Genomic DNA, 55979 nt, shown 5'->3' with positions numbered 1-55979 from the left:
ACGCGGCTTCGGCACGATGTTTGTCTTTTTATTAATGGCGGGAGAAATATACACGACCTTTACATTCCTAGGCGGAAGCGGGTGGGCTTACGGAAAAGGAGGCCCCGCCTTTTATATTATCGCGTACGGCTGCCTTGCCTACATTTTGTCATATTGGCTTCTGCCAGCCGTGTGGACTTACGCCAAACAACACAAACTGATGTCGCAATCAGATTTTTTCATTTCAAAATACAACAGCCCGCTCCTCGGCATTCTCGTATCGCTCGTCGGCATCGCATCCCTCATCCCCTATCTCGTCCTGCAGCTGAAAGGGCTCGGATTAATTGTTTCAGCAACGTCATACGGACAGATTCCGCCCTCAGCCGCTGTCTGGATCGGCGCTGTCTCCATCACGATTTATGTGATGATATCAGGAATCCACGGTTCAGCGTGGATATCAGTCGTTAAAGATATCATGATTTTAGGCATCGTCCTGTATTTAGGCATTTATCTGCCCATTCATTACTATGGCGGATTTACGGAGATGTTCAAACAAATTGACGCCGCAAAACCCGGTTTTCTCACGCTGCCGGAAACCGGACAGAGCGTTTCCTGGTTCAGCTCAACGGTTTTGCTGACCGCCCTCGGCTTTTATATGTGGCCCCATACATTTGCCGCTTCCTATTCGGCGGAGCATCCGCGGGTGTTTCGGAAAAACGCAATCATCATGCCTCTTTATCAGCTCGTCCTGCTGTTTGTCATCTTTACCGGATTTGCGGCGATTCTGCAGGTGCCCGGTTTAAAAGGGACGGACACGGATCTCGCCTTATTAAAGCTGTCTGTGAAAACCTTTGATCCCTGGTTTGTCGGACTGATCGGATCGGCGGGCATTCTGACGGCGCTTGTACCCGGTTCAATGATATTAATGGCCTCAAGCACGCTGTTCGCCAAAAATGTGTACAAAGCCATTCTGCCCGGCACGACTGACGAAAAAGTCTCACGGCTCGCGAAATACGCCGTACCCGTCATCGCGCTGATATCCGTATATTTTACGCTGAAAGGCGGAAATACCATCGTCACCTTGCTTTTAATGGGCTACAGCCTTGTCACCCAGCTTTTCCCCGCCCTCTTATTCAGCCTGCCGAAGCGGCGTTTCATCACAAGCCACGGCGCTTTTGCCGGCATAACGGCCGGGGTCGGAACGGTGGCTTTCATTACGCTGACCGAATCAACCATCGGAACCCTCTTTCCGTTTCTTCCGCAGATCGTTAAGGATATGAATACAGGCATCATCGCACTGGTTCTGAACATTGCCGTCATGTTTGCAGTCAGCGCCGCAGTCAGAAAAAAACAAATCAGCGCAGCCGAAAAGGCGGCTTAAATGGTAAGATAGCGGTAAGATACACGAAAGGGGAAAAACGCATGATCATGACAACGACCGAAACCGTCGCCGGAAAACAGATTACGGAAGTGAAAGGCTTGGTGACAAGCAGTATCGTCCAGTCCAGACACATCGGCAAAGACTTGCTTGCAGGCTTAAAATCTGTCGTCGGCGGCGAATTGAAAAGCTATACTGAAATGCTGGAAGACTCCAAAAAAGCGGTGAAAGAGCGGCTGATCAGAGAGGCGGAGCAGCTCGGAGCGAACGCCATCGTCGGCCTGCGGTTCGAACTGACCGCAGGACAGAACACATCCGAATTAATCGGATACGGAACCGCCGTCACCGCCGAATCCATTTAAAAAACAAGCCTCTTTAAAGAGGCTTGTTTTTTTATTTCTCACATGCGATATAGTCTTTATCTCGGTCAAGTCTTTTATTTGCATTGTAAAGCGCTTTTGATACATACGGCTTGTACTTTGTTCTGCCGCCCTTGTTTTTCACTTTCGACGATTTGGCCACGCCGCCCTTATACACCTTATTCAGCGCCTTGCAGTTTTGATACGTTTTCACCTTTGTTTTCGCTTCTGCCGTCTGCCCCGCTCCGTATGAACATCCGAACACAAGACCGAAAGACAAAAGCACAGCTGCCGTCTTTTTCATCTCTATCCTATCCCCTCTCCTGAGTTATGCGGTATTGCTGAACATATCATAGTTCAAATAATCTCCATTTACAAGATAAATAGGAAAATAGTTTTAATTTACGTCCGACTGTATATCTTTTATGGAATTTTTCCCAAAACCTTTTATAATATGAATTGATAGCGCGATCTGACTATGATGATAGGAGGAGAAATGATGATGAAAAAAGGGCTTTTTGCGGGTGTGCTCACTACAGCCGTTCTATTCGGCACATGTACGGCGGAAATTCCGGGGTTGATCAGTCCCAATACGGCGGAAGCGGCGTCTCAGCTCAGCAAAGGAATCGGCGGAAGGGCCTACCTGAACAGCACAGGCTCAGTTCTCGTCACGAAAATTCAGCTTCCAAGCTCAATTCAAGTGTCAAATGGGACAGCCTATATTTACTCAGGATTTACCGGAGGCACAGAGGCTGATATCGGGCTTCAGTACAGTGACACCTATCATGTATGGAAACCGATCATGAAAGTCGGTTCAAAGGGACAAGGCCAGGTCAAGTATCTGGAAGGAGAAAGCCAATTCACCTATACGAAAGGCTTCCGGCCCGGCAGCACCGTACAGCTGACCATCTACAAAAATCTGAACGGCAATACCCGCGCCACATATTGGGGCACGAATAATGACGGATACACCGGCCGCATCATCTCAGAACTCGCCCAAACAAATGTAGGCTCTGTCTCAAAATGGAAAGCGCTCGCCACCGTCGCGGTCACATCAGAGGATCAGCGCCCTTACATCAAATCAAACTTCTCAACAGCCTTTACGAACATCACGATCGACAATAAAGCAGTCACACCTGTGATTGATACACAGGATTTTGCCAAATTGACAGTGTCAGGCAGCAGCGTCAGCATGTCTGTCGTCAAATAAAGAATGTTGAACGCACGATTTCTGTCATCGTGCGTTTCGTGAGGGTCTGCCGGATACGCAAATCCCTTATTTTTCGGATTACGTTTAATAAACAAACTCTGTTACATTCAAAATGTCGATTTCTATATAACAATTAGAGGAACCTCATTTGTTGAGGTTCCCCGTTATTCTCCAACTCACGCACCGGTTAACTTCACATACTGTCAGCCGGCTCAGGGCTGTCCAATTTTAGTTAGAATATAGCTTTAACAGGTCTTGTGCTGGAAAACGATCTGCATCGTTCGCCTCAACAAAATATGCCAACTGCCATTTTTGTGTTTCGATAGCTTGTTTGCTAGTGGGATTTTCCCATTCAGGGTAAACTCTAATTGCCATTTTTCCTTTTGTAGCGGCTGTTTTAAGGATATTTTGCTTTACAAGAACTTCTTTTGGAAAAACAAATTGTCCAAAATGATTATTACTGGCAAAAGTATTGATAACCAATAAATCAGCAGCTTTTTCATATGAAAAGGCTTGGTTTTTACCATCTCCATCTTTTTCCCAAAAAGCAACAAACTGTCCTATCTTGTTAGGCGTTATTTTTGCGACTCTGAATCGAACTGATTTTGAATGCAGTTGAAACATACCGGCCCCATACTCTGAGTTTTGAGCTTCTTCTTGAATATCATGTATCGTTAAGTGATTTGGTTCATAAAAAATTTTATTTACATATGTTAACGCCTTATAAAATTCATTCACTGCTTCGTACTCCTTATTTTTTATAGTACGTCATCCATTGCTTCTTGATTAAAATGGGCTGATCATGTGTTTCCAATAAAAAAACAGCCCTCCTCAGGGTTGTTTTTTTAACATTTCTTTCATTATTTCCGCCAAAATGCTGAGCAGTCCGCCTTATCCTGAATATTGAATTGAATCATGCGTTCAAGCAGCTCATAATGCACCGGTTCAGTCCATTGAATTCTGAACAAACGGGAAGTAGCGCTGTAGCCGGCACAGGCAATGTCGTCGGTAAAATGCGCAATTCCAGCTTCTTCGGGGGAAACACTTACATGATGCTTCGCTGCCGCAAAGCCGATAACAAAGGTGCCGTGATCGGTAAACATCGGCGTGTTCCACTTGATTTGCGCTTCTAAGTTCGGAAATTGGTCAGCCGTCCACGACAGGATTTCCTCCATTCGCAGACGATGATCCGGGCTGTCGATACTTGATAAATAGTCTTTGAAAACGTCCATGTCTTCCTCCTTCAACATCACGTCCGCTAGCGCCAAAACCCCGGATTTTCAGCTTTTTCCTTGATGTTAAATTCGATGATTTTCTTAAGCAGATCATAGTGCACCGGTTCAGTCCATTGAATTCTGAACAGGCGCGAAGAAGCGCTGTAGCCGGCTTGGGCGATGTCATCGGCAAAATGCTCCATCGTCTCTTTTTCAGGTAAAATACTCAAATGATTCTTTGCCGCGGCAAACATAATGATATAGGTGCCGTGATCGGTAAATGTCGGTTTGTTCCACTTGATCTGCGCTTCTAAGTTCGGAAATTGGTCAGCCGTCCACGACAAAATTTCCTCTGCTTTGAGCCGGTGATCCGGGTTATCGATTCCTGATATATATTTTGCAAATACATCCATGCCCATCTCTCCTAAAATGAAATATCATTACTCTTTACATCATCATAGCCAACAGACGGACACGATACAACTCTATCCGGGCATGTAAATCGAAAAAAGCCCTCCCCAAAAGGAGAGGGCCCGTCCCTTCACATCACAGCTTTCTCTAATATCTCTCCCCCAGCTCCCGCAAAATAAAGTCGTAGATCATTCTTGTCCGCTCTTCTTTCGGATACAGCATGAATTCCTGCCGCTTCGGGACATGACTGCCCATCCTGTCCTGAAAAGTGGTTCTGAGATAGGCGGTTCTGTAAACCTGATTTTCAAAAGAATGATAGGATACTTCCAGTTCCATCGTTTTGCCGTTTGAGAACGTGACCGCTGTGTCATCAAATGCCGTCGGTTGAAAATCTTTAACGTGCACATGAGATATCCAGCCGCATTGAGGCCTTGCAGAAGAAAGTGTAGGGAATAAAAAGATGTGATTTGAAGGGTCCACCATAATCGGCGGCTTGTGAGAAATTTTAATCGCTTCATATGTTCCCGCTTTTCTCCCGGCATAGCTGGAGCCAAAGTAGCGGCAGCTTCTGTCGATGATGTGAATCGGCTTCATGCTGACATACAGAATGCAGTCTTTTTCAATGACCTTCGACCCCATTTTACCGTCTATTTCCTCAGGCAAAACAGCGATGGTTGAACGATTTACTTCGTAGCTTTCTAAGGGTGCATGTGTTTTCTGGCACATAATGTGCAGCCTCCAATCCTTTTCTTGAAAATTTATACTAATAATCTATCATCTGTCATTGGAAAACGACAGGTTTTTTTTGAATATAGCTAAAAATCACCTTTTAAAGATGTAATTTAGTCTTAAATTACTATTTAAATATTGTTTTTCTTTTTCGTTTCACCTCATTTATACGATGATCATTTTCGTTTTTTCGTCAATTTGCAGGATATGTCGATATATTTCCAAGTATTAGTTGTCTAAAGATTATAAAAATTAATTGATTTTTCCGGCCGTTATCCATATACTATAAAAAAGGCATTGGGGGGATTCTTTATGAAAGAGAAAAAGTCGTACACTGAGCTCATGAAGTCCCGCAACACGCAAATAGCAAACGAATTCGATGTGACAATGGCCGATATTTACATTCAAATGGTGCTTGATGAATCCTTGTATAAACGCCGGCTCGCCATGCTGACCATGCAGATTAATAAGGCGCTTGATGATAAAAATAAAGAAGCGTTCCTCACGCTTTCAAAAGAATATGCAGCACTCAAACAGAGTGAATAAGCCAATCCATATGGATTGGCTTTTTTTACATTATCCGTTTACGATGGTGCCGCCGTTCACATGGATCGTCTGTCCCGTGACATAGGAAGAATCATCGCTTGCTAAGTACAAATAGCTCGGCGCCACTTCAACAGGCTCTCCCGGGCGCTGCATCGGCACGTCTGAGCCGAAGACTTCCACTTCCTTCGCCGAGAAGCTCGCCGGGATCAGCGGCGTCCAGATCGGCCCCGGCGCCACTGCGTTTACCCTGATGCCCTGAGTGACAAGAGATTGGGAAAGAGATCTTGTAAACGTGACGATCGCCCCTTTTGTCGCTGAATAGTCAATCAATGTTTTGTGGCCTTTATAGGCGGTAATAGAGGCCGTATTAATGATTGAACTTCCTTTTTTTAGGTGGGGGAGCGCGGCTTTCGTTAAGTAAAACATTGAAAAAATATTCGTCTGAAACGTTCTGATGAGCTGGTGGCTCGTGATTTTCTCAATCCCCGGCTGCACGTGCTGCTCACCTGCGTTGTTGACCAGGATGTCAATGGAAGGAAAGGCTTGGCCCGCCTGGCGGATGACATCGTTGCAAAAGGCTTCGTCGCCGACATCCCCTGCAATCAGCATACACTTCGCCCCCTCTTTTTCTACATATTGCTTCGTCTCTTCGGCATCCTGATGCTCATCAAAGTAAACGATGACCACATTAGCGCCTTCCTTCGCGAATAAAACGGATACGGCGCGGCCGATCCCGCTGTCTCCGCCCGTGATGATCGCCGTTTTCCCTTCAAGTTTTTTCGCCGCTTTCGGTTTGTCAAAAACGGGGCGCGGGTCCATTACATATTCAAAGCCCGGCTGCCGGTTTTGATGCTGCGGCGGCAAGGTTTTCTTCTTCTGGTTAGCCATTTTGATCACTCCTTTACATTAATTACTATATTATGAGTAATTTGAGCATCTTATACGAATTTCATGTATGAACAGAGTCTTATTGGAAAAATTAAGAATATACAACAGAGGAGGTAAATCTGAATTGACTACTTTTTCAAACGACGAACCGGCTTCCTATTGGAAAGCAACAGCTGACATTCCTTCCTTTCCCGCCCTCACTGAAGATACGGAATGCGATATTGCGGTTATCGGCGGAGGAATTACGGGCCTGACAACGGCATACGAACTGACGAAAAGAGGTTTCCGTGTCGCTGTCATTGAAGCAGACCGGATTTTAAACGGGACGACCGCGGGAACGACCGCAAAAATCACCGCCCAGCATGATTTCATCTATGCCGATCTTATTCAGCAGATCGGCCTGACCAGCGCAAGGCTGTATTTCGAAGCCCATCTCCGCGCCATGGAAGACATGAAGCAGATCATCAGAGACCTTTCGATTGACTGCAGACTGATTGAACAAGACGCATATCTTTACACGAATACAGAATCAGGCGTCAAAAAAATGCGCAGTGAGCAGGAAGCTTATACCAAGCTCGGTATTGAACACGAGCTTGTGAAAGAACTTCCCGTCCCCGTTGATTGCAGGCTCGGCCTCGCCATGAAGAATCAGGCGCAATTCCATCCCCTTTTATATGGCGCGGCGCTCGTGAAAGAGATCGTCAAAAACGGGGCGCGGATTTTTGAACAGACGGCTGCGATCGACATAAAAAAAGAACCGCAGCCGGAAGTGGTCACGAAAAACAGACACGGCATCAAGTGCAGCTATATTGTCTGCTCTTCCCACTTTCCTTTTTATGATGGAGGCGGGCTTTACGCCGCCAGAATGTATGCCAGCAGATCCTACGTACTCGCGGTAAAACCGAAACAAGCGTATCCGGACGGGATGTATCTCAGCATAGACAAGCCGTCCAGATCACTGCGATACACCGATTTGAACGGTGAAAAACTGGTGCTTGTCGGCGGCGAAAGCCACAAAACAGGCCAGGGAAAAGAAATGTCCGAGCATTACGAAGCGCTGAAACAATTTGCGGAAGACACAATCGGAGTTGAAAGCATCCCATATCATTGGTCTGCACAAGACCTTGTCACCATTGACAAAATTCCGTTCATCGGTCCCATCTCAGGAGATGAAGAACATATTTTGGCGGCGACCGGTTTTAAAAAATGGGGCATGACAAGCTCAGCGCTCGCCGCGAAGCTTTTTGCTGATCATATTCAAAACAAAAAGAACCCGTTTTCCGGCCTGTTTATTCCGTCACGCTTCCACGCAGATCCGGGACTGAAAAAACTGATTTCCTATAATGCCGACGTGGCCAAACACCTTATCTCGGGCAAACTTGAGAGGCCGGACGCTTCACCTGAGACTCTTCGGCCCGGGGAGGGAAAAATCGTAACGGTAAACGGCAAACGGGCCGGCGCCTATAAAGATGAAAAAGGCTGTCTGCATCTTGTCGATACGACATGCACCCATTTGGGCTGTGAGGTCGAATGGAATGACGGCGAACGGACGTGGGACTGTCCTTGTCACGGATCCCGGTTCACACCCGACGGCGGGGTTGCCGAAGGTCCCGCCATCAAGCCGCTGAAGCGCCTCAGCCAAGATTAACTAAACCATTCTGTACGAATGGTTTTATTTTTTTTGCATTAAAATATTTTTATCAGATTCCTTCATTCAAGTTCCTTCCATACCGATAAAAAGAAAAAGAGAATATCTGGGGGAACTTATATTGTTATTTAAAAAAGACCGCAAAAAAGAAACAGCTTATTTTTCGGAAGCCGATGGAAAAAAACGCATCGCGCTTTCAAATCAATATGCAGATGTCCAAAAACAGCTGAAAATGGTCAGGCTCGGAAACGAAGAACTTCATGTGCTTGAAGAGCTGCAGCCGTTAATTAAAGAACATATCTCAACAATCGTCGATTCCTTTTACCGAAACCTGGACCACGAAAAATCATTAATGACGATCATTAACGACCACAGCACGGTCGAGCGCCTGAAAAAAACATTACGGCGTCATATCCATGAGATGTTTGCCGGCACGATTGATGATGAATTCATTGAAAAAAGACAGCGCATCGCTTCCATCCATTTGCGGATCGGCCTTGAACCGAAATGGTATATGGGAGCGTTTCAGGATCTGCTTCTGTCGATGATGAACATATATGAAGCAACCATTCCGGATTTGCATGAGCTTTTAAAAGCGATCAAAGCGACGACGAAAATATTGAATCTTGAACAGCAGCTCGTCCTTGAAGCATTCCAGAGCGAATATAACTGCCAGCGTGACGAACAAGAGGAAAAGAAAGCCCGCCTTCATCAAAAAATCCAGGAAACATCCGGATCACTCGCTGATTTGTTTTCAGAAACGAGCAGAGCCGTGCAAGAGCTGGTCGATAAATCCGAGGGCATTTCCGAGGCGTCAAAAGCCGGCACCGTCACTTCCGTACATGTCGAAGAAAAATCAATCGGCGGGAAAAAAGAGCTTGAAAGCCAGCAGCAGCAGATGAATAAAATCGACGCCAGTCTTCTGCAGATTGAAGAAGAAATGGACAAGCTGAATGACATCGCCCAGCAGATCGAAAAAATCTTCGGCATCGTGACGGGGATCGCCGAGCAAACGAATCTCCTGTCACTCAACGCTTCAATAGAATCCGCGAGAGCCGGGGAGCACGGCAAAGGGTTCGCCGTTGTGGCGACGGAGGTAAGAAAGCTTTCAGAGGATACGAAAAAAACCGTTTCCACCGTATCAGAGCTCGTGAACAATACCAATACACAAATCAACATCGTGTCCAAACATATTAAAGATGTAAACGGACTTGTAAGTGAAACGAAAGAAAAAATGGCGCAGATCAACCGTCTGTTTGATGACATCGTCCAAAGCATGAAAACGAGCAAAGACCAGACAGGCAAAATCGACGTTGATTTGCAGGCCTTTCTCGGCGGTCTTCAAGAAGTCAGCCGCGCCGTTTCCCACGTTGCATCATCCGTTGATTCACTTGTTATCCTTACAGAAGAATAAAGATAAACCGACCGGCCTTTTTCATAAAGGGCCGGTCTTTTTAATGTTAACTTAAAATATAATAGAGTTGACATATATAAAGACTCGCTTTATTGTATAAACATATTTTGATAAGCTGGAGGAATACATAATGAAATTGATAGAAATGATGCATATTGCCGTGTTTACCGCCATTATGGGACTTTTGGGGCTGCTCCCGCCGCTTTTCTTATCCTTTACGCCGGTTCCGATTACGCTTCAGACGATCGGAGTGCTCTTATCGGGAAGCATCCTAAAACCGAAAGCGGCGTTTTTAAGCCAATTGCTGTTTTTGCTGATTGTGGCATGCGGAGCGCCTCTCCTTTCAGGCGGCAGAGGCGGGTTCGGGGTTTTTTTCGGGCCGAGCGCCGGATACCTCATCGCATATCCGCTGGCGGCATTACTGCTGAGCCTCAGCATCCAAGGCCTTCGCTCAGCTGCTGTCCCCCATTTGTTTATCAGACAGTTCTTGTTCGGCGTGCTGTTTTTGTATGTCATCGGCATTCCCGTTCAGGCTTTTATGATGCACATTGATATCTTAACTGCCGTAAAGCTCAGCCTCATCTATGTGCCCGGAGATCTGCTTAAAGCGGCCGCAGCCTCATTCGCAGCCGTAAGAATCAGAAAAACTCTTCAAGCAAGCCGGCTTTTGCCGACGAAAGGAAGCTGATTTTAGTCATCATGATTACATCATCATATTCAGATACAGCCGGACAAGCGCCGGAACAGATCGCAATTCAGACAGAAACAGAACAGATCACCTATCAAACTTGGAACAGGCTAGTTAACCAAACCGCAAACTGGCTTGGCAGCCTTTCAGGTAAGCCGGAAAACATTGCAATATTACTGCCGAACGGCATCCCTTTTTTACAACTTTTCGCAGGGGCGGCGCATGCCGGCTGCACGGCGGTTCCGTTAGATCCCCGCTCGGCAGCGGCGGAACTCGCGGACCAGCTGAACATCAGCAAAACCGGCCTCGTCATCTGTGACCGCCGGCTGAGCGGCAGACTGGACGGCGTCAAAACGCCTGTCATCCTGTGGGATGAATGCAGGCCTTTGATCGAGGCGGAAAAAACGGAAGGCGCTTTTATCAAAAACGCCGGCCTGCCCTTTTATACCGGATTCACCTCGGCATCGACCGGTAAGCCGAAAGCCTTCACCCGCTCTCACCGTTCGTGGCTGGAGAGCTTTTCTTGTACGAAACGTGAATTCGGCATTTCCCCTGATGACAAAGTGCTGGTACCGGGCACGCTTCGCTCGTCACACTTTTTATACGGCGCCGTCAGCACTTTGTTTATCGGCGGAACCGTCATCCTTCAAAGAAAATTCAACCCGGCCGGAATGAAAGACCGGCTCAGACAAGCTGACGTTCTATATACCGTTCCGACAATGACGGACGCCCTGCTCTCACTAGAGGCGTTTCCGGATACACCGCTCAAGGTGATTTCTTCCGGTGCAGACTGGCCCGCTTCGTCTAAACAAGCGTTGTCAGAGCGCTATCCCCATCTGCGGTTGTACGATTTTTACGGAACGTCCGAGCTGAGTTTCGTGGCGTTCTTATCGCCTGAAGACAGCGCCCGAAAGCCTGACGCGGCGGGCCGCCCGTTTGAAAATGTTACAATCGAAATCCGCCGGCCCGGCGGAGAACGCTGCATGCCGGGCGAAACGGGGAAGATTTTTGTGAACAGCCCGATGAAATTTTCCGGATACATCAATGGCGCAAAACCTGATGATTCCGGCTGGATGACGGTTGATGACATGGGATATATTGATCGTGAAGGCTATCTTTATATCGAAGGACGTGAAAACGGGATGATCGTATCAGGCGGCCTGAATGTATTCCCTGAAGAGATAGAACGTGTGCTCAACCGCTGTCCGGGCGTCAGAAAAGCGGCCGTCATCGGCATTCCTGATGATTATTGGGGCAGCATCGCCGTTGCGGTGATCGACGGAGATGCAAATGTAAAGGAACTGAAGAAACAGTGCCGCGAGCAGCTGGCGGCATATAAAATCCCGAAAAAATGGCTGTTTTCAGAAATACCGGAAACAGCCGGCGGAAAGATCGCCCGTGCCGCCGTACAAAAGCAGGCAAAGGACATGATGGAATGGAAGCTGTAATTACGGATGCGAAACGGACGATTTTCGCCCGGGAAAACGGCCTGTTAAAAGACTGTCTCCCAGAAGATTTGGCAGCTCCGCTGATCCGCCATTTGAGCCGGAACATGCCCGAAGACATTGATGAAGTCCTGATCGGAAACGCGACGGGCCGCGGCGGGAATCTCGCCCGGCTGTCAGCCTTGGCCGCCGGGCTTCCTTTGAGCGTGTCCGGTACGACCATCGACAGGCAGTGCGGCTCCGGATTGGACGCCGTGAGGGTCGCGTGCCACTTTGTTAAAGCCGGCGCGGGGAGCACATACATCGCGGGAGGAGCGGAGAGCAGCAGCCGTTCCCCTTTCTCATCCCGGGCGCGCTTTTCTCCTGAACACATCGGCGATCCTGATATGGGCATAGCAGCAGAGTATACGGCACAGGCTTACGGCGTAACGAGAAAGATGCAGGACGAATATGCCCTTCTCAGCTATGAACGGAGCGTCAAAGCGCACGAAGACGGCTTGTACCGCCCGGAAATTCTTCCCTGTCACGGATTCGCCGCTGACGAAAACATGCTGAAAAAGCGGAACATGGAGCCTCTCATCTCCCGTGCCAAGCCCGTCTTTCAGTCCGGAGGCTCTGTCACCGCCGCCAACAGCTGCGGAATTTCTGACGGGGCGGCGGCAGTTTGTGTGATGGAAGAACAAAAAGCGCGGTCTCTCGGTTTAAAGCCGGGATTGCGTTTTATCGGAAGCGCGGTAAGCGGCGTCCATCCGCATTATCCGTCAGCAGCTCCGGTGTATGCCGTCAAAAAACTTTTGAAGGAACGGGACCTGTCACCGGATGATATTGATATATACGAAATCAACGAGGCGTTTGCCGTCAAAATATGCGTTTTTTCACAGCAGCTTCGAGTGCCGTATTCTAAAATAAATGTCCGGGGCGGCGCTCTGGCCGTCGGGCATCCGTACGGGGCTTCCGGGGCGGCGCTTGTCACCCGGCTTTTTTATGAAGCAAAAAGACGCCCGGATGCCCGCTACGCAGCAGCAGCGATCGGCAGCGGAGGCGGAGTCGGACTGGCGCTTCTCTTTGAAGTGTTAACGTAACGGCAGTATAATAGATGATATCGATAAAAAATGATCGGAGTGGAGACTTTATGACTGCCGTTTGTTTAGTAAGACATGGAGAGACTGATTGGAATGCCCAAAAGAAGCTTCAAGGCAAATCGGATATTCCGTTAAATGCGACGGGAGAGCGTCAGGCGAAAGAAACAGGAGAGTACTTAAAGGGGTCCGAATGGGATGTCATCGTCTCAAGCCCGATGAAACGGGCCAGAAAAACAGCTGACATTATTAACGGATTTTTGAATCTTCCCATTGTCGTCATGGAAGATTTCAGAGAACGGAGCTACGGTGATGCGGAAGGAATGTCTTTACCGGAACGGTCGAAGCGCTACCCGGATAAAAACTACCCGAACATGGAGACAGCAGAAGAGCTGACAGACAGAATGCTTGCCGGTTTAGTGAAAGTTCAGGAGCGGTTTCCTGAGCAAAAAGTTCTGATCGTCGCTCACGGCGCAGCCATTCATGCCCTCTTGTCCGCCATTTCAGACGGTGATACCGGCATCCAAAACGCTAAGCTTGTCAATGCGTGCCTGAGCAATATCGAACGAATTGAAAATAAATGGCGCGTCAAAGATTACAATGTAAGCAGCCACCTATCAGAATCATAACAAAAAGGCCCGAATTCAGTTTTGGGCCTTTTTGGCGAGCATTTTTTTCTGAAGATCATGTAATATGGCGTCCGCACCGTCAATGCTCCGGCGCTCCGTCCATACCGCCCTGTCCGCGCGGTAAACGTGTCCGTTTTTTACAGCTGTCAGCTGTTTCCAGAAGTGATTTTTTTCGAGTTCTTTCTCACCGTCCAACAGCACGATGTAATCAGGATCGATATGCAAAAGCTGCCCGGGCGTCATTTTGATAGAGTCTGATTTCCCACCGGAATCCGTCTGGACCGCATAGGTAAACCCTGCGAGCGTCAAAAGCCGGGACGTAAAAAACTGATCATCCTTTACGGAAATGCTGTCATTTGCAGCGTCAATTAATAAAATCGTGCCGCCTTCTGCATCCAGCTTTCTTTTGATGTCATTCAGCTTTTCTTCCTGAGCCGACAATTGTTTCTCTATGATGCCATCTTTACCGACCGCCTTTTCAATAGTAAGGGCAGCATCAACCGCATCCTGATAATCCGCAGCTTCATTTTTTAAAGCGATTGTCGGAGCGATCTTTGTCAGTTTTCGGTATATCCCCCTGTGAAGGCTTGAGTCTGCAATGATGAGATCGGGCTTTAACGAAGTGATCTTTTTCAAATCAGGGTGTGACGGTGGTCCGACAGACGGACTGCCGTCTTTTCGCTCTGTCCGGTTATCCGCCGCGGCCGCCGGCTTTATGCCGAGATCATGGAGGGTATCAATAAAGCCTTCATTCAATACGGCGATGCGATGCGGGTGCGCAGCCACATGCGCCGTCCCCAGATCGTGCCTGACGGCGGTTTCATGTTCCTGTTCTGAGCATGCCGTTATGAAGAGAACGGATAAGATCATCAGCATACTGAAAATTTGTTTCATCTGTTCCCCCTCTTTCGTTTTTCCGCAATTATATCATTGACAATATAAGTATCAATGATATTCATTATCATTATTTTTATAAAATGGTTTCACAGCTTTTCTCCGTCAAGAAAGCCGAAGACTGATTCATGCCGGCCGCTTTATTTCATTCCGCTTTCGTTTCCATCAGACTTCTGCATTCAACAAAAGGTGACATTTATCCTGTTTTTGCCGCAGCTTCCAAAAATGGAATCAAACCGTTCGACCCAGCAAACAAGAGAGCGATTGCGGCTGTGTACAAATACTCATGTCCTTCCATCGGTTTTTTCCATTAAAATTTAAATATTTCGGGTTCCTATTAAACGAAAGAGAGATGATATACCTAAATAGAAATAAAACAAATTGAAAAAAATTGGGTCTACTAAAATATTATTCCATGCTATACAATTAATCCACAGAATAATCTGTCTATTGGTTGTTCTGCAAATGAAAAAAAGGAGAGGATAAAGAGTGAGAGGCAAAAAGGTATGGATCAGTTTGCTGTTTGCTTTAGCGTTAATCTTTACGATGGCGTTCGGCAGCACGTCTCCTGCCCAGGCGGCAGGGAAATCAAACGGGGAAAAGAAATACATTGTCGGATTTAAACAGACAATGAGCACGATGAGCGCCGCTAAGAAAAAAGATGTCATTTCTGAAAAAGGCGGGAAAGTGCAAAAGCAATTCAAATATGTAGACGCAGCTTCAGCTACATTAAATGAAAAAGCTGTAAAAGAGCTGAAAAAAGACCCAAGCGTCGCTTACGTTGAAGAAGATCACGTTGCAAAAGCGTACGCGCAGTCCGTGCCTTACGGCGTATCACAAATTAAAGCCCCTGCTCTGCACTCTCAAGGCTTCACCGGATCAAATGTGAAAGTAGCGGTTATCGACAGCGGTATCGATTCTTCTCATCCTGATTTAAAAGTAGCAGGCGGAGCCAGCATGGTTCCTTCTGAAACAAATCCTTTCCAAGACTACAACTCTCACGGAACTCACGTTGCCGGTACAGTTGCGGCTCTTAATAACTCAGTCGGTGTATTAGGCGTTGCGCCAAGCGCATCTCTTTACGCTGTAAAAGTTCTCGGCGCTGACGGTTCCGGCCAGTACAGCTGGATCATTAACGGAATTGAGTGGGCGATCGCAAACAATATGGACGTTATTAACATGAGCCTCGGCGGACCTTCTGGTTCTGCAGCGTTAAAAGCAGCAGTTGACAAAGCCGTTGCTTCCGGCGTCGTAGTCGTAGCGGCAGCCGGTAACGAAGGCACTTCCGGCGGCTCAAGCACAGTGGGCTACCCTGGTAAATACCCTTCTGTCATTGCGGTAGGCGCTGTTAACAGCAGCAACCAAAGAGCATCTTTCTCAAGCGTAGGTTCTGAGCTTGATGTCATGGCACCAGGCGTCTCTATCCAAAGCACGCTTCCTGGAAACAAATACGGCGCGTACAATGGTACGTCAATGGCATCTCCGCACGTTGCCGGAGCGGCTGCTTTGATTCTTTCTAAGCACCCGAACTGGACAAACACTCAAGTCCGCAGCAGTTTAGAAAACACCACTACAAAACTTGGTGATGCTTTCTACTACGGAAAAGGGCTGATCAACGTACAGGCGGCAGCTCAGTAAAACATAAAAAAACCGGCGTCGGGCATGGCCCCGCCGGTTTTTTTATTATTTTTCTTCCTCCGCATGTTCAATCCGCTCCATGATCGACGGGTGGCTCCCTCTGAAAATTTTGACGAGAAACGGCGGGTTGACCCGGCTCAGTCCCGTATCGGCCAAGTCCTGAAACGTCTCAATCGCCGCTTCCCGGTTTCCGGTCAGCTCAATGCCGTAACGGTCGGCGGCGTTTTCCTGATACCGGGAGACGGCATTCGTAATCGGATCAGAAGCAAAACTGAGAACGGATATGAGCAGCAATAACAGCGGGAGGGCGGCCAGATCTTCAGGCCCCTTTATATGAAGCATTCGGCCGAAGAATTTGGACAGCCGCTTATAAAGCTTGTCAATGATATAGAACCCGGCTAATGACAGCAGGAGATACCCGGCCAGTCCGATGTACACGTGCTTCATCACATAGTGCCCCATCTCATGCCCCATAATGAACAAAATTTCCCGATCCTTCAGTTTGTTAAGCGTCGTATCCCACAAAACGATCCGCTTATTCGAACCGATTCCCGTCACATACGCATTCAGCGCATTCGTTTTCTCCGACATATTTACTTCATAAACATGGCTGGCCGGAATATCAGCCTTGTCGGCAAGCGACAAGATTTTGCTTTCCAGCTCCTTGTCTTTCAGCGGATAGAAATCATTGTATAAAGGATCAATCACGACCGGCTGCAGAAAAAACAAAAACAGGGTAAACGGCACAGTAAGACACCAAGCGTAAAACCACCATTTTTTTGTATGCTTCGTGATCAGCCAGTAAAACACAAGCACACACACGGCAAACAGCGGAAAACTGATCCAGAAATCAATGACATGGTCTCTTATCCAGCTTGCTGTCGTCTGCGTCGAAATATGATACGCAAGCGAAACCCGATATCCGATCCATTCAAGCGGAAGCGAAGCCGCCGTAACGATGAGTGAAATCACAAATACGAAGCTTCCGATTTGCAGCACCCGAAAGCGCACCGCTGCTTCCAGCCAATGCTTTATTTTTTTGGCAAGCCCCGTAATGAGCAGCAGAAAAAATAAAAACCAATCTAACGGCGCACCGATGAAAAATAAAAAATCCTTTACATTTGAAAAGTTTTCAGCGGCTTCCAGGCGGCCCGGGTCCATAAACGAGGACGGATCGGCTTTCGTTCCCTTTACGGCCTCCGGGACGGCGGAGTCGCCTGTCATAAAGAAATACCAATAGAAAAAAAGGCCGTACAGCACATAGGCAAGTCCCGCTGCCGCTATCCATTTGCGCATGGAAGTCTCCCTCCTTAGCCTTATGACTTACTCCTATTGTAAGCATAAATGCAAATAAATAGAACCAAGCCTCCGAAACGGATGTTAATCTTTTCACAACAGAAAAGAATGGAACAACAGGAAGCGGGAAAGACTAAAAGACGGAGTGATGAATATGAAAAAAATAATCGCGTTTATTGTAGTAATCGCCCTTTTGGTTATTGCTTTCTTCTATGTATACAGCCGGACCGGCGATGTGTTTCCATCAAGCAACGCAGATCTGATTATTCTGTCTGAGCACGGAAAAAAAGAGATCAAAATTAAAGACAGGCAGAATGTAAAAGATATGCTCGATATCTTGAACCAAGGAAAACAAGTCAAACTGACCAAAAGCGTATCTCCCGATTACGACGGAACGGTCAAATACCATGAAGACCGTTTCGATTCATTCAGCATGTGGCTCGAAGGCGGCAATTATATGCTGTACAAGTATAAAAACACGTATTACAAACTGACCCGGCATGATACGAAGCTTGTGCAAAGCATCATTAAGGAAGAATCGCAGAGCTGACCGGATCAGCATGTAAAAGCGAAGCCCCCGGCTTCGCTTTTCGTCCGTCATTTCGGAAGCATGTCCCGGACCGCCCGCCTCAGCAGCTTCCCGGTCGCGTTCTTCGGAATCTCATCAAGAAAAACCACTTCCGCCGGCCGTTTATATTTTGCCAAATGTGTTTCACAGTAATCAAAAACCGCCTGCTCTGTCAGCTCACCGTCCCCCGGCACTATATAAGCATGCACCGCTTCCCCCGTTTTGGCGTCAGGAACGCCGATGACCACGGCTTCTTTAATGCCCTCATGGCTGTAGAGCACTTCTTCTACTTCGCGCGGATAGACGTTGTATCCGCCGACGAGAATCATATCTTTTTTTCTGTCGACGATATAAAAATAACCGTCTTCATCGCGCTTCGCCAAATCACCCGTGTACAGCCAGCCGTCTTTCAGCGCGTGCTCCGTCTCCTCGGGCATCTTGTAATAGCCTTTCATCACATTCGGCCCTTTCACGATCAATTCTCCCACTTGATGGTCGGGCAATTCGCGTCCGAGCGTATCGACGACTTTATTTTCGACATGTAAAATATTCGTCCCGATCGAGCCGGGCTTTCTCCCCCGGTCAAACGGATTAAAACAAGTAACCGGAGACGCTTCAGAAAGTCCGTACCCCTCCAGAATGGTGACGTCAAAGGTTTGTTCAAACGTCTGCAACAGAGCGACCGGCATAGAGGCCCCGCCTGAAATGCACAGTCTGACGGACGCAAAATCCTCCGCCTTGCCGTGCTCGTATTGATACAGATAGTTATACATCGTCGGAACGCCGGCAAAAATGGTTGCCTGACGGCTTTTAATCAGTTTAAACACAGAAGCCGGGCTGAATTGCGGCTCGATTAAGACACACGCTCCGCTCATCAGAGGCGCATTCATACAAACGGTTAAACAAAAAACGTGAAACATCGGCAATGCCGCCACAATTTTGTCTTTCTCATTCATTCCTAAGTATCCGGCGACATCATTTGCATTGGAGAAAAGATTCTGATGGGTGAGCATGGCGCCTTTCGGTTTTCCGGTCGTCCCTGAGGTGTATAAAATGACGGCAGTATCATCTTTGGACAATATCGGATAAGTTCTGCTGCGCTCCGCCGGGCAGAGCATTTTTGCAAACGTTGTCATTTTTAAGCGCAATTGAGGGTCTTCTGTCGATGGAGCGTTCTCTGCTGTCTGGCTGATAATGATATGCTCCAGCAGCGGCAGCGAGCCGTGCAGGCTTTCAAATACGGGAATTAAAAGGTCGATGCCGGCGATCGCTTTGACATCGCCGTTTTTCAGCATGTATGCGATTTCTGAAGGTGTATATGCCGGATTAACAGGTATGACGACAATTCCCGCTTTTAACGCGCCGAAAAACGCAATAACAAAATCAGGCGTATTTCCGAGCAGCAGCGCGAGATGATCCCCTTTTTTCAGTCCCCTGTCCTCCAAGCCGTTTGCAAATGCTTTGATTTTACCTGCCAGCTCCTCATACGTCATGTACTGATCTTGAAACAGACAAGCTGGTTTTTCCGGTTTCTGCGATGCCGTTTCTTCCAATTTGGAAACCAGATTCATTTTCCCACCCCTTTAAAAATTGTAATGAATGAATAGTCATTCATTTATCCGGAATAAACGTTCACTTTTATTATAGAAAAATATAGAAAAACACTCAAGGGCAAAAAGCCCCGAGTGCCGTAAAACCGGAAACTATAATTGTTTCAGCGCTTCACTGACCGGCGTGCTGCCCGCTGTCAGATCGAATGCTTTTTCATACGTATTCGGTTCATCAAGGGATGCGATAACGGTCTTGGCGACATCGTCTCTTGAAATGGAGCCTCTTTCTAAATCGGCTGCGGCTTTGATATTTCCCGTGCCGGGATCATTTAATAACCCGCCCGGCCGGATAATCGTATACGTCAGACCGCTCGCTTCAAGAATTTTATCCGCATAATGCTTTGCGGCGTAATACGGCTTCAGCGCTTCATTCCAATTGCCGCGGTTATGAGCCTGAAGGGCGCTTACCATAATGAACCGCTTGATGCCGGCTATCTTTGCCGCTTCTATCGCTTTCGCGGCTCCGTCAAGATCAATCAAAAGCGTCTTATCGTATCCGGTGCTTCCTCCTGATCCGGCGGTAAACACAATCGCGTCACAGCCTTCAGCGGCTTTCGCGATGTCTTCCGGGCTTCCTTCCAAATCTGCAAGAACGGCTTCTGTTCCCGCGGCTTGAAGCGCTTCTTTCTGCTCTTGTTTCCGGACCATCGCCCGCAGCGTATGCGTGCCGTCTTTTTGAAACAGCCCGGTCAGCCGCTGTCCGATCTGTCCGTTTGCTCCGATGAGAAATACTTTCATCATGATCCCTCCCCATTCATTATGGTTCTATCATTTCACAAAAACGGGCGCTGATTCAAATCATGCGTTCGGCAAATGTTCTAATAAATCAGCTCGAGGAAATCTTCCAGCTCTATTTTGCCGAAATACTGTTTCAGATCGATTCCGGCCAGCGCCTCCTTGATAGCGGTTCGGTCATACTGTTTTCCGGTCAACGCCTGTTCGACTTCACTCACATCTTTCGCACCGAAGAAATCACCGAAAATTTTGCAGTCCTGAATGATTCCTTTTTTCACTTCAAGACGCAGATCAATCGATCCGACCGGATAACGTTTCGAATGCTGAAGATTAAATGCGGGCGACCTTCCGAAATTCCAGTCCCAGTTTTGATAGCGCTCTTCGGAAATCTTCCGGATCGCTTTCCAGTCTTCATCGGTAAGTTTATATTCCGGCACTTCGGAAAGATCATTTGTATTAAAAATATGGTGAAGCAGGTGCTTTTTGAATTCATCCGCCGTCATTTTGTCATCAAGAAACTCGCTGATGTTGGCGACACGGCTTCTGATCGACTTAATGCCTTTTGATTCGATTTTGTCTTTTTTCACTTTCAAGGCTGACACAACATGATCAATGGCGGAATCCAGCATTAATGTTCCGTGGCTGAAAATACGCCCTTTCGTCGAAAATTGAGCGTTGCCGGAAATTTTTCTGCCGTCCGCGACGATGTCATTTCGGCCGCTTAATTCAGCTTCCACACCGAGCTGGCGCAGCGCCTGAATAACGGGTTCGGTGAATTTTTTAAAATTGTGAAAGCTGTCGCCGTCATCCTTAGTGATAAAACTGAAATTCAGATTCCCGAGGTCATGGTAAACCGCGCCGCCTCCTGACAGCCTGCGGACGACGATGATTCCGTTATCTTCTACGTATTTCGTATTGATTTCTTCTATTGTGTTTTGGTTCTTCCCAATGATAATCGACGGCTGATTGACATAAAACAGCAGGTATGTCTGTTCAGGGTCGAGATGCTTCACGCAATATTCCTCGATCGCGAGGTTGATCCTCGGGTCGGTTATGTTTTGGTTGTCGATAAATAACATGGTGCTCCTCCTTTATTTCTCCCACTTCAATCCGGAAGCGGCGATTGTCACTTCGCCCCCGAACTCGGATTCCGCTTCTTCTTTCAGCTTCCGGTGCTCGCCGAAATGAGGCAGATGCGTGAGAATCAGCTCCCCCGCTCCGGCCTCCTTCGCGATCCGTCCGGCTTCCAAACTGTTCATATGGCCGGCTGACGTGCCGTCCTGGTCTGCGTAAAAATTGCACTCGCAGATCAGCAGATCGGCATTTTCCGCAAACGGGATAAACGCGTCCTGGTAGCTTGAATCAGCCGTATACACAACAGAAGCTGAACCGTCAGTAATCCGCATCGCATAACAAGTGACCGGATGCACCGTTTTCAGGAAGGTAATGGTGAACGGCCCCGCAGAAAGCGGGCGGTCCGGCTGATAGGCCACTCCTTTTGTATGGGTTTTATATGTAAGACGCTCAAACTGTTCTATATCAGCATCATGCCCGTAAATCGGCAGTGCATGCGTCCCTTTTCCGAGAAAGGAGCCGACCTGTTTGGCAAATTGAAGCGGCCCGATATCAGCGATATGATCATGGTGATAATGGGACAAAATGACGGCATCAAGCTCTTCTGCCGGAACATAGGCAAACAGCTTTGATAATACGGCGCTTCCGCAATCGACGAGCAGAGAATAGCCGCCGGACTGAAACAGATAGCCTGAAGTTGCTTCGTTTGCGGCCGGAAACCCGCCGCAGCATCCAATAACTGTAACTTTCATATAATCCTCCGAATGTTTATGATAAAAAGATCCTTTCCTCCAATATACCTATTTTTCGTACAAATTGCATGTTTTAAACATTGTGCCAAAACAGCCGTTGATTTTCTTAAACTGTTATAATACAATGTAGAGACAAAACAATGAAAGAGGGATGGGTATGTTGGAAAAGATGTCGGATTTTTTCAGAAATTTACCCGGTAAGAAATGCGAAGAATGCGGAAATGAGATTGTTGAGCAGTATGAGTGTCACATTAATCTTTGCAATGACTGCTTGAAAATTAAGGATATGTGACAATAGGGCGCCGCACAATTCTAAGTTGTGCGGCGCCCGTTTTTTTCGGCCGTCATCATACTTTCTGAATAGGGAGTTATTCACCATTATTAGCAATTATCTGTACGTTTTAAAAGATTCAGTATATTCAATCTATATTTTTCTATAGACGGATTGTTTTCTTTTCTATTATAATTTGTTCTAATAGCTATCTTTTTAGATACTTATTGCACTTTTTTCTTCGGGAGGTAATCTATGAAAAAATTACGCTTTGGACTAGCGACGCAAATTTTCGTCGGACTCATACTAGGGGTTGTAGTCGGTGTCATCTGGTACGGCAATCCCGCCATTCCAACATATTTACAGCCTATCGGCGATTTGTTTTTACGCTTAATCAAAATGATAGTGATTCCAATTGTCGTCTCCAGCTTAATCATCGGCGTTGCCGGCGCGGGAAGCGGAAAACAAGTCGGAAAATTAGGCTTCAGAACGATTTTGTATTTTGAGATCATTACCACTTTTGCCATTATTCTCGGGCTGGCTTTGGCGAATCTGTTTCAGCCGGGAGCAGGCGTTAATATACATGAAGCTCAAAAGACAGATATCAGTCAATATGTTGAAACAGAAAAAGAACAAAGCGGTAAATCCGTTGCGGACACATTCCTGCATATCGTACCGACAAACTTCTTCCAATCATTAGCCGAAGGAGATCTGCTTGCCATCATCTGCTTTACGGTGCTGTTTGCACTCGGCATCTCGGCAATCGGTGAAAAAGGAAAGCCCGTCTTGGCCTTCTTTGAAGGTGTTTCTCATGCGATGTTCCATGTTGTGAACCTCGTCATGAAAGTTGCGCCGTTTGGTGTTTTTGCGTTGATCGGTGTTACCGTTTCCAAATTTGGGCTCAGTTCCCTGCTTTCACTCGGTAAACTGGTCGGTTTAGTATATGTAGCTTTGGCTTTCTTTCTCATTGTTGTATTCGGAATCGTCGGAAAGCTTGCCGGTTTAAACATTTTCAAATTCCTCGCCTATATGAAGGATGAAATTTTATTGGCGTTCAGTACGTCAAGCTCCGAAACCGTACTCCCCCGCATCATGGAGAAGATGGAGAAAATCGGCTGTCCGAAAGGTATTGTTTCCTTTGTTGTGCCGATCGGATATACCTTTAACTTAGACGGATCTGTGCTGTACCAATCAATCGCCGCTTTATTCCTCGCTCAGGTATACCACATTGACTTGACCATTTGGCAGCAGATTACCCTTGTGCTTGTCTTGATGGTCACTTCCAAAGGAATGGCTGCCGTGCCCGGGACTTCTTTCGTCGTCCTGCTTGCGACACTCGGCACAATCGGCGTTCCTGCAGAAGGCCTTGCATTCATCGCCGGTGTTGACCGGATTATGGACATGGCCCGTACGGTCGTCAATCTGACCGGAAACGCGCTGGCATCCGTTGTGATGTCAAAATGGGAAGGCCAGTATGATCCCGTTAAAGGCGCGAAGGTCATGAGCCTCGCCAAAACAGAACAAAACACAACCATCTCAGGTTAAAATGAAAACCCTGCACGGAATGATTTCCGCGCAGGGTTTTTTATGCCATCGGCGATAAAACGTACCGGTGCAAAAGCTTCGCCGTATTAAGAAGCGATAATTCATGCGTGCGTTCAAAAGCGTGTGAAGCGTCAATTCCCGGGCCGATCAGCCCATGGACGATGTCATGGCCCGAACGGATGGCTGCTGAGGCATCAGAACCGTAATACGGATAAATATCAAGCTGATAATCAATGCCATAGCGCTCCGCAAGCCCGGCCAGATGTTTTCTGAGCTGATAATGGTACGGGCCGCTCGCATCCTTCACGCAAATGGAGACGGTATATTCATCCGTAGACTGGCCGTCGCCGATCGCCCCCATATCAACAGCCAAGTATTCGACGGTCTCAGGAGGAATGTTGGAATTGCCTCCGTAGCCGATTTCTTCATTATTAGAAATCAGAAAATGCGTCGTATACGGAAGTTCGATTTTCTCTTCCGTGATGCGGCGGATTAAATTCAAGAGCAGAGCCACGCTCGCTTTGTCATCAAGATGCCGGGACTTAATAAAGCCGCTCGGCGTAATCTGCACGCGCGGGTCAAATGAGATGAAATCGCCGACCCTGATGCCGAGATCGGACGTCTCTTCCTTCGTCCGGACAGGCTCATCAAGACGGACTTCCATATTCTCCTGATTCCGCTCTGCCTTGCCGGCGTCCTTGTAGACGTGCACTGAAGTCTGATGCATTAAGATGGTGCCTGTATAGGTTTTGCCGGAAGAAGTTTGGATCTCGCAATATTCCCCTTCAATCGAGTGATAGCGGAAGCCGCCGATCAAGTCAATCTTCAGCCGTCCGTCCGCCTTTATCTCCTTTACCATCGCGCCGAGCGTATCGACATGCGCCGTCAGCAATCTGTGTTTCTTGTCATCACGGCCGGGAATTGTGACAAAAAGACCGCCTTTGCGGTTTCTGTAAGAGGAGACGCCCCATTCTTTTAAAAGACTTTCTGTATAGGCGATAACCTCGTATGTATTGCCCGTCGGACTCGGAATCGACACCAATTCTTTAATCAGTTCCATCGTATGTTTCATATTTGCCACAGGTCATTCCTCCTATCCATTTTATTCTTCTTAAAATATACTCTTTTGATCCATAACCCGTCCAATCTTTTCCTTCTCTTTTTTCATAGAATGAAGGGAGCATGAGCATAGGAGGGAAATGTATGATCAGCCGTAAACCGCACAAGCGGAAAAGGTTTCATAATGATTGGTTTGAGGATTGGTTTGAGGATGATTGGTCTGGTGCAGCCTTCTGGGGCTGTAAAAAAGAAAAAGATCACTGTAAAAAGAAAAAAGAAGACCCTTGTAAAAAGAAGAAAGAAAAAAAGAAGAAAGATAAAAAGAAGCATCATCATTCATGCCGCCGCTGCTGCCGTCATTGGTAATCGTTCACACAAGCCCGTTTTACAAATAGATATCTCATGCTCCCCAAACAGCGGATGCTGCTTGGGTTTTTTTATTAAAATTAGTACCAAGTAATAATATCAGGTGTTATAATCTGATATAAAGGAGTGATTTTTCATGTCAAAATCTAAAATTACAGCAATCGGTACATATGCTCCGGCACGCCGATTAACAAACGCGGATTTGGAGCGCATCGTCGATACATCTGATGAATGGATCGTCCAGCGCACCGGTATGAAGGAAAGACGCATTGCCGGCGAACATGAATTCACATCGGATTTGTGTGTGGAAGCGGTGAAAAACCTTGCAGAACGATACAGCGGAACTCTTGATGATGTCGATATGATCCTTGTCGCCACAACGACGGCGGACTATGCGTTTCCAAGCACCGCGGCACGCGTGCAGGCTTACTTCGGCTGGCCGCACACTGGGGCGCTTGATATTAACGCCACATGCGCCGGACTCACTTACGGCCTTCAGCTCGCAGACGCATTAATTACCGCCGGTTCCCATCAAAAAGTGATTGTCATTGCCGGTGAAACATTATCAAAGGTAACGGATTATACTGACCGGACGACCTGCGTTCTTTTCGGAGACGCTGCTGGCGCCCTATTGGTGGAACGCGATGAATCAGCGCCGGGCTTTTTGGCAGCCGTGCAAGGAACAGCGGGAGGAAGCGCGGACGTGCTGTATCGCACGGGACTGAGCACAGAATTAAACGGCGAGCCGCTTAAAGGCGGAGGAAACATGGTGCAAAACGGGCGCGAAGTATATAAATGGGCGGCCAGAACCGTGCCTGAGGAATGCAATGCCCTTTTAGAAAAAGCCGGCTTTTCAAAAGACGATCTGGATTGGTTCGTTCCTCACAGCGCCAACATGCGGATGATCGAATCCATCTGCGAAAAACTGCCCTTCCCGCTTGAACGGACGTTGACAAGCATTGAATATTACGGCAACACTTCATCGGTTTCTATTATTCTCGCATTGGATGAAGCTGTGAAAGCAAAAAAACTGTCGGAAGGCCAGACGCTGGTATTATTCGGGTTCGGCGGAGGATTGACGTATACCGGACTGTTGGTGAGATGGGGATTTTAAAAGTACGACGATCGAAATCTAAAAAAAAGAGGCCCTGAGCATCTGCTCAGAGCCTCTTTTTCTTATGCTGTTATTTCTTCTTCCGTTTTGTGTTCTTTTTTGCTTTGCACCGTAAAATACACGATGGTCAGCGCGATCATGACAACGGCGATGCCCAACAGAATGGATGCCTGCTGCCACATATAGCCGTAATCGCCATTTGAAATGACGGCGCGGAACCCGTTGATGCTGTAAGTCATCGGCAGTGCCCCGTGAATCACTTGATAGAATCCCGGCAGGAGTTCAAGCGGGAAGGTTCCTCCGCTTGCCCCGAGCTGGAGCACCAGAATGATGACAGCGATAAAGCGTCCCGGATTCCCCATCGTTGTCGCCAATAATTGAATCATGGACAGGAACGCGATGCTGGTAATCATCGTAAAGAGATAGAATCTCCACGTGCTTTCCACATCAAGCCCGATTCCTTTTAACAGAACCGTGGCGACAATAACGGATTGAATCAGTCCGACAAGAAGAATAACACTGAATTTGCTGAGGAACCATTCAAAACCGTTTCTCGGACGCCCTGAAGCTTCACTCAGAGGGAATACGACCGTCAGCATCAATCCGCCGACATACAAGCCCATAGAGAGAATATAAGGCGTCAGTCCGGTACCGTAGTTAGGCACGGAATGAATCGCGTTATCGTCCGTTTTTACCGGATCGGCAAACATGCTGTACGTTTTGTCATCTGTCTTAATGTCCCCGGTTTGATCAGCCGCATCTTTCAGCTGGCTGGACAATTGTCCGGTGCCGTCTAAAAGCTTGCTTAAACCGGTGCCGAGAGACGCTTGACCCTGCTCAATTTTGGACGAGCCGTCATGGATTTTGTTTTGCGCGTCCAGCAGTTTCGTTAAGCCGCCTGACACTTGGCCGCTCCCTGACACTAACGCTTCTGATCCTGATTTGAGCTGTCCGAACTTGCTGTTGTATTCGCCGATGCCGGCCGTCAGTTTGTTTTGGCTTTCAAAAACGGTCTGCGCTCCGCTGTATAATTTATCAGTTCCCGCTGTCAGCTGGTTAATCGCGTCTTGTACCGCCGCTGCGCCGTTATACAGTTTCGATGTGGACTGAGGCAGTGCTTTCAGCTGATCAGCCTTCGCTTTTACATCTTTGAGCGCGCTTTTTATGACTGACATATCCGGAAGCTGAATATCTCCGCCGGACGGAAGCTGGCTGACGATATTGTCTAAATCCGGAAGGTCAGCCTTCGGAAGCTTCTCATTCAGAAGCTGAACAAGTTTCGCTTTTTGCTCATCCGTTAAGAAATCACTGTCCTTAATCACCTTTTTGACCGCGTCATCCCGGGCATCCAGGCTGTTTTTCAGATCAGAAAGCTTCTTCTTAAACTGCTGCAGGTCCTTTTCAGTCTGTTCGAGCTGCCCAACCGCGTTTTCAATGTCTGACAGGTTGACTGAATTGATCGCATCTTCAAATGCCGCCGCTTTTTGCGACACTTCCTGCGCCTTGCTGTTTAACGCGCTTAATCCATTCGTTAAATCCGGAAGCTTTTGCTGGAGCTGCTTTTGTGCGTCAAGGCTTGTTTTCAGCCCGCTGGCCACTTGGCCTCCTCCTGAAGCAATCTGTCCTGATTTATCTTGAATTTCGGCGCTTGCGCTCTGAAGTTTTGCGATAGAGCTGTCAAGCGTTTGAATTCCGCTTGTCACTTTCGCCGCGCCGTCTGCAAGCTGCTGTGTTTTATCGCCGATGGTGGCGGTGCTTTCAGTAAGCTTCGCTAAATTTTCCTTCAGCTTGGCGCTGCCGTCTTTCGCGTTTTTCGTGCCGTCGTCTATTTTCTTGGCTCCGCTGCTGGCTTTGCCGAGCCCTTTGGCAATATCTTTAAAGTTATCAAAAATGACTTTTGCGTATTGCTCTGTCACTTCTTTCGACACGGAGGCTTTCAGTTTGTCGATCGCCTTTTCCCCGATTGTCGCGCCGACATAGTTTGATCCGGCATTCGTATGATATTTCAGATCCAGCTTCTTCGGATTTTTATCCATTACCGTGCTGGCGTTTTTAGAAAAATCTTCAGGAATCTCGACCAATAAATAATATTTAGCATTTAATAAGTCCTTTAACGATTGATCAAGATCGCTTGAAAAATGCCAATCAAAATTATCATTTTTCTTTAACTCTTTCACAAGGTCGTCACCGATCTGAAGATGTTTCCCTTCGTAGTCCGCCCCTTTATCCTGGTTGACAACGACAACCGGCAGCTGATCCACCGTGCCGTACGGGTCCCAGTACGCCTTCAAAAACACTCCGCTGTAGATCAGCGGAACGAATAATATGGCAATGATGGGGATTAACAGTTTCTTGTTCGTTACAATGTCTTTCCACTGGCTTTTTATTGTATTCAACCCTGTTGCCTCCTTCCGCAAACTGACTCATTTGACAAAACGGTCACGGCACCTAAAAAGTGAAGGATCATCTATTATTTAGATAATCCTTGACCAACATACATTTCCAGCAATTCAGCGATCGTCTCTTTTTCAAGAGGCGGATGGTTTTTTTCCCAGTCAAATATCAGTGCGATGTAGAGCTTGAGCATCACAAAAGCGGTCAGTTCCGGATCACACGGTTTAATGCTTCCGTTTTCAATGGCTGTTTCTATCTTTTCTTTAATGTATGACAGAATGGCCCGCTCCATTTTCACAATGACATCCTGAACGGCTATTGTACCAATCTCGGCGTTCTCCTGAAAAATTTTAATAGTCAGCTGGTGTGTTTTTCTGAATTCCAAAATCGCGACAAGCGCCCGGTGGACATTTTCGTGAAATGAAAGCTCCGGTTTCATCGCTTCGTCTGCGTGTTCCTTCATTTCTCTTAAAATAGTGGTGAAAATATCATCAAACAGTTCTTCTTTGTTTTTGAAAAACGTGTAGATGGTTCCCTTCCCCACATTTGCAAGCTTTGCCACCAGATCCATTGTCGTTGCTTTGTAGCCGAATTGTGTAAAAGACTTCGTTGCCGCTTCCAGAATGAGCTTTTTCCGATCGACGGACATGTTTCCCACCTCGTTAAATTGACCGTTTGAACGTTTTAGTCATTTTGTACATAAGATAACTTATCACAGTCACAAAGAAGATTCAAATGTTTTCTCTCTTTATTGGTGTTCCCTTTACAGAACGGGAACATGCAAAAAAACCTCCGTTTTACGATAACGGAGGCTGGTACGTTTCAAATAAATAAGCCAGTGAATCGTATACGGCGGCTTTTCCCTGGTCGATACAGTCGGGGATGCCCACCCCTTCGAAAGACGCGCCCGTCGCGTATACGCCCGGATAGGAAGCTTTCAGCGCATCTCTGAACTCTTTGATGCGCTCCTTATGGCCGACATGGTATTGCGGCATGCTTTCGTTCCAGCGGGTCACACAGGTCATTTCCGGTTCGCCATTTATTTTCATTACTTTTTTCAAATCTTCCATTACGATTTTAATGATCTCGTTATCTGAAAGATCTACGATGGATTCATCTCCGGCCTTTCCGACGTACGCCCTGAGAAGCGTTTTGCCCTCCGGCGCCGCGTGCGGCCATTTTTTATTCGTCCATGTGCAGGCCGTGATGGAGAAGTCACTGTTTCTTGAGATAACGAATCCCGTACCTTCATGCTCCATCTTGACGGCTCCCTCAGGAAAACCTAAGGCGACGTTGGCAACGGACGTAGAATGCATGTCTTTAAGACATGAAACCGCCGGCAGATCAGAAAGCATTTTCGCCGCGGCTTTATGCGGGGCTGTCACTATGCATCCTTCCGAATAGAGCACTTTGCCGTTATCAAGCGTCACGGAATATCCTTTCTCCTCGCGGCCGATATGGGTGACTTTCGTGCCTTTCATCACTTTTGTCAGTGTAAGCTGCTTTTCCAGCTCCTCCACCAACGTTTGAAGCCCTGTCGTCAGCGTTAAAAACTGGCCCTGCTTTTTGGCCGTCAGCTGCTGTCCCGAAGGCTGCGGACGTGATTTTTTCATACCGAGAATCAGGCTTCTGTGCTTTTGCTCAGTCTGATAGAATTGCGGAAACGTGGACATGAGGCTCAGCTTATCAATATCTCCGGCATAAATCCCTGATAATAGCGGTTCTATTAAATTCTCAACGACTTCGTCACCGACGCGTCTGCGGAAAAATTCACCCAGAGACTGATCTTCCTTCGGTTTGCTCGCAGGCAGGACAAAGTCAAGCGCCGCCCGCGCCTTTCCGGGAACAGAAAATAAACCGGTGGAGATGAACGGAGCGATTTTGGTCGGGATGCCCATCACAGCGCCCTTCGGCATCGGATGGAGCGTCTCGTTGACGAGCACGTAAGACTGGCCGGTCGCATTGTTGACGAGCAGATGCTCAAGCCCCAAATCCTTGACGAGCTGCGGCGCGCTTTTTTTCCTTTCCAAAAAAGAATCCGGCCCCCGCTCAATGATGTAGCCGTCTTTATGCGCCGTCTGAATTTTGCCGCCCGCTCTCGGGCCCGCTTCAATCAGAGTGACCTCAAGCGGCAGCTGTTTTTCTTTGATTTCTTTTTCCATGTAGAAGGCGGCGGCTAATCCCGTTATGCCGCCGCCGATGATGACCAGATGTTTTTTATCGCCACTCATTTTTATCGCCTTCTTTACCGTTTAATTCTACTTGTCCAGCTCTTTCAGCACGACCGCTGCAAGCGCGTCGATAAATTCAGGCTGTGCGTTCGGCATAGCCGGACGATAGTAGCTTGCGCCGACTTCTTCGGTCACAGCTTTGCATTCATAATCATTATCGTAAAGCACCTCTAAATGATCGGCAACGAAGCCTGCGGGCACGTATACAAATGCTTTATAAGGATGCTTTTGGTACAGATCGCGCGTGAGATCCTGCACATCCGGCCCGAGCCACGGATCAGGGGTATTCCCTTCGCTTTGCCAGCCGACTGCGTAATCGGTAATTCCGGCGCCTTCGGCAATCAGTTTTGCGGATTCCTCCAGCTGGTCAGGATACGGATCGCCGTATTCTTTTATTTTTTCAGGAAGGCTGTGCGCTGAGACGATCAGCATCGCGTCATCCCGTTCTTCTTTCGGCATTGATTCATACGTTTTCTTCACCTGGCTGACCCAATAATCAACGAATTTCGGTTCATCATACCAGCTTTCAACAGACTTGATGGTCAAGCCGCCGAGCTTCTCCGCTTCTTCTTTCGCGCGTTTGTTGTATGACTGGACGCTGAATGTTGAAAAATGAGGGGCGAGCACAAGGCTGACAGCTTCTGTAATGCCGTCTTTATGCATGTCCGCCACCGCGTCTTCAATAAACGGTTCAATATGTTTTAATCCGATGTACACTTTGAATGTTACGTCATCCTGGATTTCATTTAAACGCTGTGCGAGCTTCTCCGCCTGCTCCTGCGTAATTTTTGCAAGCGGAGAAATGCCTCCGATCGCTTCATATCTGTCTTTTAAATCTTGAAGCATATGAGGCTCCGGCTTTCTTCCGCGTCTGATATGCGTATAATAACGTTCTATGTCCTCTTCTTTGTAAGGCGTTCCGTAAGCCATGACAAGAAGTCCCATTTTCTTTTTGCTGCTCATTTTGTTACACACCTCTTTTGATGGTCTGTCCACCTTGATTTTGACAGGAAAATCTTCTTATAACCAACGATCTGCTCAGGAAGATTGTTCCGTTTTTTTGGCCGCGGAATATTCATGTACAAACGCCGTCAGCTTTTTCAGCGTTGCCGGATTGACATCAGGGAATACACCGTGCCCTAAATTGAAAATAAACCCGTCCGTTTTCATGCCTTGATCAAGTATCGCTTTCGCTTTTTTCTCGATGACTTCCCAAGGCGCAAGAAGAAGCGACGGATCAAGATTGCCCTGAACCGTTTTTGTAATGCCTTGTTTTCTGGCGTCATCTATGCCGAGTCTCCAATCAAGACCGACGACATCAAGAGGAAGGTCATGCCAATCCCCGGCCAGATGGCTTGCGCCTACGCCGAACATGATCAGCGGAACTTGCTCTGCTGAAAGCTCCCGGAATATTCTGTCCATCACCGGTTTTATAAACTGCCGGTAATCTTCGCGGTTCAGCGCGCCGACCCATGAATCAAAGATCTGAATGGCTTTTGCGCCGGCGTTAATCTGTGCTTTCGCATAAACGATAATCATGTCCGCGAGCTTGTCCATCAGCATTTGCCACGCTTGCGGCATACTGTGCATAAACGCTTTTGTTTTGTTGTAATTTTTAGAAGGCCCGCCTTCAATCATATAACTGGCCAGCGTAAAAGGCGCTCCCGAAAAACCGATGAGCGGAACATTCAGCTGTTCGTTTACGAGTAATCGGATCGTTTCCAGCACGTAAGGAACATCCTGTTCGGGATTCAGTTCGCCGAGCTTTTCAATATCCGCAGCAGAGCGCACCGGCTGATCGATCACCGGGCCGATTCCGTTTTTTATTTCAACATCCACTCCGATATAAGGAAGCGGCGTCATAATGTCTTTATATAAAATGGCAGCGTCCACTCCGTACTGCTCGACCGGGAGCCTCGTCACATACGCGCACAGCTCGGGCTGATGCGTAATTTCGACTAAGCCGTACTTTTCCTTCAGCTTGCGGTATTCCGGCTGAGACCTCCCCGCCTGTCTCATGTACCAGACAGGGACGTGATTTGTTTTTTCTCCCCGTGCCGCTTTTAAAAACGTATCATTAAACGCTTCTCGTTTACTCATCTGAATTTCCACCTTTCCTCCTGCAACCATACGTTCGTGTTCTTCGCCCATTACACTATACCTTGTTTTTTCAAAAGCGTATAGAATTGAGGCTTAATGTTCAAAAAATCGCCGAATTCATGATTAAGAAGAAAAAAGCTTCGGCTGAACGTATTCCGTTCCCTCTCCTTCTTGATCCGTCTGTGAATTATATGGAACGACTTTGTATGAAGCCCCTGAAAACAGATTGGCGTACGGTATGTCAAAGCTGCCTTTTCCTTTCACCGAATCCAGAAGTTTGTCTTTTCCGTCTTTCTTCTCATATATTCGGTAAACAACCCGATCATCCTTTTGAATATCCCATTTTAATTGAACCGTAATCAGTCCCATCGCCTTAAATGTATAACGGGCCGACAGGGACTTTACCGCCTCCAGCTCAATCGGGCTGCCCAGTTCCTTCACATTTTCAGGCTTTTTGAATGTCCGGCCGTTTTCCCCCGCTTTTGTGACGATATCTTTAAAGAGTCTGACCGGGTATTGGCTTCCGCCTTTCAGGTAATGGGTTTTATCCGTTTTGTCATAGCCCATCCAGACGGCTCCCGTCAGTCCGGGAGTGTATCCCGCAAACCAGGCGTCCTTTGTCGCGCCGGGGACGCCGGGAAATGTGGTCGTGCCGGTTTTCCCCGCCAGGTCACCTTGATAGCTGCCTTGTGAAGCGGTTCCTTCTTTCACGACCTGCTGAAGCATTCTCGTCATATTCCATGCCGTCTGTCCGCTGAAGACGCGCGTTTTGCCGTTTTTAGGCCCGGATAACGTTTCTCCGTCTTCGTCCGTGATGTTCTCTATAAAAAATGGCTTCGTATACATTCCGTTTGCCGCAAAGGTATGATAAGCTCCGGCAAGCTGAAGCGGGGTGACGCCTTCTGACAGACCGCCAAGCGCAATCGCGAGTCCGTTGTCAGAAATGTTCATGCCGTTTTTCTCAAGATACGATTTTCCCGTATCTACGCCGATCTGCTTCAATGTCCAGACAGCGGGCGCATTTATGCTGTAAGTGATCGCATCCTGCATCGTCACTTCCCCCTTGTACTGTCCGTCATAATTTTTCGGTTCATACCCGTCGTAGGACGTCAGTTTGTCTTGGAGAAGCGAATACGGTTTGAACTTGTCTTCCTGCATGGCGGGCCCGTATACGGCAATCGGCTTAAACGTTGAGCCCGGCTGCCGCTTCGCCGTAACCCTGTTGTATCCTTTTGTCACGTAGTCGCGTCCGCCGACCGCCGCGCGCACGCCTCCGGTTTTATTATCAATAAAGACGGCGCTTCCCTCTGCCGCCTGATCCGTCCCCGGAAAATAGCCGCTTTCCTTCATGAGGGTGTATGCCGTTTTCTGCAGCTTGGAATCAAGTGACGTCCGGATCGTATAGCCGCCTTGAAGCAGCTGTTCACCCGACATCGAATAACGGGATTCCGCCTCCTTGATGACAAGATCGATATAACTGTCAAACCAAGGCGTTTCTGATGTTTTCTTGACATTAAGCCCCAATGTCCGGCCCTGGGCTCTGACGGCTTCCTTGGCGCTGATATAGCCTTGGTCGTTCATCATTGCAAGAATCGTATCGCGGCGTTCTTTATTTTTATCCGGATGCTGAATCGGCGAATAAAGAGATGGCGCCTTCGGAATCGCTGCCAGAACGGCTCCTTCTGCAACGGTTAAATCTTTTACTTCTTTATTAAAGTAGTAGTGGGACGCGGCTTGAATGCCGTAAACGCCATGGCCGAAATAAAGCTGGTTCAGGTACATTTCAAGCAGCTTGTCCTTGCTGTAATCACGCTCAAGATTGATGGCGATAATGACTTCCTTCGTCTTGCGCAAAAATGTTTTATCATGAGTCAGAAAAATGTTTTTCGCCAGCTGCTGGGTGATCGTGCTGCCGCCCTCCACCTTGCCGCCTGCTAAAACATCCCGGAACACCGCCCGGCCGACAGACTTCACATCAATGCCGTGATGTTCGTAAAACCGTTTATCTTCAACGGCGATAAAGGCATCTCTCACATCTTCCGGAACCTGCTGAATGGATACCGGCTCGCGATTTTCCGTATAGAGGCTCGCGATTTCATCACCGTTTTGATCGACGATTTTTGAAGATGCGTGCAGTATTAATTTCTTTTCATCGATGACATAATGGCCGAGAAATATAATGATAATGTATCCGATTAACGCGAGAAAAGCGGTTGCCGCCGCAATTACAGCCGGAATAAAGAATCTTTTTTTCTTTTTCAGCATAAGTCACCTCGCCTTTCTTAACTTGTAGTATGGGAAATATTGTTTCGAATTATGTCAGAATGAGTCGCCAATAGAAACTTATACCACTCTTTTGATATACTAGCAAGCAGGAGGTGGCTGATATGAAGGTTTATATTACATACGGGACAGCCGATTTTTTAAAGACGATTGCAAAGAAACACCCGAGTGAGAATATGGTGCTGATGCAAGGGGAGGATAATGCGGTTTTAATTCATGAAACAAATGGAGAAACCGTTTTTCAGGCGCCCCATTCCTATGAAAGCATCGACAGCGTCGGGGAAATCAAAAATCCGGGCTACGCCGTCCTCAACAACATCGCCGTTACCCAGGAAGGCCGTCCGCTGTTTGAAAACCGGTTTAAAAACCGCGCCGGCAAAGTGGAAAATGAACCCGGTTTTGAAGCCATCCGCGTATTAAGACCGCTTGAAGGCGATACGTATGTCATTTTGACCCTGTGGGAAGAGGAAAAAGCCTTTCAGGGCTGGCAGCAGTCAAACTCTTATCAGGAAGCTCATAAAAAACGCGGAACATCTGCCGGCATCGACACAACGTCTATTTTCTCCCGCCCGTCTTATGTAACCGCTTATTACGCAATAGACTGAAAACCGCCGGAGATTCTCCGGCTTTTTTGATGTCCCGATTTTACGCATCCTTCTTTGCACCTTCCGCCCGCCTATGAATAATCTGTAGCAATCCTATTTATAAACGGAGTGGTTCAATTGGGGATCGGCGTCTACTCGGTACATCTGCTTTATGTTGCTTTTATCGCGGCCATTATCGTTTTTATGCTCCTCAGGAAAGATACAACCTTTATTTCACTCGCCGGCATTTTTGTGATTGCGCTATGGACGACGCATTCATTCTCCGCTTCGGTCAGCAGCCTGTTTCACAGCTTCACGTATGCCGCCGGAGAATTGCTGCCGACGATTTTTATCATTTGTTTTATCGTGGCGATGAGCGGCCTCTTGACCGAAACCGGTATTAATGAAGCGATGATTTCTCCGTTTGCAAAGGTGATGAAAGGGCCGGCTGTCGCGTATTGGGTTATCGGCTGTCTGATGTTTGCCATCTCTCTTTTTTTCTGGCCGTCACCAGGGGTGGCGCTGATCGGCGCTGTGCTGCTTCCCGCAGCGATCCGGGCGGGCCTTTCTCCGATCGCCGCGGCAATGGCGATGAACCTGTTCGGCCACGGATTCGCTTTATCGGGGGATTACGTCATTCAGGCGGCCCCGAAATTAACGGCCGATGCCGCGGGCATTCCCGTGAGCGATGTCATGCAGGCAAGTATTCCGCTCGTTTTGATCATGGGGTTAACGACGACAATCACCGCTTTCTTCCTCATCATGCGGGATCGAAAAAAAACGAAGGCCCCCCTCTCCTTGGACAGCTCCGGTTCTTTGGACACAAGTATGTATCTGCCGAAAAAACTCAGGGTGGTCCTGGCGGTTTTCATTCCGCTTGTTTTTCTCGCCGATATTATCTGTATGATCGTATACCGCCTGCAAGGAAACGATGCGACGGCACTCGTCGGAGGAACCGCGATCGGCATTCTCCTGATCATTCATTTCATTGTATATAAAGAGCGGCATTTAGAAAAGATCACCGAGTATTTTATCGGCGGTTTTCAATTCGGCTTTAAAGTATTCGGCCCCGTCATTCCGATCGCGGCCTTCTTTTATCTCGGTGACGCGGGGTTTAAAAGTATTTTGAACACCCCGCTGCCGAAAGGATCTGCGGGGATCGTCAATGACCTCGGATTGGCCCTGTCCCATTCTTTTCCGATGTCCGGAGAATTCGCCGGCATCGCCCTGGCCGCAGTCGGTGCGATTACCGGGCTCGACGGGTCAGGGTTTTCCGGTATATCTCTTGCAGGCTCGATGGCAAAGCTGTTTTCCGCCGCGCTTCATACGGACCCGGCCGTTTTAACGGCGCTGGGCCAGATTTCAGCGATCTGGGTCGGGGGCGGAACATTGGTCCCTTGGGCACTGATCCCCGCTGCGGCTATTTGTAAAGTTGACCCGTTTGAGCTTGCCAGGAAAAACTTTATCCCGGTTGCGGCCGGGCTAGTCGTCACAACGATCGCCGCCATCATCATTCTCCCGTAGCAAAAGGATTGAAATCTTCTGACATTTTCTATACAATCATGGGAAAAGCAGACGAGGGGGCATCGCTTTTGACGTTAACGACACTTCAAAAAAGCTTAAACGCTCAGCTTGACGGGCTGTATGAGGAAATGGTTGAAATCAGGCGTCACCTTCACATGAATCCCGAGCCATCCTTTAAGGAGAAAAAAACACCGGCGTTCATCGCCTCATTTTATGAAAAGCTCGGCGTTCCCATCCGGACGAATGTCGGGGGCAACGGTGTCACAGCCTATATTGAAGGGAGTGAACCGGGACCGGTCGTGGCACTCAGAGCTGATTTTGACGCTTTGCCGATACAGGATGAAAAAGATGTGCCCTATGCTTCACAAATTCCCGGCGTCATGCACGCCTGCGGGCATGACGGCCATACGGCGGCTCTGCTCGCGGTCGGAAAAGTGCTGTACTGCAACCGGGAAAAACTGAAAGGGTCATTTGTGATGATCCACCAGCACGCCGAGGAATTATCTCCCGGCGGAGCAAAAGCAATGATTGAGGATGGGTGCCTCGAGCATGTCGATGCCATTTTCGGCACTCACCTTTGGGCGACTGAACCCGCCGGGACGGTCTTATGCCGCCCGGGCGCAGTAATGGCCGCCGCTGACGGCTTTACGATTAAAGTCATCGGTAAAGGCGGCCACGGCGCGATTCCTCACGATACGAAGGACGCCGTTTTAATCGGCTCACAAATCGTCACGGCTCTTCAGCATATCGTCAGCCGGCGGGTAAATCCGGTGCAGCCGGCCGTCATCTCAGCCGGCTCGTTCACCGCTGAAAATCCGTTTAATGCGATTGCCGATCAGGCAGTCATATCAGGCACCGTCCGCTCGTTTGACGAAAGTGTGCGCAGCCTGCTCGAAGCAGAAATAGAAGCCGTCGTAAAAGGAATCTGTTCCATGCACTCCGCTTCCTATGAATATCGTTTCAAGCGCGGTTATCCCGCCGTCGTCAATCATCCCGAGGAAGCGGCGCACGCGGCGGCCGCCGCAGCGGAAACAGACGGCGTTACGAAAGTCATTGAAGGAGAGCCGCAGATGGCCGGAGAGGATTTTTCCTATTATCTGCAGCATACAAAAGGCGCATTTTTCTTTACGGGCGCCGCTTTAGAAAACGCGGAAACCATTTATCCTCATCATCATCCGAAATTTGATTTTAATGAAAAAGCGATGCTGACGGCCGCCAAAGTGCTTATCGGCGCCGCGGTGAGCTACCCCCGATAGGGCATAAAAAACAGCCGGTACATTACGTACCGGCTGCTGTGATTCTTAAATGAAAAACGTGCCTTGCCGTCTCACCGAGCTGTGACAGCAGTTTATAATTGGCCGCTCCGCCCACGGCGGCTCCGACGACCGGCAAAAGCTGAAACAATTTCACCACGTCCAGATAATCGCGGTATTCCTGCTGAAAAACTCTCCAATCGACATCATGCTTTTTCGAATCCCACTGTTCAATCATTGAGTATATGCGTTTCCGCTGTTCACCGCTTGAGAAAGCCAGCTGAAAAATAAACAGCAAAAACAATCGTTCATCCCTGTCTTTCACATCATAGCCGTAAATAGAGGCAAGATCGAACAGACATTTCATTTTAATGGATAACAGCAAAGGAAAATCAGCCATCCCTAAAAAAATTCCGCCGGCCCCCGTACCGATACCTTCGGCTGCCGCGACCTTTTGGTACGATGCGATGGTTTGTCTGGCGAGGGCATCTTTTTCAGCAAGCGTCATACCGTTTGTATCCCGCTTGCCTTTCACCAGATTTGAACCCGCCATTGTTGCTTCGGTCATTTTTTTAATGCTTTCTGTGATGACGGCATGAATTTTATCAGGAATCCGCTCATTTATTTTCGCCTGCATTCCTTTAGAAAAACGTTCAAGCATAGAATCTTTGCGTAAAAAACGCGCTTTCCATTGCAGTGCTTCCTGTATCAGCTGCTGATCGTCGGTCATCTGTGTCTCCTTCTTTCATTGAGGTTTCAAAAACCCGATTGATTACAGCTTGCCGTACTTTTTCAATCTTCCGCCCATATACGAAGGCATGATCACAAAAATCAGAACGGCTGAAGCAACAGCCGCATACAGCGCCCCGCTGACTCCCGCGGCATAGGCTGACGCTGCACAGAACAGCAGCGCCTGCACGGTTAATGCCGATTTCATCAGCGAAAAGAAACTTTGCAGCTTCGCTTTCTGATTGACCGGGTAAAGCTCCTGCAGAGAAAGATGATGAAAATGCCCGAACAGCGGGAGAAGCTGTATTCCCGTAATAAAGACGGTAAATACGGTTAAAGCCGCCGTTATCCACGGATTGGCGGAAACGAGCATAATAATCAGGATAAAAATAATCGTGAGCCTGACCTGAATGCCAAGATAATCATTTGAACGCAGAAAGGCCCGCGCATACATATAGGAGAACGTTTTCCGCTGTTCGAACGGAATCATTCTGAGCAAAAAGTCGAGATACGCCCGGCGTTTTGCCTGTTTTTTCAGGTGAGGCACATCGGTAAACAGATTGGCGATTCTGTAAAACCGCTGCTTCCTTCTTAATTCATATTCAATATGGGCTTCCCATTTTAATGATTTATGTTTTGCGGCCGATGTGAAATACACATAAAGGCCGGCCATCACAATGTAGACGGCGGCAGCGTACACATAAAACGACTGTAAGACGAAGTATAAAAGCAGCATATTGCAGATAAAGCGTATGACCGCATCCATCATTTTCATGCTTCTGTCATTCATAAACGTCATCCGCCACTCCATGGCCTGATTCCACGCTTTTACCGCCAGCATCTGAATAAATACGGCGGCATACGACGCAAGCGACGCCCCCGGACTTACAGCGAAAAACAGAGGCATGCATACAAGCGACAGAGCAATAAGCGGAAACAGCTGTGACAGATAGCTGTACTTAAATGAATGCTTAAAGTATGTCCCCATTTTCGGTTCAAGCGGCAGCAGAAACACGAGGTCCGCTTCCTTTAACAGCGTCCGGACGTATGAACCGGTCAGCACAAATGAAAAGAGCACCGCCATCACCCAAAATGACGGAAAATGAACGGGGATGTCTTTGACCCACTTGCTGTACCAGCTTGCCGCGCCGGCAATAAAAAAGATCAGCACAATGACGAGATGATCATTGAGCATATATTTCATATACATTCTGGTTTCCTTTATATGCTCTTCAAGCCGGGACTGCCAAATCGTAGACATATTATTCATGGCCGGCGTCTTCCTTCGTCAGTTCGATATACAAGTCATCAAGAGCTGCGTCTTTCATGCCGAACTGCTCTCTCAGTTCTTCCAGTGTGCCGCTTGCCCGCACTTCGCCGTTATGTAAAATAATGAAAGCGTCACAGTAGCGCTCTGCCGTAGCCAGGATATGCGTTGACATCAGCACGCTTGATCCGGCTTTTTTCGCGGCGTCCATCCGCTCCAGCAATGCATTGATCGCAAGCGGATCAAGGCCGAGAAACGGCTCGTCAATGATATAAAGCGAAGGCTCCGCGAGAAACGCGCACATGATCATGACTTTCTGCTTCATCCCTTTAGAAAAGTGAGCGGGAAACCATTTCAGCCTTTTTTCCATTCTGAATTCTTTCAGAAGCGGAGGAAGCCTTTTTTCAAGCGTTTCTTTGGAAAGGCCGTACGCCATGGCCGTCAGCTCCAAATGCTCTTTGAGCGTCAGTTCTTCATACAGCACCGGCGTTTCGGGGATGTACGTAAATTGCGAGCGGTAGCTTTCCTTATCCTCCGAAAACGTCTTGCCGTTCAGCTCGATCGAGCCTTTATGCGGGTCCATTAATCCGATAATATGCCGGATCGTCGTGCTTTTGCCCGCGCCGTTTAATCCGATGAGTCCGACAATCTGGTTCGGCTCAAGGGTGAATGAAACATTTTTTAAGACCGGGTTTCTCGTATAACCGCCGGTTAAGTCTTTTACCGATAGCAGAGACATAATTTCTCCCCTTCTGATTCGTTTTTCTTCATAGTACCAAAAATAAAGTCTGATTTGAAACGATTCCCTTTTTTTCTCACGTGAAAAGTGTGCATAGTTATCGTTTTGGCGGACATCATAATGTATGTAGAAGGAAACAGCTTTAATCAACTGAAAATGAGGTGTTTATAAAAGACGTCTTAGAACAGTTGGATGAAAATCAACATGTCCTGTGCTTACAATTTCTTCACACACTGCTTTGATGATGTTCTTCATTCATGATGAAATAATCAAATGAGGTGTTTGTCCCAGGAATGATTAAGCAGACCCATAAGTCTTCATTTTAAAAACAAATGAGGTGCTTACAAAAGGCATATTCAATTTTCTGTGATAAAGCTCGACCTTCTGTATCAGGGTGAACGCGCAGCCGTTCATCCTGTTTTTTGTTTTGGCCGTTTTTGTGGTACGATGAGAATATACATATATTTCTTTTCAGGGAGGAAACCCATCTATGCACAAAGCGGACGATTGTATTTTCTGCAAAATCATTGCCGGTGACATTCCGTCTTCAAAAGTATACGAAAATGAACACGTCGTGGCGTTTCTTGATATCAGCCAGGTCACAAAAGGCCATACGCTCGTGATTCCGAAAACACATATCGAAAACGTGTACGAGTTTACGCCTGAGCTTTCTAAAGAATATTTTGAAGCGGTGCCGAAAATCGCACGCGCCATCCGCGATGAATTCGAGCCGATCGGGCTGAATATTCTCAATAACAACGGTGAAAAAGCGGGCCAATCGGTGTTCCATTTTCACATGCATATCATTCCGCGTTACGGAAAAGGCGACGGTTTCGGGGCTGTCTGGAAGACCCACGCCGAAGACTATACGCCTGACGATCTTCAGGAGATCGCTTCAACCGTCAGAAAACGGCTTGCCTCATCTTAAAGATGAGGTTTTTTTGCGTCCGGAAACACAAAAAACATAAATTATATTTTTTTATATCAAAAAAATCAAAAAATTGTGATAGGATAATTGTATTATTTCTTACACTAAAGCGGAAAACAGGGAGAGATCGTAAACATGGAACGTACAACGAATTTCAATGCAGGACCCGCAGCCCTTCCACTGGATGTGCTGCAAAAAGCACAAAAAGAATTTGTCAACTTCAATGATAGCGGCATGTCCGTCATGGAGCTGTCCCACCGGAGCACGGAATATGATGCGGTGCACCAAAAAGCAAAAAGCCTTCTGAAAGAACTGATGGATATTCCCGACGATTATGATATTTTATTTCTTCAAGGCGGCGCAAGCCTTCAATTCTCCATGCTGCCGATGAACTTTTTAACACCGGAAAAAACGGCGCACTTCATCGTAACGGGCGCATGGTCTGAAAAAGCACTCGCCGAGGCGAAACTGTTCGGAAACACATCCGTCACGGCAACAAGCGCAGATTCAAACCACAACCACATACCGGAAGCGGACCTCTCAGGAATCAAAGACGGCGCCTACCTGCATATTACGTCAAACAACACGATTTTCGGAACGCAGTGGAAAGAGTTCCCGAATTCACCGATCCCGCTCGTAGCCGACATGTCAAGCGACATCCTGAGCAGAAAGATTGATGTCAAAACGTTTGATGTCATCTATGGCGGAGCCCAGAAAAACCTCGGGCCGTCCGGCGTCACGGTCGTCATCATGAAAAAATCATGGCTTGAAAACGAAAACGCCAACGTCCCTAAAATTTTGAAATACTCCACTCACACAAAAGCCGATTCACTGTATAATACGCCGCCTACATTTGCGATTTATATGCTGAGCCTCGTCCTTGAATGGCTGGCTGAAAACGGCGGTGTCGAAGCGGCTGAACGGCGCAATCAGGAAAAGGCCGACGTCCTGTACGGCACAATCGACGCAAGCGGCGGGTTTTACGCGGGGCATGCCGCAAAAAACAGCCGTTCTCACATGAACGTCACGTTCACCCTCCGCGACAGCAGTCTCACGAAAAAATTCGTTGAAGAAGCGAAAGCGGCTAAAATGACCGGACTCGGAGGCCACCGCTCAGTCGGAGGCTGCAGGGCGTCTATCTACAACGCCGTCAGCCTGGCTGATTGTGAAAAACTGGCTCAGTTTATGAGAAAGTTCCAGCAGGAAAACGAATAAATTTCTTCTAACATAACGGTTCCTTTGATATACTGTTTGCATATCAATTTTTCCGGCCATCGCAATAAATGACGAGCATATTATTGGATGGCGAAAAAGCTTAGCAGAGGAGAGCTTAGTATGAAAACAAAAGAATTAGTCATTATGGCCCTGTTTGCGGCAATCGGAGCGGTGCTTCATTCCATTATGCCGCCGGTATTATTCGGAATGAAACCCGATATGATGCTTGTGATGATGTTTATGGGTATTCTGTTATTCCCCCGTGTGCAGAACGTGCTGATGATTGGGATTGTAACGGGAATCATTTCCGCACTCACGACATCTTTTCCGGGCGGACAGCTTCCGAATATCATTGAAAAACCGGTAACGGCGTTTCTGTTTCTCGCGCTGGCGCTTTTGGTGAAAAAGAGCGTGAAAACAGCGGCCGCCGCCGTCATTACGATAGCCGGCACCTTCATCTCCGGTTTGCTCTTTTTGGCGCTGGCCCTTCTGATTGTCGGCCTGCCGGGCGGATTCACCGCATTGGTGCTCGCGGTCGTCCTTCCGGCGGCTGCGCTGAATACGATCGCCATTATCATTATGCATCCGATTGTGCAGACGATCTTAAAACGGTCCAATATGATTGAAACGGTGAAATAACCGCATACCGAAACCTCTTCCGGCCGGAAGAGGTTTTTTAATGTGTTTCAGCATGTTTTATACGAGAAGTTTTGTGAAAAAAATAAGGAACAATGCGAGGGCGGTTCCTGCTGAGCAGACGATGGCCTTTTGGCGGACGACCCGCTTCGGCGGATAAGAAGCGGCCTGGCCGAGCAGTTTCAGGTAATAAACGGCGCCCGCCGCAAAGACAAGAGCCATACAAGATAAAACAATCATAAAGACAGACAACCTTCTCCCTCCTTTTCCCTTAAAAAATATGCTAAAATAAAGCAAGCTATGTATAGAAGTTTATTCTTCTGAACAAAAATGATAAAAGTTATGAGAAAAAAAACGGGGTGATTTCAAATGGCTGACGGACGTTCCCTTTTAACAGGCCTTTTCGTAGGCGGATTGATCGGAGGCGCAGCGGTGTTACTCTCGGCTCCTTCATCCGGAAAAGAGCTGCGGGGCAAAATCAAAGCGAATTGCAATTCAATTGAGGACACAATCAAACGGTTAAAAAAAGACGGAATGGCGCTTAAGGACCAGCTTGTCCAAACGGCGAAAGAAAGCGCAGAAGTCATTAAAGACGTAGGCGGAGAGCTTCAGACCAGCATTAAAAGGTGGCAGGAGGAAATCAAACCGCACCAGCAAGATCTCCAGAAGGAAATCGCTGATATTGAAGAGAAAATCAGACAGCTGGAGAAAACCTTACAAAACTAATATCCTATACAACCAAAAAAAAGTGCGGACATATTGCGTTCCGCACTTTTTTTTGCGGTTTAAAGCCTTTCCCAGCAACGGATCAAGAATTTATTATAAAATTCTTAAATTTTCATCTTTATTAATCTTTATTTTATTGGCATAATAGAGGAAAAGAAAATGTGAAGCAGGTGATCTGTATTGAATCGTGTTGAACCGCCTTACGATCTAAAAGAAGCTTTAATCTATACCCAAAAAATGGCGCAGCTGTCCAAAGCGCTGTGGAAATCTATCGAGAAAGACTGGCAGAATTGGCTGAAGCCGTACGACCTTAATATTAATGAGCATCATATATTATGGATTGCCTATCAGCTTAAAGGAGCTTCTATTTCAGAAATCGCCAAATTCGGCGTTATGCACGTATCAACTGCATTTAACTTTTCAAAAAAGCTTGAAGAACGGGGATATCTGAAATTTTCCAAGCGGCTGAATGATAAACGGAACACGTACATTCAGTTAACAGAAGAAGGGGAAAATGTATTCGAAAGCCTGCTTGAGGAGTTTGATCCGTCGAGAAACGCTGTGTTTAAAGGCTCACAGCCGATCTACCACTTATTCGGGAAGTTTCCTGAGGTTGAAGAATTAACCTGTGTCATCCGCCACATTTACGGCGAAGATTTTATGGAGATATTCGAGAAATCATTGACAAACATAAACAATGATTTTGATAGTGAAGACGGAAGGCTGAAGAAAAAAACGGACGAATCGGCTGTCCATGAAACGGCTGAAGAGCTGGAACCGATCAACAGTTAATCAAAGTGCTTCATAATCTCAATAAATTCTTCCATCAGCGCTGTATAAAGCCCCTGCTCATACAGAGCAAAAATCGTTTCATGAACATCTAATTTTTCGTTCAGCTGTCCCGCAAAAAGCGCAAGGAGCTTGTCAAACGTCACAAAGCCTTGCGCTTTTTGCGACTCCAGCTCGTCCTCCAATTCGCGGCAGATCCGCCCGACCTCTTCTCCTTCTTCTTCGGTCAGCCCTTTTTCAATCATCATCGCATAAAAAGGGTACTTATCCATATCCACCGTTTTCACCAGCAATTGTATGTAATATTCTAAACGCCCGATACGCTGATCCATTGAATCCATCCGTTTCACTTCTTTCTATCTTTAATCTTATTTTAGCTGATAATGAATGGAGAAGAAAGGTTAAACCGTACATTTCCATGTTTCACCGAGCTCTTCTGTTCTTCTCTTTCCAGGTTTATTTTTTTCTTTAAAAAAGGATTGATTTTTTCTCCTGAAGAGAGTAAATTATTTTGAGATTGTATTCCATCTTTGTACGGAAGGATGACTCTGATGAATTGCTGGAAAACCATTAATCTGATCAAAGATTATGGTGCGGTTCGTTTATTATTGACTGCTGTAGGTTTTATGATCCTGTTTTTTATATGCAACTTCTTGGCATTCGGGCTGCTGCGTCCGAATATCAGTTTAAGTGACGGGCACGTGTTTGCTTTTTGTGTTCTGCTCGTTGTTACTTTATTTGTACATAAAGTCATACATGTCCTGCCGATGATCTGTAAAAAAAGAAAAAAGGAAATGAAAATGTACTTCTTGCGGATGCCGACATGGAAAGGCATACCGAAAACGACGATGCTGATTTCAACGATCAGCCCGTTTTTATTCATTACGCCGTTATTGTTTTATGCCGGACTGGCATTTCCGAGACACGCTCATTACTTTTATATGATTTCGAGCATCCATGCGGGGTATTGCCTGCCTGATCTTCTGTTTGCCCTGCATCTGGTCAAAGCGCCCAAATCATGTCTGATTGACCAGGAATCCGACGGTTTTGATATTTTAGTAAAAAAAGTGCCGGAGTCTTGATGTCCCGCTGATTTTTCAGGTTACATTCTATCTTTTTTAATAAATATTTGGTAATGTAATATGGGAGCAGTTCAGAGAGAGGGGGAATCTCCCATCATTTTATTCTATTTTATCGTGGCTGCCCTGTTTATTCTTTATTTCATAAACAGGCTCACAAATACATTATGCCTTGTCAGAGAGATTCCTGAAGACCGGCAGGATAAGGTATTCCGTTTTATTAATGTATCTATTTTAATTTTACTGATCTCTTCATTCGTCGAGATCTCCTTTACTGTGTAAACAGGCAAAAAAATATGGCTGACGGAGGTCTGACCCCCGACAGCCATATTTTTTTCTTAATAAAGCCAAGAAGCGCCGATGATGATCAATAAGATGAACAGAACAACCAATAATGCAAAACCGCCTGCAAATACTTCACCCATCTCCAAAAGCACCTCCTACAAAACGTTTTATTTTTCCAATTACATCATATGCAATTTACTTCTGAAACGATTAGGCGCCCGGGTAAGAAAACGGACCGCTTTTAGAAAAAGCGATCCGTTTCGCTTAACAAATGTAAGCTGCACCTACGATGATAAGCAATATGAACAGTACTACGAGCAGTGCGAAACCGTTTGAATATCCTCCGCCCATGGTTCATTACCTCCTTTTCATGATCAATATATTTGTATGTATCAGGAAAAAGTTTGACTAGACGAATGCCCTTTATTTAAAATCTTTTTACAGAAAGCCACAATATGTTATGATACGCATATGCAATTTAATTTGGATGATTAGGAGTGTTTAAAGGAATGAAGAAAATCGCGATAGCAGCTATTACGGCAACGAGCGTCCTGGCTCTCAGCGCTTGCAGCAGCGGCGACAACGACGTGATTGCCAAGACGGATGCCGGAAATGTAACAAAAGGCGAGCTCTACACGAACATGAAAAAAACCGCGGGCGCAAGTGTGCTGACACAGCTCGTACAAGAAAAAGTATTAGCAAAAAAATACAAAGTATCGGATAAAGAAATCGATAACAAGCTGAAAGAGTACAAAACGCAGCTCGGCGATCAGTACAGCGCCCTTAAACAGCAGTACGGCGAAGATTACCTGAAAGATCAGGTGAAGTACGAACTGCTTGCACAAAAAGCGGCGAAAGACAACATCAAAGTGACTGACTCCGATACGAAAGAATACTACGACGGCTTAAAAGGTAAAATCCGCGCGAGCCACATCCTTGTCGCTGACAAAAAGACAGCTGACGAAGTGGAGAAAAAGCTGAAAAAAGGCGAGAAGTTTGAAACGCTTGCGAAAGAATATTCAACTGACAGCTCAAAAGACAACGGCGGCGACCTTGGCTGGTTCGATAAAAAGTCAATGGATGAAACATTCAGCAAAGCTGCATTCGGCCTGAAAGTCGGACAAGTCAGCGATCCGGTCAAAACAAAATTCGGTTATCATATCATCAAAAAGACAGAAGAACGCGGCAAATATGATGACATGAAAAAAGAACTGAAAGAAGAAGTTCTTAAGCAGAAATTAAACGACAACTCAGCTGTACAGGCGGCAATTCAAAAAGTCATGAAAAAAGCTGACGTAAAAGTGGAAGACAAAGACTTAAAAGACACGTTTAACACTTCAACTTCTTCTGAATCTAAATAAAAAAACTGTGCGGGCTCTCGGTGAGCCGCACAGTTTTTTTATGCGATGGAATGATTGGAGTTTTCTTCCGCATCCCCGTTTTCACTTGCGGGCGCCGCCATACGGCGCTCGCGTTCCTGTTCCATCCGTTCAATATACACCCTTCCTTCTTTTTCAATAAACGACTGGTCAAGCTTTTCCTCTTCTTTAGCTGTTGTGAAAAGCTTATAAGCGCTGAAAATAATTCCGATAATGCAAAGGTATACCCACCAAGGAAAAAATAGCACGTCGGTTTCCTCCCTTTTTCACCCAGAGTCTTTATTCTAAGCTATGCTTGATAAAGACAAGTTATGAGAGCTGAACGTAAAAAAGACCGATCATAGAGAATCGGTCTTTTTTATCTTATTGGTGGAAAGTCGGTTTGTAGAAAGAACGGTTTTCAAGCGCGAATACACGCTCTGTGTATTCGCCCGGCTTCACCCGTTCCAGCGCTCTGTCCATCATGATCATTTTTGCATCCAGATTGTCAATGTAGTGAAGAATTTCCGCTTCTTTCACCATCGGCGGTTTCGGGCTTCCCCATTCCGCTTTTCCGTGATGGCTTAAAATCAAATGCTTCAGAATCAGCACTTCTTCAGCGTCAATCTGAAGCTCTTCGGCTGCTTTTGAAAGCTCTGTCACCATGATCGAAATGTGCCCGAGCAGATTCCCTTCCACGGTGTACGTTGTGGAGACGGGGCCTGAAAGCTCTTTTACTTTGCCGAGATCATGCAGAATGACTCCGGCATACAGTAAATCCCGGTCAAGAGACGGATACAGATCGGCTATCGCTTTTGCCAGGTTCAGCATGGACACTACATGATACGCGAGCCCTGAAACGAACTCATGGTGGTTTTTAGCCGCCGCCGGGTAATCCATAAACTCAGCCGCATATTTTTTGACCAGATGTCTTGTGATCCGCTGGATGTTTGGATTTTTCATTTCAAAAATGTATTGAGTGACGGTTTCCATCATTTCATTTTTCGGAATCGGCGCCGTTTCCAGAAAATCATCAATGCTGACATTTTCGTTCTCGCCGGCCGGCCGGATGTTTCTCAGCTTAAGCTGGTTTCGTCCGCGATAGTGATGGACATCTCCGATCACCTTCACGATCGTCTGCGCCGCGTACGTTACTTCATCAGTCGGCTTGGCATCCCACAGCTTCGCTTCGATATCTCCCGATTGGTCCTGCAGCATTAACGTCAGGAATGGTTTTCCGTTGCTTGCGATTCCCTTAGTCGAAGATTTAATCAGAAAGTATTGATCGACCTGCTCGCCGACCTCGTGCAGCATAATACCTTTTGCCATTCTATTAAAAGCTCCCTCCATATCTTACATAATACCAGTATAGCACATACCTCTTTTTTGAAAATAAACTCTTTTATGACAGGAGCCGCATGACTTGTCCGCTGTGAAAAGACCGGCTGACATGCTCATGGCAGGTGAAATAAAGTATCTGCCGCCCGCCTTCTGAAAGCTGATTCAGCACATCAAACAGCCGCTGCAGCCGCTGCCTGTCAAAATGGACAAAACTGTCATCAAGTAAAAACGGCAGTGATACCGCAGATTCCCTCTCTGACGCAAGGGCAAAACGAATCGCCGCATAAAGCTGCTCGCATGCCGCCTGTGACAGTTCGCCTGCAGAAAACACCGTTCCGTCTTTCCGCATGACCATAATGGAATCATCAGCCTCGGAAAAATACAATTTGTGATAGCGTCCGTCCGTAAGCGGTCCGTATAATGCACCGGCGGTTTCTAACAGACGGGGAAGCGTCACTTTTTTATGCCGCTCCATTTTTTCCCTTATAATGTGTCTGACCGTCTGTAATGCGGCCCACTCTTTAGCGGTTTTTTTCACGCGCTCCTTCTGCATTTCTGTCTGCTGTTTTAAATCGGATACAAGCCCCGAGGACTCCAGCTGCTCTTGCTTCACCGTTAATAAAGCGGTTTGCTCACGGAGCTGGGCGCTTTTTTCCTCAAGCGTTTTTTTCTCTGTTTCCTTCTGAACGACTGTATGTTCAAGTTCGGACACTGTGCGGCTCATGTACGGCTCCAGCTGTTTTCCGCCTATGCCGGACAAGTGCGTTTTGATTTCGCGCAGCTGCCGCTCTGTTTCCCGGCGGCTTTCATTCAGCCTGGCGAGTTCACAAAAGTGTTCGCGGTTTTTTGCGCCTGCCGCCATGAAAAGCTGTTTGACCTGCTGTTCGTAGTAATGGACTTCTTCGTTTAATTCACGCATTTGCTCTTGTGCATGCAGCAGATCCGTTTCGAGCGCCTGCTTTCGTTTTGCTTCCTCACGGGCCCGTTCCGCCTGCGCCAACAAAACGTGCAGTCTTTCTTTTACGGACAGCTCCCTTCCGTCTGAAGGACTCAGCTTTTTGACCCGGTCCTCAAATGCTCTTTGCAGCTTTTGCAGCCTGCCCGCTTCAATGGTCAGCTCATGCTTGTTAAGGATTTCTTTTTTGACATCTTTCATTACATGATATGCGTCAAGAAGATGGGAAGGACTTCCTGAAAACCCCAGTTCATTCATAAAAAGTTCCGCCTGTTTTTCAGACGGCGCCATTTCGGCCTCCCATTCTTCATATAGGCGGATGACTCTTTCATATGCCGCTTCTTTCTGTTCAAGCACGGCTTGATCCGCAATCAGCTGCTGCCGGTGCCGGCCGTCACGCCAAAGCTCTTCCTGCAGAAGATCAGCCGCTTCTTTAGAGATCGCCGGCTTCTTTTTCTTGTGTCCGGGCCCTCCTCTTTCTGACGGCAGCGGTTTTTGCATGCCGGACAGCATATACAGCAGCAGAGCACCGGTAAAAAGGGCGGCGGGCAGCCATTCCTTTAACATAGCGAAAATCGCAATGAACAGAATGCCCGCACCGAGAAAGAGCTTTTTTTGTTTGGCGCGCTGTTTTTCCAGATGCTGAACATGTGCCTGCCATTCGTTTCCTTCTGTATCAGCCGTTTGCTTATATGATTGTAAAGCGGCTTCTTTTTCTTTCCTGACAGCGGGGTCCAAAATGTTTTCCGCCGTCAAGGCATGTTTTCGTTCGGCTTCTTCCAGCTCCAGCCGCGCTTGTTCGAAAATCGCATCAAGCTGTGTCTTTCTTTCTCTTGCCTGTCCGGCGCTCTGCACGGCTTCCTGCAGCCGCCATTCATATTCATAATCGGTGTTCAGTGAAAGAATGCCGTCCTCCTCATGTCTTCCGAGCTGCTGCAATCCTGACGAAACGCGGGCAGATGTCTGCCGGATCTGTGATTGGATGGCGGCAAGCTGTTCGCCGCGCGATTCATACATATGCTGCTCGCCGGAAAGCTCCTGCAGCTGCCGCTCTTTTTGCAGCAAGTCCTCATTTGGAGCGAGCAGATCAGCCTGCCGCCTGAGTTCAGCCGCTTTTGCCCGAAGCCCCTCAAGACGGGCCGCTTTCGGATGGAGATGCGATTCGTATTTTTCAAGCTGATGCATTCCGTCCTTCGGGAATTGCTTCAATGCTTCCGGATAAGAAGAAAGTTCGCTTTCCAAGGCTGTTTTTTTGTCTGCGAGCGGCTTTGCTTCTATCGCCGATTTTACTGTTTTGATTTCTTCAGTTATGTCTTTCAATCGTGCTTCGGCATCCTGCAAACGGCCGCCGGCGCTTTTTTTCTCTTCCAGAAGGCTGTGATAGCCCGCTTCCGCAGCTTCCGCCTGTTTCAGCTGGGCGCTGAGCCGCTTTAATGTATCCAACTCCTGATTTAAGCGGGGGTTCCGCCCGTTCGGCTTATACATCCTGTCAAGTTCTTTTGCCAGCCGCCCGTCAAGCTTTGCCGCCGCTTCCGACCCGAATAAGCTCGAATACAGGAGAAACTCGCCGATTTTGTCCCGGTTAAAAGCTTGAATCTCCTGCAGTCCGAATACATCGAACGAATAGATCGCTTCGTACAGCGCCCGGTCTGTATCGGAGAGAAGCTGTTTGAGCCATTCTCCGTCCTTGATTTCGCCTGAAGCCGTATACACTCTGACTTTTTCGGCAGCGCCTTTTGTCCGTTCGATTTTGACAGCGCCGTGATCGCCATGCTTCAATTCCACAGTGCCGCCGTAAACCCCGCCGTTTTTCGGTTCGTATTTTTTTGATTTCGGAAAACCGAACAGCATGCTTTTGATAAAGGACATCAATGTCGTTTTGCCCGCTTCATTTAACCCGTAGATCACTTGCACGGGAGAATCTGACAGCTGAAAACTTCGGTCGGAAAATTTTCCGTATTGGTAAATATGCATCGCCGTTATTTTCATCGCTGAAGCTCCTTCATCTGGCGTCTTAAAACGGCTTGAGCCTGCCGCTTAATATCCAGTATCTCTTCATCTGTAAATGAAGCCATCTGACGCCGGTATACGGGATGACGCTCAAGAGCTTCAAACACACCGCTCATGTCTGCGCATTGTTCTATGTCCTGAAGGAGCCCTTTAAAAAACGGATCGTGCGGCACGGTGTCTGTTTCATCCGTCCGATCCTCAAGCGCAAGCGGCCAGACGAAACATTCCTCTTCGGCCTCTTCCTCCTGTAAAGCGGAAAGAAGCTCCTCCGCGATGCCTGCGGGCGCCTCCGTCCAAAAGCGGGGCGCTGCGCCGCGAAGCACCAGCCTGACACATGCCGGGCGGCCCGCCGCGCGCAAGCCGGAGAATGTATCCGATGCGGTTTTCAGAAGTGAAGTCATATGTTCAGCTCCGGAGATATCAAGATCAATTTCCTCCCATAACACATCATGCGCTTCTTTGAATTCCCAAGACATCTCACCGTTTGCCGCCCGGACGAGATAATATCCCTTAGGTCCGGTTTCTTTTAAATGCCGGGCTTGAATATTCCCGGGGTAAATGGCGGCGGGATGCTGGGCGGACAGAACCTGCCGTTTATGAATGTGTCCGAGCGCCCAGTAATCCATGCCGCTTTTTTCAAGGTCTTCTTTCGTAAACGGGCAGTACGGGTCATGCCCTTCCGCTCCTGATAACATGCCGTGGAGCATGCCGATATGATAAGGCGCGCCGGTCATTTTCCGGTAACGGGCCGCCTGATTGACCGTTACGCTTCTTTCCTGATAGCTGCATCCGTATATGCTTGCCGCAAGCTCTCCGTTTTTAAAGAAAGATTTTTCCTCCGGTGTATCCGAGGTGAATGTATGTACATTTTCAGGCCATTCAATCGGCGTCCACTTACCGCCCAAATGATCATGGTTGCCGAATATAACGAACACTTGGATATCCGCTTCCTGTAATCTCGCAAACTGTTTTCTCAAAAACAGCTGGGCTTTTAAACTTCTGTTGGCTTCGTCAAACAGATCCCCCGAAAGCAGCACGAAATCTGCCTGCTCCCGGAGTGCCCCGTCCGTCAAGCGGCGGACGCTGTGAAATGTGCTTTCTTTAATACGCGCATATACCGGTTCAGGCAGATTCGAAATGCCGTAAAACGGGCTGTCCAGATGCAGGTCAGCGGCATGAATAAACGTCAGATCAGCCATCTCGCCCTCCCCTTTCTGCAAATTGAATTACCCTTATTTTAGCACCGTTTTTATACGAATGCACGTTCTGTAAAATAAAAAAACAGCCCGGCTGTTCCGGGCTGTTTCACTTATTTTTTGGAGATGCGCAGCGCTTGTTTGATCGCTTTGAATCCGCTGGCGTTTCCGTAAATCAAAACGCCGCCTTTGTAAATTTTCGCGCCGACCGCCGCAAAGATCACGATAGTGAGCAGTGTCAGGGCGATTCCGGCCGCAGCCTGCCAAAACGGGATATCGAGCATCCCGACGCGTAGAAACATAATCATCGGCGTGAAAAACGGAATGTAAGATGTAACGGTAATAAAACCGGCGTCAGGATTGCCGATGCCGAACATGGCGATCATAAAACCTGCCACGACTAAAAAAACCATCGGCTGAATCGTCTGCTGTACGTCCTCTATCCGGCTGACAACACTGCCGAGAAACGCGGCAAGCGTCGCGTAAAGAAAATAGCCGAGCAAATAGAAAATGACAGCATAGACTATCGTCGAGACGGGAACATCCGTAAAATTGAGAAATGCACTGATCGGCGACGACGCATCATTTTGAGGGTTCAGCTTCAGTGAGAGATAACCAGCCGCAATCAGCACCGCAAACTGTGTGATCCCCACGAGCGCGATACCGAACAGTTTGGCAAACATCTGCTGAATCGGCGGCATGCTTGAAATTAAAATTTCCATGACGCGGGACGATTTTTCCGTCGCCACTTCCATCGCAATCATGCTTGCGTACATGATAACTGAGAAGTAGATGACAAACAGCATGATGTATACAAGTCCCATTACCTGACCGAGCTCTTCCTCAGATTTCGCCCCTTTTTCCAGCGCGTCTTTGCTGACTTCCGGCGGAGTGTAGAGGCTGCTGACTTTTTCTGCCGAAATGCCGAGCTTGGCGGTTTCGACAGCGGTTTTTGTCTGGGTTAAAGCCTGCTTGAGCAGTTTATACGCTGATTCATCGGAAATGGTCAGCGCCTTGTATGCTCCTGTTATCGTTCCTTTTTGATCTTGTCTGATGATAAACAGTCCGTCCCATTCACCGTCTTTGACACGCTTTACGGCATCTTTTTCGGACTCCTTCGTCTCCATTGCCTGCAGATCATTGTCTGTATCCGCCGCTTTAAGCTGTTTTGCAAACGCCGGGTACAGCCCGCCCGTTTCATCAATCACCGCAATTTGCTGCTTGCCGTCATCCGATTGAAACACGGATATAATCGATTGCAGGTTGGTCACCGCTAATACTAATAAAACGGTAATGGCGGTCGAAATAATGAATGACTTTGTCGTGATTTTGTTTTTATATGTATGGAACAGCATAATCCAAAATTTATTCATAAACGGCCCCCACCTTTTCTATAAAAATATCATGCAGTGACGGCTCTTCCAATTCGAACTTCCGTATAAAACCTTTCCCTTGCAGCGCCCGGAAAATATCCTGAGAAACCGGTTCATTCGCGACCTGCAGTCTGATCCCGTCATTTGTTTCCTTCCATTTCACGACGCCTTCATGCGTTTTTAAAAAGCTGAGGTCATCATCTGAATGAACGGTGACATTTTTTTTGCCGAAAGACCGCTTAATGTCTTTCAGATTGCCTTGAACGACGGGTTTTCCCTTCTGGAGAATGCACAAATTCTCGCAAAGTTCTTCCACATGCTCCATTCGGTGGCTTGAAAAAACGATGGAAACGCCGCTGTTTTTCAAAGAAATGACCGCTTCTTTCAGCAGCTCGACATTCACCGGATCAAGACCGCTGAAAGGTTCATCGAGAATCAGCAGTTC

Annotated in this window: 59 protein-coding genes and 1 pseudogene (2 of these 60 cut by a window edge); 28 read left to right on the top strand and 32 right to left on the bottom strand. The window is 47.4% G+C overall.

The window, feature by feature from the left end:
* On the top strand, positions 1 to 1360 hold the 3' portion of the coding sequence (locus BR62_RS0113060; RefSeq protein WP_015239531.1) for a sodium:solute symporter family protein. 110 nt of this gene lie to the left of the window's left edge; the window shows 1360 of its 1470 coding nt (coding positions 111-1470); its start codon lies off the left edge, out of view; it ends in the stop codon at positions 1358 to 1360.
* A gap of 41 nt (positions 1361 to 1401) precedes the next feature.
* Positions 1402 to 1719: a YbjQ family protein gene (locus BR62_RS0113055; protein ID WP_003155166.1), complete on the top strand. Its 318-nt coding sequence runs from the start codon at positions 1402 to 1404 to the stop codon at positions 1717 to 1719.
* A gap of 31 nt (positions 1720 to 1750) precedes the next feature.
* Here BR62_RS0113055 and BR62_RS0113050 read toward each other — a convergent pair whose 3' ends face one another.
* Complete coding sequence (locus BR62_RS0113050) at positions 1751 to 2020, bottom strand: excalibur calcium-binding domain-containing protein (protein ID WP_003155168.1); 270 nt, start codon at positions 2018 to 2020, stop codon at positions 1751 to 1753.
* Positions 2021 to 2215: 195 nt separating this feature from the next.
* Between BR62_RS0113050 and BR62_RS0113045 the strand changes: the two genes are divergently transcribed.
* On the top strand, positions 2216 to 2926 hold the full coding sequence (locus tag BR62_RS0113045; protein WP_015239530.1) for a YrpD family protein: 711 nt from the start codon (positions 2216 to 2218) through the stop codon (positions 2924 to 2926).
* Between the two features lie 228 nt (positions 2927 to 3154).
* Here the strand turns inward: BR62_RS0113045 and BR62_RS0113040 are convergent, their stop codons facing one another.
* The 4 genes from BR62_RS0113040 to BR62_RS0113025 all read right to left on the bottom strand — a co-directional run bounded on the left by BR62_RS0113040 (position 3155) and on the right by BR62_RS0113025 (position 5277).
* The gene (locus BR62_RS0113040) at positions 3155 to 3664 is read right to left on the bottom strand and encodes a MepB family protein (RefSeq protein WP_012117237.1); all 510 of its coding nucleotides are present in this window, start codon (positions 3662 to 3664) and stop codon (positions 3155 to 3157) included.
* Between the two features lie 122 nt (positions 3665 to 3786).
* Positions 3787 to 4158, bottom strand: coding sequence for an iron chaperone (locus BR62_RS0113035; RefSeq protein ID WP_032871132.1), 372 nt, complete (start codon positions 4156 to 4158; stop codon positions 3787 to 3789).
* 26 nt (positions 4159 to 4184) lie between these two features.
* On the bottom strand, positions 4185 to 4553 hold the full coding sequence (locus BR62_RS0113030; protein WP_032871130.1) for an iron chaperone: 369 nt from the start codon (positions 4551 to 4553) through the stop codon (positions 4185 to 4187).
* A gap of 145 nt (positions 4554 to 4698) precedes the next feature.
* Positions 4699 to 5277 (bottom strand): competence protein ComK, encoded by a 579-nt coding sequence (locus BR62_RS0113025; RefSeq protein ID WP_012117234.1) that lies wholly within the window; start codon positions 5275 to 5277, stop codon positions 4699 to 4701.
* A gap of 315 nt (positions 5278 to 5592) precedes the next feature.
* Here BR62_RS0113025 and BR62_RS0113020 point away from each other — a divergent pair, with 315 nt between their 5' ends.
* Entirely contained in the window at positions 5593 to 5826 is a 234-nt protein-coding gene (locus tag BR62_RS0113020; protein ID WP_012117233.1) for an IDEAL domain-containing protein, read from the top strand.
* 30 nt (positions 5827 to 5856) lie between these two features.
* Here the strand turns inward: BR62_RS0113020 and BR62_RS0113015 are convergent, their stop codons facing one another.
* Entirely contained in the window at positions 5857 to 6714 is an 858-nt protein-coding gene (locus BR62_RS0113015) for an SDR family oxidoreductase (protein WP_032871127.1), read from the bottom strand.
* A 124-nt stretch (positions 6715 to 6838) separates the two neighbouring features.
* Here BR62_RS0113015 and BR62_RS0113010 point away from each other — a divergent pair, with 124 nt between their 5' ends.
* The 7 genes and pseudogenes from BR62_RS0113010 (at position 6839) to BR62_RS0112985 (ending at position 13617) form a co-directional block, all read left to right on the top strand.
* A complete protein-coding gene (locus BR62_RS0113010; protein WP_032866166.1) occupies positions 6839 to 8362 on the top strand; it encodes an FAD-dependent oxidoreductase in 1524 nt (507 codons plus the stop codon).
* A gap of 232 nt (positions 8363 to 8594) precedes the next feature.
* Positions 8595 to 8969, top strand: a pseudogene (locus BR62_RS20070) (protoglobin domain-containing protein); the annotation flags it as partial.
* A gap of 291 nt (positions 8970 to 9260) precedes the next feature.
* Complete coding sequence (locus BR62_RS20065) at positions 9261 to 9776, top strand: methyl-accepting chemotaxis protein (RefSeq protein WP_370529535.1); 516 nt, start codon at positions 9261 to 9263, stop codon at positions 9774 to 9776.
* A gap of 130 nt (positions 9777 to 9906) precedes the next feature.
* Entirely contained in the window at positions 9907 to 10464 is a 558-nt protein-coding gene (locus BR62_RS0113000; RefSeq protein WP_032871125.1) for a biotin transporter BioY, read from the top strand.
* An 11-nt stretch (positions 10465 to 10475) separates the two neighbouring features.
* Positions 10476 to 11912, top strand: coding sequence for an acyl-CoA synthetase (locus BR62_RS0112995; RefSeq protein WP_032871122.1), 1437 nt, complete (start codon positions 10476 to 10478; stop codon positions 11910 to 11912).
* Positions 11900 to 12991 carry an acetyl-CoA C-acyltransferase gene (locus tag BR62_RS0112990; protein ID WP_032871120.1) on the top strand — a complete coding sequence of 364 codons (1092 nt, stop codon included), beginning with the start codon at positions 11900 to 11902 and terminating at the stop codon, positions 12989 to 12991. Before BR62_RS0112995 ends, BR62_RS0112990 begins: the two co-directional genes overlap by 13 nt.
* 50 nt (positions 12992 to 13041) lie before the next feature.
* The gene (locus BR62_RS0112985; RefSeq protein ID WP_007409196.1) at positions 13042 to 13617 is read left to right on the top strand and encodes a histidine phosphatase family protein; all 576 of its coding nucleotides are present in this window, start codon (positions 13042 to 13044) and stop codon (positions 13615 to 13617) included.
* Between the two features lie 15 nt (positions 13618 to 13632).
* On the opposite strand, the gene BR62_RS0112980 is transcribed toward BR62_RS0112985, so the two are convergent.
* Positions 13633 to 14511: an ABC transporter substrate-binding protein gene (locus tag BR62_RS0112980; RefSeq protein ID WP_007409197.1), complete on the bottom strand. Its 879-nt coding sequence runs from the start codon at positions 14509 to 14511 to the stop codon at positions 13633 to 13635.
* A gap of 489 nt (positions 14512 to 15000) precedes the next feature.
* Here BR62_RS0112980 and BR62_RS0112970 point away from each other — a divergent pair, with 489 nt between their 5' ends.
* Positions 15001 to 16149 (top strand): S8 family peptidase, encoded by a 1149-nt coding sequence (locus tag BR62_RS0112970; protein WP_007409199.1) that lies wholly within the window; start codon positions 15001 to 15003, stop codon positions 16147 to 16149.
* A 45-nt stretch (positions 16150 to 16194) separates the two neighbouring features.
* Here BR62_RS0112970 and BR62_RS0112965 read toward each other — a convergent pair whose 3' ends face one another.
* Complete coding sequence (locus tag BR62_RS0112965; RefSeq protein ID WP_012117226.1) at positions 16195 to 17445, bottom strand: M48 family metallopeptidase; 1251 nt, start codon at positions 17443 to 17445, stop codon at positions 16195 to 16197.
* A gap of 154 nt (positions 17446 to 17599) precedes the next feature.
* On the opposite strand from BR62_RS0112965, the gene BR62_RS0112960 reads away from it, so the two are divergent.
* On the top strand, positions 17600 to 17995 hold the full coding sequence (locus tag BR62_RS0112960; RefSeq protein ID WP_012117225.1) for a YhfM domain-containing protein: 396 nt from the start codon (positions 17600 to 17602) through the stop codon (positions 17993 to 17995).
* A gap of 47 nt (positions 17996 to 18042) precedes the next feature.
* On the opposite strand, the gene BR62_RS0112955 is transcribed toward BR62_RS0112960, so the two are convergent.
* From BR62_RS0112955 to BR62_RS0112940, 4 genes are all read right to left on the bottom strand, one after another.
* Complete coding sequence (locus tag BR62_RS0112955; RefSeq protein ID WP_012117224.1) at positions 18043 to 19584, bottom strand: fatty acid--CoA ligase family protein; 1542 nt, start codon at positions 19582 to 19584, stop codon at positions 18043 to 18045.
* A 132-nt stretch (positions 19585 to 19716) separates the two neighbouring features.
* Positions 19717 to 20361, bottom strand: a complete 645-nt coding sequence (locus BR62_RS0112950) for an SDR family oxidoreductase (RefSeq protein ID WP_032871119.1) — start codon at positions 20359 to 20361, stop codon at positions 19717 to 19719.
* Positions 20362 to 20441: 80 nt separating this feature from the next.
* Positions 20442 to 21437 (bottom strand): lipoate--protein ligase, encoded by a 996-nt coding sequence (gene lplJ, locus BR62_RS0112945; RefSeq protein WP_007409204.1) that lies wholly within the window; start codon positions 21435 to 21437, stop codon positions 20442 to 20444.
* 12 nt (positions 21438 to 21449) lie between these two features.
* Positions 21450 to 22184: an MBL fold metallo-hydrolase gene (locus BR62_RS0112940; protein ID WP_032871118.1), complete on the bottom strand. Its 735-nt coding sequence runs from the start codon at positions 22182 to 22184 to the stop codon at positions 21450 to 21452.
* A gap of 151 nt (positions 22185 to 22335) precedes the next feature.
* Here BR62_RS0112940 and yhfH point away from each other — a divergent pair, with 151 nt between their 5' ends.
* Complete coding sequence (gene yhfH, locus BR62_RS19280; RefSeq protein WP_012117221.1) at positions 22336 to 22476, top strand: protein YhfH; 141 nt, start codon at positions 22336 to 22338, stop codon at positions 22474 to 22476.
* Between the two features lie 234 nt (positions 22477 to 22710).
* Complete coding sequence (locus tag BR62_RS0112935; protein WP_007610442.1) at positions 22711 to 24000, top strand: cation:dicarboxylate symporter family transporter; 1290 nt, start codon at positions 22711 to 22713, stop codon at positions 23998 to 24000.
* Positions 24001 to 24040: 40 nt separating this feature from the next.
* Here BR62_RS0112935 and BR62_RS0112930 read toward each other — a convergent pair whose 3' ends face one another.
* Complete coding sequence (locus tag BR62_RS0112930; RefSeq protein ID WP_007409206.1) at positions 24041 to 25072, bottom strand: M42 family metallopeptidase; 1032 nt, start codon at positions 25070 to 25072, stop codon at positions 24041 to 24043.
* A gap of 131 nt (positions 25073 to 25203) precedes the next feature.
* Here BR62_RS0112930 and BR62_RS20005 point away from each other — a divergent pair, with 131 nt between their 5' ends.
* Together BR62_RS20005 and fabHB are read left to right on the top strand one after the other, a co-directional pair.
* Positions 25204 to 25425, top strand: coding sequence for a hypothetical protein (locus tag BR62_RS20005; protein WP_007409207.1), 222 nt, complete (start codon positions 25204 to 25206; stop codon positions 25423 to 25425).
* 136 nt (positions 25426 to 25561) lie between these two features.
* Positions 25562 to 26539 (top strand): beta-ketoacyl-ACP synthase III FabHB, encoded by a 978-nt coding sequence (gene fabHB, locus BR62_RS0112920; RefSeq protein ID WP_032871117.1) that lies wholly within the window; start codon positions 25562 to 25564, stop codon positions 26537 to 26539.
* Between the two features lie 62 nt (positions 26540 to 26601).
* On the opposite strand, the gene BR62_RS0112915 is transcribed toward fabHB, so the two are convergent.
* The 6 genes from BR62_RS0112915 to BR62_RS0112890 form a co-directional block, all read right to left on the bottom strand.
* Positions 26602 to 28935 carry a YhgE/Pip domain-containing protein gene (locus tag BR62_RS0112915; protein WP_007409209.1) on the bottom strand — a complete coding sequence of 778 codons (2334 nt, stop codon included), beginning with the start codon at positions 28933 to 28935 and terminating at the stop codon, positions 26602 to 26604.
* A 74-nt stretch (positions 28936 to 29009) separates the two neighbouring features.
* A complete protein-coding gene (locus BR62_RS0112910; protein ID WP_007610428.1) occupies positions 29010 to 29582 on the bottom strand; it encodes a TetR/AcrR family transcriptional regulator in 573 nt (190 codons plus the stop codon).
* Positions 29583 to 29730: 148 nt separating this feature from the next.
* Complete coding sequence (hemY, locus tag BR62_RS0112905; RefSeq protein ID WP_007409211.1) at positions 29731 to 31164, bottom strand: protoporphyrinogen oxidase; 1434 nt, start codon at positions 31162 to 31164, stop codon at positions 29731 to 29733.
* A gap of 27 nt (positions 31165 to 31191) precedes the next feature.
* The gene (gene hemH, locus BR62_RS0112900) at positions 31192 to 32127 is read right to left on the bottom strand and encodes a ferrochelatase (protein ID WP_007409212.1); all 936 of its coding nucleotides are present in this window, start codon (positions 32125 to 32127) and stop codon (positions 31192 to 31194) included.
* A gap of 75 nt (positions 32128 to 32202) precedes the next feature.
* On the bottom strand, positions 32203 to 33264 hold the full coding sequence (gene hemE, locus BR62_RS0112895) for a uroporphyrinogen decarboxylase (protein WP_029325967.1): 1062 nt from the start codon (positions 33262 to 33264) through the stop codon (positions 32203 to 32205).
* Between the two features lie 123 nt (positions 33265 to 33387).
* On the bottom strand, positions 33388 to 35529 hold the full coding sequence (locus BR62_RS0112890; RefSeq protein ID WP_020955588.1) for a transglycosylase domain-containing protein: 2142 nt from the start codon (positions 35527 to 35529) through the stop codon (positions 33388 to 33390).
* 122 nt (positions 35530 to 35651) lie between these two features.
* Here BR62_RS0112890 and hmoB point away from each other — a divergent pair, with 122 nt between their 5' ends.
* The 3 genes from hmoB (at position 35652) to BR62_RS0112875 (ending at position 38911) form a co-directional block, all read left to right on the top strand.
* On the top strand, positions 35652 to 36152 hold the full coding sequence (gene hmoB / locus BR62_RS0112885; RefSeq protein WP_032871115.1) for a heme-degrading oxygenase HmoB: 501 nt from the start codon (positions 35652 to 35654) through the stop codon (positions 36150 to 36152).
* A 117-nt stretch (positions 36153 to 36269) separates the two neighbouring features.
* Entirely contained in the window at positions 36270 to 37655 is a 1386-nt protein-coding gene (locus tag BR62_RS0112880; protein WP_015239512.1) for a hypothetical protein, read from the top strand.
* 68 nt (positions 37656 to 37723) lie between these two features.
* Entirely contained in the window at positions 37724 to 38911 is a 1188-nt protein-coding gene (locus BR62_RS0112875; RefSeq protein ID WP_015239511.1) for a M20 family metallopeptidase, read from the top strand.
* Positions 38912 to 38933: 22 nt separating this feature from the next.
* Here the strand turns inward: BR62_RS0112875 and BR62_RS0112870 are convergent, their stop codons facing one another.
* The 3 genes from BR62_RS0112870 to ecsA are packed head-to-tail and all read right to left on the bottom strand — an operon-like array spanning position 38934 to position 41643.
* A complete protein-coding gene (locus BR62_RS0112870) occupies positions 38934 to 39638 on the bottom strand; it encodes an EcsC family protein (RefSeq protein WP_032871112.1) in 705 nt (234 codons plus the stop codon).
* A 42-nt stretch (positions 39639 to 39680) separates the two neighbouring features.
* Positions 39681 to 40907, bottom strand: coding sequence for an ABC transporter permease (locus BR62_RS0112865; protein ID WP_007409219.1), 1227 nt, complete (start codon positions 40905 to 40907; stop codon positions 39681 to 39683).
* Complete coding sequence (gene ecsA, locus BR62_RS0112860) at positions 40900 to 41643, bottom strand: ABC transporter ATP-binding protein EcsA (RefSeq protein WP_003155231.1); 744 nt, start codon at positions 41641 to 41643, stop codon at positions 40900 to 40902. Before ecsA ends, BR62_RS0112865 begins: the two co-directional genes overlap by 8 nt.
* Positions 41644 to 42133: 490 nt before the next feature.
* Here ecsA and BR62_RS0112855 point away from each other — a divergent pair, with 490 nt between their 5' ends.
* The 3 genes from BR62_RS0112855 (at position 42134) to BR62_RS0112845 (ending at position 44425) form a co-directional block, all read left to right on the top strand.
* Positions 42134 to 42571: an HIT family protein gene (locus BR62_RS0112855; protein WP_007409220.1), complete on the top strand. Its 438-nt coding sequence runs from the start codon at positions 42134 to 42136 to the stop codon at positions 42569 to 42571.
* Positions 42572 to 42706: 135 nt separating this feature from the next.
* Entirely contained in the window at positions 42707 to 43786 is a 1080-nt protein-coding gene (gene serC, locus BR62_RS0112850) for a 3-phosphoserine/phosphohydroxythreonine transaminase (protein WP_032871110.1), read from the top strand.
* A 120-nt stretch (positions 43787 to 43906) separates the two neighbouring features.
* Positions 43907 to 44425: a tryptophan transporter gene (locus tag BR62_RS0112845; protein ID WP_012117208.1), complete on the top strand. Its 519-nt coding sequence runs from the start codon at positions 43907 to 43909 to the stop codon at positions 44423 to 44425.
* Positions 44426 to 44482: 57 nt separating this feature from the next.
* Here the strand turns inward: BR62_RS0112845 and BR62_RS0112840 are convergent, their stop codons facing one another.
* Positions 44483 to 44674, bottom strand: coding sequence for a membrane protein YhzF (locus tag BR62_RS0112840; protein WP_007409223.1), 192 nt, complete (start codon positions 44672 to 44674; stop codon positions 44483 to 44485).
* Between the two features lie 117 nt (positions 44675 to 44791).
* Between BR62_RS0112840 and BR62_RS0112835 the strand changes: the two genes are divergently transcribed.
* A complete protein-coding gene (locus tag BR62_RS0112835; RefSeq protein WP_007409224.1) occupies positions 44792 to 45148 on the top strand; it encodes a YtxH domain-containing protein in 357 nt (118 codons plus the stop codon).
* A 180-nt stretch (positions 45149 to 45328) separates the two neighbouring features.
* Complete coding sequence (locus tag BR62_RS0112830) at positions 45329 to 45940, top strand: HTH-type transcriptional regulator Hpr (RefSeq protein ID WP_003155240.1); 612 nt, start codon at positions 45329 to 45331, stop codon at positions 45938 to 45940.
* Here BR62_RS0112830 and BR62_RS0112825 read toward each other — a convergent pair.
* Positions 45937 to 46278, bottom strand: coding sequence for a YhaI family protein (locus BR62_RS0112825; RefSeq protein ID WP_003155243.1), 342 nt, complete (start codon positions 46276 to 46278; stop codon positions 45937 to 45939). The two genes, BR62_RS0112830 and BR62_RS0112825, sit on opposite strands and share 4 nt — an antisense overlap.
* 210 nt (positions 46279 to 46488) lie before the next feature.
* Here BR62_RS0112825 and BR62_RS0112820 point away from each other — a divergent pair, with 210 nt between their 5' ends.
* Positions 46489 to 47019: a DUF3267 domain-containing protein gene (locus BR62_RS0112820; protein WP_007409225.1), complete on the top strand. Its 531-nt coding sequence runs from the start codon at positions 46489 to 46491 to the stop codon at positions 47017 to 47019.
* A 60-nt stretch (positions 47020 to 47079) separates the two neighbouring features.
* Positions 47080 to 47298 (top strand): hypothetical protein, encoded by a 219-nt coding sequence (locus BR62_RS0112815; protein WP_003155245.1) that lies wholly within the window; start codon positions 47080 to 47082, stop codon positions 47296 to 47298.
* A gap of 56 nt (positions 47299 to 47354) precedes the next feature.
* Here BR62_RS0112815 and yhzE2 read toward each other — a convergent pair whose 3' ends face one another.
* On the bottom strand, positions 47355 to 47441 hold the full coding sequence (yhzE2, locus tag BR62_RS0112810; RefSeq protein ID WP_003155248.1) for a sporulation protein YhzE2: 87 nt from the start codon (positions 47439 to 47441) through the stop codon (positions 47355 to 47357).
* Positions 47442 to 47565: 124 nt separating this feature from the next.
* Positions 47566 to 47652 (bottom strand): sporulation protein YhzE1, encoded by an 87-nt coding sequence (yhzE1, locus tag BR62_RS19265; protein ID WP_017417375.1) that lies wholly within the window; start codon positions 47650 to 47652, stop codon positions 47566 to 47568.
* A gap of 158 nt (positions 47653 to 47810) precedes the next feature.
* Between yhzE1 and BR62_RS0112800 the strand changes: the two genes are divergently transcribed.
* Entirely contained in the window at positions 47811 to 48662 is an 852-nt protein-coding gene (locus tag BR62_RS0112800) for a peptidylprolyl isomerase (protein WP_032871107.1), read from the top strand.
* Between the two features lie 38 nt (positions 48663 to 48700).
* Here the strand turns inward: BR62_RS0112800 and BR62_RS0112795 are convergent, their stop codons facing one another.
* From BR62_RS0112795 to BR62_RS0112770, 6 genes are all read right to left on the bottom strand, one after another.
* Positions 48701 to 48928 carry a sporulation YhaL family protein gene (locus BR62_RS0112795; RefSeq protein WP_012117207.1) on the bottom strand — a complete coding sequence of 76 codons (228 nt, stop codon included), beginning with the start codon at positions 48926 to 48928 and terminating at the stop codon, positions 48701 to 48703.
* Between the two features lie 115 nt (positions 48929 to 49043).
* Positions 49044 to 49988, bottom strand: coding sequence for a 3'-5' exoribonuclease YhaM (gene yhaM / locus BR62_RS0112790; RefSeq protein WP_003155251.1), 945 nt, complete (start codon positions 49986 to 49988; stop codon positions 49044 to 49046).
* Between the two features lie 73 nt (positions 49989 to 50061).
* Positions 50062 to 52944, bottom strand: coding sequence for an ATP-binding protein (locus BR62_RS0112785; protein WP_032871105.1), 2883 nt, complete (start codon positions 52942 to 52944; stop codon positions 50062 to 50064).
* Positions 52941 to 54164: a metallophosphoesterase family protein gene (locus tag BR62_RS0112780; RefSeq protein ID WP_032871102.1), complete on the bottom strand. Its 1224-nt coding sequence runs from the start codon at positions 54162 to 54164 to the stop codon at positions 52941 to 52943. The genes BR62_RS0112785 and BR62_RS0112780 overlap by 4 nt, the downstream gene beginning before the upstream one ends.
* 110 nt (positions 54165 to 54274) lie before the next feature.
* Entirely contained in the window at positions 54275 to 55534 is a 1260-nt protein-coding gene (locus BR62_RS0112775) for an ABC transporter permease (RefSeq protein WP_032871100.1), read from the bottom strand.
* On the bottom strand, positions 55527 to 55979 hold the 3' portion of the coding sequence (locus BR62_RS0112770; RefSeq protein WP_007409231.1) for an ABC transporter ATP-binding protein. Its footprint extends 444 nt past the window's final position; the window shows 453 of its 897 coding nt (coding positions 445-897); its start codon lies off the right edge, out of view; it ends in the stop codon at positions 55527 to 55529. The genes BR62_RS0112775 and BR62_RS0112770 overlap by 8 nt, the downstream gene beginning before the upstream one ends.

Origin of the sequence: Bacillus sp. UNC69MF, assembly GCF_000746035.1 — a bacterium.
GTDB classification, from domain to species: domain Bacteria; phylum Bacillota; class Bacilli; order Bacillales; family Bacillaceae; genus Bacillus; species Bacillus velezensis.
Note: the sequence above shows the minus strand (reverse complement) of the source record. Positions and strands in the feature narration are given on the sequence as shown.

Excerpts from the sequence above, each read along its gene's own strand:
- BR62_RS0112985 (WP_007409196.1), top strand. The coding sequence starts at position 13,042 with ATGACTGCCGTTTGTTTAGTAAGACATGGAGAGACTGATTGGAATGCC.
- yhzE2 (WP_003155248.1), bottom strand. The coding sequence starts at position 47,441 with ATGGGTGAAGTATTTGCAGGCGGTTTTGCATTATTGGTTGTTCTGTTC.
- BR62_RS0112955 (WP_012117224.1), bottom strand. The coding sequence starts at position 19,584 with ATGAATCTGGTTTCCAAATTGGAAGAAACGGCATCGCAGAAACCGGAA.
- BR62_RS0112950 (WP_032871119.1), bottom strand. The coding sequence starts at position 20,361 with ATGAAAGTATTTCTCATCGGAGCAAACGGACAGATCGGACAGCGGCTG.
- hemE (WP_029325967.1), bottom strand. The coding sequence starts at position 33,264 with ATGAGTAAACGAGAAGCGTTTAATGATACGTTTTTAAAAGCGGCACGG.
- serC (WP_032871110.1), top strand. The coding sequence starts at position 42,707 with ATGGAACGTACAACGAATTTCAATGCAGGACCCGCAGCCCTTCCACTG.
- BR62_RS0113025 (WP_012117234.1), bottom strand. The coding sequence starts at position 5,277 with ATGTGCCAGAAAACACATGCACCCTTAGAAAGCTACGAAGTAAATCGT.
- BR62_RS0113015 (WP_032871127.1), bottom strand. The coding sequence starts at position 6,714 with ATGGCTAACCAGAAGAAGAAAACCTTGCCGCCGCAGCATCAAAACCGG.
- BR62_RS0112965 (WP_012117226.1), bottom strand. The coding sequence starts at position 17,445 with ATGCGCAAATGGATAGCGGCAGCGGGACTTGCCTATGTGCTGTACGGC.
- BR62_RS0112825 (WP_003155243.1), bottom strand. The coding sequence starts at position 46,278 with ATGGATTCAATGGATCAGCGTATCGGGCGTTTAGAATATTACATACAA.
- BR62_RS0113055 (WP_003155166.1), top strand. The coding sequence starts at position 1,402 with ATGATCATGACAACGACCGAAACCGTCGCCGGAAAACAGATTACGGAA.
- BR62_RS0112870 (WP_032871112.1), bottom strand. The coding sequence starts at position 39,638 with ATGACCGACGATCAGCAGCTGATACAGGAAGCACTGCAATGGAAAGCG.
- yhfH (WP_012117221.1), top strand. The coding sequence starts at position 22,336 with ATGGGTATGTTGGAAAAGATGTCGGATTTTTTCAGAAATTTACCCGGT.
- BR62_RS20005 (WP_007409207.1), top strand. The coding sequence starts at position 25,204 with ATGATCAGCCGTAAACCGCACAAGCGGAAAAGGTTTCATAATGATTGG.
- BR62_RS0112890 (WP_020955588.1), bottom strand. The coding sequence starts at position 35,529 with ATGCTGAAAAAGAAAAAAAGATTCTTTATTCCGGCTGTAATTGCGGCG.
- ecsA (WP_003155231.1), bottom strand. The coding sequence starts at position 41,643 with ATGTCTCTGCTATCGGTAAAAGACTTAACCGGCGGTTATACGAGAAAC.
- BR62_RS0113045 (WP_015239530.1), top strand. The coding sequence starts at position 2,216 with ATGATGAAAAAAGGGCTTTTTGCGGGTGTGCTCACTACAGCCGTTCTA.
- yhzE1 (WP_017417375.1), bottom strand. The coding sequence starts at position 47,652 with ATGGGCGGAGGATATTCAAACGGTTTCGCACTGCTCGTAGTACTGTTC.
- BR62_RS0112940 (WP_032871118.1), bottom strand. The coding sequence starts at position 22,184 with ATGAAAGTTACAGTTATTGGATGCTGCGGCGGGTTTCCGGCCGCAAAC.
- BR62_RS0112775 (WP_032871100.1), bottom strand. The coding sequence starts at position 55,534 with ATGAATAAATTTTGGATTATGCTGTTCCATACATATAAAAACAAAATC.
- BR62_RS0112935 (WP_007610442.1), top strand. The coding sequence starts at position 22,711 with ATGAAAAAATTACGCTTTGGACTAGCGACGCAAATTTTCGTCGGACTC.
- lplJ (WP_007409204.1), bottom strand. The coding sequence starts at position 21,437 with ATGTTATTTATCGACAACCAAAACATAACCGACCCGAGGATCAACCTC.
- BR62_RS0112990 (WP_032871120.1), top strand. The coding sequence starts at position 11,900 with ATGGAAGCTGTAATTACGGATGCGAAACGGACGATTTTCGCCCGGGAA.
- BR62_RS0113035 (WP_032871132.1), bottom strand. The coding sequence starts at position 4,158 with ATGGACGTTTTCAAAGACTATTTATCAAGTATCGACAGCCCGGATCAT.
- BR62_RS0112865 (WP_007409219.1), bottom strand. The coding sequence starts at position 40,907 with ATGAATAATATGTCTACGATTTGGCAGTCCCGGCTTGAAGAGCATATA.
- BR62_RS0112785 (WP_032871105.1), bottom strand. The coding sequence starts at position 52,944 with ATGAAAATAACGGCGATGCATATTTACCAATACGGAAAATTTTCCGAC.
- BR62_RS0112800 (WP_032871107.1), top strand. The coding sequence starts at position 47,811 with ATGAAGAAAATCGCGATAGCAGCTATTACGGCAACGAGCGTCCTGGCT.
- BR62_RS0112930 (WP_007409206.1), bottom strand. The coding sequence starts at position 25,072 with ATGAAACATACGATGGAACTGATTAAAGAATTGGTGTCGATTCCGAGT.
- BR62_RS0112845 (WP_012117208.1), top strand. The coding sequence starts at position 43,907 with ATGAAAACAAAAGAATTAGTCATTATGGCCCTGTTTGCGGCAATCGGA.
- BR62_RS0112835 (WP_007409224.1), top strand. The coding sequence starts at position 44,792 with ATGGCTGACGGACGTTCCCTTTTAACAGGCCTTTTCGTAGGCGGATTG.
- BR62_RS0112960 (WP_012117225.1), top strand. The coding sequence starts at position 17,600 with ATGAAAAAAATAATCGCGTTTATTGTAGTAATCGCCCTTTTGGTTATT.
- BR62_RS0112995 (WP_032871122.1), top strand. The coding sequence starts at position 10,476 with ATGATTACATCATCATATTCAGATACAGCCGGACAAGCGCCGGAACAG.
- BR62_RS0112980 (WP_007409197.1), bottom strand. The coding sequence starts at position 14,511 with ATGAAACAAATTTTCAGTATGCTGATGATCTTATCCGTTCTCTTCATA.
- BR62_RS0112815 (WP_003155245.1), top strand. The coding sequence starts at position 47,080 with ATGGGAGCAGTTCAGAGAGAGGGGGAATCTCCCATCATTTTATTCTAT.
- BR62_RS0112820 (WP_007409225.1), top strand. The coding sequence starts at position 46,489 with ATGAATTGCTGGAAAACCATTAATCTGATCAAAGATTATGGTGCGGTT.
- hemY (WP_007409211.1), bottom strand. The coding sequence starts at position 31,164 with ATGAGTGGCGATAAAAAACATCTGGTCATCATCGGCGGCGGCATAACG.
- hemH (WP_007409212.1), bottom strand. The coding sequence starts at position 32,127 with ATGAGCAGCAAAAAGAAAATGGGACTTCTTGTCATGGCTTACGGAACG.
- BR62_RS0112910 (WP_007610428.1), bottom strand. The coding sequence starts at position 29,582 with ATGTCCGTCGATCGGAAAAAGCTCATTCTGGAAGCGGCAACGAAGTCT.
- BR62_RS0112780 (WP_032871102.1), bottom strand. The coding sequence starts at position 54,164 with ATGGCTGATCTGACGTTTATTCATGCCGCTGACCTGCATCTGGACAGC.
- BR62_RS0113020 (WP_012117233.1), top strand. The coding sequence starts at position 5,593 with ATGAAAGAGAAAAAGTCGTACACTGAGCTCATGAAGTCCCGCAACACG.
- BR62_RS0113000 (WP_032871125.1), top strand. The coding sequence starts at position 9,907 with ATGAAATTGATAGAAATGATGCATATTGCCGTGTTTACCGCCATTATG.
- BR62_RS0112855 (WP_007409220.1), top strand. The coding sequence starts at position 42,134 with ATGCACAAAGCGGACGATTGTATTTTCTGCAAAATCATTGCCGGTGAC.
- BR62_RS0113030 (WP_032871130.1), bottom strand. The coding sequence starts at position 4,553 with ATGGATGTATTTGCAAAATATATATCAGGAATCGATAACCCGGATCAC.
- BR62_RS0113050 (WP_003155168.1), bottom strand. The coding sequence starts at position 2,020 with ATGAAAAAGACGGCAGCTGTGCTTTTGTCTTTCGGTCTTGTGTTCGGA.
- yhaM (WP_003155251.1), bottom strand. The coding sequence starts at position 49,988 with ATGGCAAAAGGTATTATGCTGCACGAGGTCGGCGAGCAGGTCGATCAA.
- BR62_RS20065 (WP_370529535.1), top strand. The coding sequence starts at position 9,261 with ATGAATAAAATCGACGCCAGTCTTCTGCAGATTGAAGAAGAAATGGAC.
- fabHB (WP_032871117.1), top strand. The coding sequence starts at position 25,562 with ATGTCAAAATCTAAAATTACAGCAATCGGTACATATGCTCCGGCACGC.
- hmoB (WP_032871115.1), top strand. The coding sequence starts at position 35,652 with ATGAAGGTTTATATTACATACGGGACAGCCGATTTTTTAAAGACGATT.